Source organism: Flavobacterium sp. 22659 (genome assembly GCF_052044235.1).
In the GTDB taxonomy this organism is placed as follows: Bacteria; Bacteroidota; Bacteroidia; order Flavobacteriales; family Flavobacteriaceae; genus Flavobacterium; species Flavobacterium johnsoniae.
Window position 1 is genome coordinate 1 of the sequence record NZ_JBQEMU010000027.1, and the last position, 57,671, is coordinate 57,671.

At 33.8% G+C, this 57,671-nt stretch carries 53 protein-coding genes and 3 tRNA genes (1 of these 56 running past the window's edge); 27 read left to right on the forward strand and 29 right to left on the reverse strand.

The window, feature by feature from the left end; genetic code table 11:
- Positions 1 to 124 precede the first annotated feature (124 nt).
- Positions 125 to 502, reverse strand: a complete 378-nt coding sequence (nirD, locus tag ACTJIW_RS21140) for a nitrite reductase small subunit NirD (protein ID WP_440715857.1) — start codon at positions 500 to 502, stop codon at positions 125 to 127.
- A gap of 356 nt (positions 503 to 858) precedes the next feature.
- Complete coding sequence (nirB, locus tag ACTJIW_RS21145; protein ID WP_440715856.1) at positions 859 to 3,372, reverse strand: nitrite reductase large subunit NirB; 2,514 nt, start codon at positions 3,370 to 3,372, stop codon at positions 859 to 861.
- Between the two features lie 269 nt (positions 3,373 to 3,641).
- On the opposite strand from nirB, the gene ACTJIW_RS21150 reads away from it, so the two are divergent.
- Positions 3,642 to 4,415: an META domain-containing protein gene (locus ACTJIW_RS21150; RefSeq protein WP_012026588.1), complete on the forward strand. Its 774-nt coding sequence runs from the start codon at positions 3,642 to 3,644 to the stop codon at positions 4,413 to 4,415.
- A gap of 67 nt (positions 4,416 to 4,482) precedes the next feature.
- Here the strand turns inward: ACTJIW_RS21150 and ACTJIW_RS21155 are convergent, their stop codons facing one another.
- The gene (locus ACTJIW_RS21155; RefSeq protein ID WP_012026587.1) at positions 4,483 to 5,766 is read right to left on the reverse strand and encodes a DUF2130 domain-containing protein; all 1,284 of its coding nucleotides are present in this window, start codon (positions 5,764 to 5,766) and stop codon (positions 4,483 to 4,485) included.
- 178 nt (positions 5,767 to 5,944) lie between these two features.
- Here ACTJIW_RS21155 and ACTJIW_RS21160 point away from each other — a divergent pair, with 178 nt between their 5' ends.
- Positions 5,945 to 6,115 (forward strand): hypothetical protein, encoded by a 171-nt coding sequence (locus ACTJIW_RS21160; RefSeq protein WP_440715855.1) that lies wholly within the window; start codon positions 5,945 to 5,947, stop codon positions 6,113 to 6,115.
- Positions 6,116 to 6,162: 47 nt separating this feature from the next.
- On the opposite strand, the gene ACTJIW_RS21165 is transcribed toward ACTJIW_RS21160, so the two are convergent.
- Entirely contained in the window at positions 6,163 to 7,050 is an 888-nt protein-coding gene (locus ACTJIW_RS21165; protein ID WP_440715854.1) for a LysR family transcriptional regulator, read from the reverse strand.
- Positions 7,051 to 7,254: 204 nt separating this feature from the next.
- Here ACTJIW_RS21165 and ACTJIW_RS21170 point away from each other — a divergent pair, with 204 nt between their 5' ends.
- Positions 7,255 to 7,962 carry a class I SAM-dependent methyltransferase gene (locus ACTJIW_RS21170; RefSeq protein ID WP_149206654.1) on the forward strand — a complete coding sequence of 236 codons (708 nt, stop codon included), beginning with the start codon at positions 7,255 to 7,257 and terminating at the stop codon, positions 7,960 to 7,962.
- Positions 7,963 to 8,049: 87 nt separating this feature from the next.
- Here the strand turns inward: ACTJIW_RS21170 and ACTJIW_RS21175 are convergent, their stop codons facing one another.
- The 4 genes from ACTJIW_RS21175 to ACTJIW_RS21190 all read right to left on the reverse strand — a co-directional run bounded on the left by ACTJIW_RS21175 (position 8,050) and on the right by ACTJIW_RS21190 (position 10,819).
- Positions 8,050 to 8,514 (reverse strand): DUF3291 domain-containing protein, encoded by a 465-nt coding sequence (locus ACTJIW_RS21175; RefSeq protein ID WP_440715853.1) that lies wholly within the window; start codon positions 8,512 to 8,514, stop codon positions 8,050 to 8,052.
- 140 nt (positions 8,515 to 8,654) lie between these two features.
- On the reverse strand, positions 8,655 to 8,933 hold the full coding sequence (locus ACTJIW_RS21180; protein WP_012026583.1) for a putative quinol monooxygenase: 279 nt from the start codon (positions 8,931 to 8,933) through the stop codon (positions 8,655 to 8,657).
- Positions 8,934 to 8,935: 2 nt separating this feature from the next.
- A complete protein-coding gene (locus ACTJIW_RS21185; protein WP_149206656.1) occupies positions 8,936 to 9,541 on the reverse strand; it encodes an NAD(P)H-dependent oxidoreductase in 606 nt (201 codons plus the stop codon).
- Positions 9,542 to 9,832: 291 nt separating this feature from the next.
- Positions 9,833 to 10,819, reverse strand: a complete 987-nt coding sequence (locus ACTJIW_RS21190) for an aldo/keto reductase (RefSeq protein ID WP_149206657.1) — start codon at positions 10,817 to 10,819, stop codon at positions 9,833 to 9,835.
- 117 nt (positions 10,820 to 10,936) lie between these two features.
- Here ACTJIW_RS21190 and ACTJIW_RS21195 point away from each other — a divergent pair, with 117 nt between their 5' ends.
- Positions 10,937 to 11,782, forward strand: a complete 846-nt coding sequence (locus ACTJIW_RS21195; RefSeq protein WP_149206658.1) for an AraC family transcriptional regulator — start codon at positions 10,937 to 10,939, stop codon at positions 11,780 to 11,782.
- Positions 11,783 to 11,999: 217 nt separating this feature from the next.
- Here ACTJIW_RS21195 and ACTJIW_RS21200 read toward each other — a convergent pair whose 3' ends face one another.
- The 3 genes from ACTJIW_RS21200 to ACTJIW_RS21210 all read right to left on the reverse strand — a co-directional run bounded on the left by ACTJIW_RS21200 (position 12,000) and on the right by ACTJIW_RS21210 (position 15,090).
- A complete protein-coding gene (locus tag ACTJIW_RS21200) occupies positions 12,000 to 13,052 on the reverse strand; it encodes an SMI1/KNR4 family protein (protein WP_149206659.1) in 1,053 nt (350 codons plus the stop codon).
- Between the two features lie 30 nt (positions 13,053 to 13,082).
- Positions 13,083 to 13,844, reverse strand: coding sequence for a C40 family peptidase (locus tag ACTJIW_RS21205; protein WP_012026578.1), 762 nt, complete (start codon positions 13,842 to 13,844; stop codon positions 13,083 to 13,085).
- A gap of 67 nt (positions 13,845 to 13,911) precedes the next feature.
- Positions 13,912 to 15,090: an acetyl-CoA C-acyltransferase gene (locus ACTJIW_RS21210; protein ID WP_073408441.1), complete on the reverse strand. Its 1,179-nt coding sequence runs from the start codon at positions 15,088 to 15,090 to the stop codon at positions 13,912 to 13,914.
- A 238-nt stretch (positions 15,091 to 15,328) separates the two neighbouring features.
- Between ACTJIW_RS21210 and ACTJIW_RS21215 the strand changes: the two genes are divergently transcribed.
- The 5 genes from ACTJIW_RS21215 to ACTJIW_RS21235 all read left to right on the forward strand — a co-directional run bounded on the left by ACTJIW_RS21215 (position 15,329) and on the right by ACTJIW_RS21235 (position 18,056).
- Positions 15,329 to 15,412, forward strand: a tRNA-Ser gene (locus tag ACTJIW_RS21215).
- Between the two features lie 14 nt (positions 15,413 to 15,426).
- Positions 15,427 to 15,501: transfer RNA gene (locus tag ACTJIW_RS21220), tRNA-Pro, on the forward strand.
- A gap of 32 nt (positions 15,502 to 15,533) precedes the next feature.
- Positions 15,534 to 15,607: transfer RNA gene (locus ACTJIW_RS21225), tRNA-Arg, on the forward strand.
- 117 nt (positions 15,608 to 15,724) lie between these two features.
- On the forward strand, positions 15,725 to 16,708 hold the full coding sequence (locus tag ACTJIW_RS21230; protein ID WP_121360598.1) for a YheT family hydrolase: 984 nt from the start codon (positions 15,725 to 15,727) through the stop codon (positions 16,706 to 16,708).
- 160 nt (positions 16,709 to 16,868) lie between these two features.
- Positions 16,869 to 18,056 (forward strand): MFS transporter, encoded by a 1,188-nt coding sequence (locus tag ACTJIW_RS21235; RefSeq protein ID WP_073408390.1) that lies wholly within the window; start codon positions 16,869 to 16,871, stop codon positions 18,054 to 18,056.
- Positions 18,057 to 18,072: 16 nt separating this feature from the next.
- Here the strand turns inward: ACTJIW_RS21235 and ACTJIW_RS21240 are convergent, their stop codons facing one another.
- A complete protein-coding gene (locus ACTJIW_RS21240) occupies positions 18,073 to 18,504 on the reverse strand; it encodes a GNAT family N-acetyltransferase (protein WP_440715852.1) in 432 nt (143 codons plus the stop codon).
- A gap of 85 nt (positions 18,505 to 18,589) precedes the next feature.
- Positions 18,590 to 19,378, reverse strand: a complete 789-nt coding sequence (locus tag ACTJIW_RS21245) for a ThuA domain-containing protein (RefSeq protein ID WP_440715851.1) — start codon at positions 19,376 to 19,378, stop codon at positions 18,590 to 18,592.
- Between the two features lie 198 nt (positions 19,379 to 19,576).
- Here ACTJIW_RS21245 and ACTJIW_RS21250 point away from each other — a divergent pair, with 198 nt between their 5' ends.
- A complete protein-coding gene (locus ACTJIW_RS21250) occupies positions 19,577 to 20,398 on the forward strand; it encodes a phospholipase A (RefSeq protein ID WP_012026572.1) in 822 nt (273 codons plus the stop codon).
- An 8-nt stretch (positions 20,399 to 20,406) separates the two neighbouring features.
- Here the strand turns inward: ACTJIW_RS21250 and ACTJIW_RS21255 are convergent, their stop codons facing one another.
- Entirely contained in the window at positions 20,407 to 21,357 is a 951-nt protein-coding gene (locus ACTJIW_RS21255) for an alpha/beta fold hydrolase (protein ID WP_440715850.1), read from the reverse strand.
- 109 nt (positions 21,358 to 21,466) lie between these two features.
- Positions 21,467 to 22,210 (reverse strand): hypothetical protein, encoded by a 744-nt coding sequence (locus tag ACTJIW_RS21260; RefSeq protein WP_440715849.1) that lies wholly within the window; start codon positions 22,208 to 22,210, stop codon positions 21,467 to 21,469.
- A gap of 233 nt (positions 22,211 to 22,443) precedes the next feature.
- Here ACTJIW_RS21260 and ACTJIW_RS21265 point away from each other — a divergent pair, with 233 nt between their 5' ends.
- Positions 22,444 to 23,547: a fatty acid desaturase family protein gene (locus ACTJIW_RS21265; protein ID WP_440715848.1), complete on the forward strand. Its 1,104-nt coding sequence runs from the start codon at positions 22,444 to 22,446 to the stop codon at positions 23,545 to 23,547.
- 82 nt (positions 23,548 to 23,629) lie between these two features.
- Here ACTJIW_RS21265 and ACTJIW_RS21270 read toward each other — a convergent pair whose 3' ends face one another.
- Complete coding sequence (locus ACTJIW_RS21270) at positions 23,630 to 24,913, reverse strand: M20 metallopeptidase family protein (RefSeq protein ID WP_440715847.1); 1,284 nt, start codon at positions 24,911 to 24,913, stop codon at positions 23,630 to 23,632.
- A 63-nt stretch (positions 24,914 to 24,976) separates the two neighbouring features.
- Complete coding sequence (locus ACTJIW_RS21275) at positions 24,977 to 26,725, reverse strand: CocE/NonD family hydrolase (protein WP_012026567.1); 1,749 nt, start codon at positions 26,723 to 26,725, stop codon at positions 24,977 to 24,979.
- Positions 26,726 to 26,805: 80 nt separating this feature from the next.
- Between ACTJIW_RS21275 and ACTJIW_RS21280 the strand changes: the two genes are divergently transcribed.
- Positions 26,806 to 27,459: a M15 family metallopeptidase gene (locus ACTJIW_RS21280; RefSeq protein WP_044048069.1), complete on the forward strand. Its 654-nt coding sequence runs from the start codon at positions 26,806 to 26,808 to the stop codon at positions 27,457 to 27,459.
- 1 nt (position 27,460) lies between these two features.
- On the opposite strand, the gene ACTJIW_RS21285 is transcribed toward ACTJIW_RS21280, so the two are convergent.
- The 8 genes from ACTJIW_RS21285 to tsaD all read right to left on the reverse strand — a co-directional run bounded on the left by ACTJIW_RS21285 (position 27,461) and on the right by tsaD (position 34,751).
- The gene (locus tag ACTJIW_RS21285) at positions 27,461 to 28,027 is read right to left on the reverse strand and encodes a hypothetical protein (RefSeq protein ID WP_012026565.1); all 567 of its coding nucleotides are present in this window, start codon (positions 28,025 to 28,027) and stop codon (positions 27,461 to 27,463) included.
- Positions 28,028 to 28,029: 2 nt separating this feature from the next.
- Positions 28,030 to 29,211 carry a THUMP-like domain-containing protein gene (locus tag ACTJIW_RS21290; protein WP_440715846.1) on the reverse strand — a complete coding sequence of 394 codons (1,182 nt, stop codon included), beginning with the start codon at positions 29,209 to 29,211 and terminating at the stop codon, positions 28,030 to 28,032.
- Between the two features lie 2 nt (positions 29,212 to 29,213).
- Positions 29,214 to 30,305: an AI-2E family transporter gene (locus tag ACTJIW_RS21295; protein ID WP_440715845.1), complete on the reverse strand. Its 1,092-nt coding sequence runs from the start codon at positions 30,303 to 30,305 to the stop codon at positions 29,214 to 29,216.
- Positions 30,306 to 30,430: 125 nt separating this feature from the next.
- On the reverse strand, positions 30,431 to 31,387 hold the full coding sequence (locus ACTJIW_RS21300; RefSeq protein WP_274250829.1) for a zinc metalloprotease: 957 nt from the start codon (positions 31,385 to 31,387) through the stop codon (positions 30,431 to 30,433).
- A gap of 296 nt (positions 31,388 to 31,683) precedes the next feature.
- A complete protein-coding gene (locus ACTJIW_RS21305; RefSeq protein WP_440715844.1) occupies positions 31,684 to 32,181 on the reverse strand; it encodes a TrmH family RNA methyltransferase in 498 nt (165 codons plus the stop codon).
- A 145-nt stretch (positions 32,182 to 32,326) separates the two neighbouring features.
- Positions 32,327 to 32,965 (reverse strand): DUF4159 domain-containing protein, encoded by a 639-nt coding sequence (locus ACTJIW_RS21310; RefSeq protein WP_073408377.1) that lies wholly within the window; start codon positions 32,963 to 32,965, stop codon positions 32,327 to 32,329.
- Positions 32,966 to 33,018: 53 nt separating this feature from the next.
- Positions 33,019 to 33,726 (reverse strand): 16S rRNA (uracil(1498)-N(3))-methyltransferase, encoded by a 708-nt coding sequence (locus ACTJIW_RS21315; RefSeq protein WP_012026559.1) that lies wholly within the window; start codon positions 33,724 to 33,726, stop codon positions 33,019 to 33,021.
- A gap of 2 nt (positions 33,727 to 33,728) precedes the next feature.
- Positions 33,729 to 34,751, reverse strand: a complete 1,023-nt coding sequence (gene tsaD / locus ACTJIW_RS21320) for a tRNA (adenosine(37)-N6)-threonylcarbamoyltransferase complex transferase subunit TsaD (RefSeq protein ID WP_012026558.1) — start codon at positions 34,749 to 34,751, stop codon at positions 33,729 to 33,731.
- A gap of 204 nt (positions 34,752 to 34,955) precedes the next feature.
- Here tsaD and ACTJIW_RS21325 point away from each other — a divergent pair, with 204 nt between their 5' ends.
- The 5 genes from ACTJIW_RS21325 to ACTJIW_RS21345 all read left to right on the forward strand — a co-directional run bounded on the left by ACTJIW_RS21325 (position 34,956) and on the right by ACTJIW_RS21345 (position 43,198).
- Positions 34,956 to 39,440: a translocation/assembly module TamB domain-containing protein gene (locus tag ACTJIW_RS21325; RefSeq protein ID WP_440715843.1), complete on the forward strand. Its 4,485-nt coding sequence runs from the start codon at positions 34,956 to 34,958 to the stop codon at positions 39,438 to 39,440.
- 309 nt (positions 39,441 to 39,749) lie between these two features.
- The gene (pfkA, locus tag ACTJIW_RS21330; protein ID WP_012026556.1) at positions 39,750 to 40,736 is read left to right on the forward strand and encodes a 6-phosphofructokinase; all 987 of its coding nucleotides are present in this window, start codon (positions 39,750 to 39,752) and stop codon (positions 40,734 to 40,736) included.
- A 95-nt stretch (positions 40,737 to 40,831) separates the two neighbouring features.
- The gene (gap, locus tag ACTJIW_RS21335; RefSeq protein ID WP_012026555.1) at positions 40,832 to 41,836 is read left to right on the forward strand and encodes a type I glyceraldehyde-3-phosphate dehydrogenase; all 1,005 of its coding nucleotides are present in this window, start codon (positions 40,832 to 40,834) and stop codon (positions 41,834 to 41,836) included.
- 125 nt (positions 41,837 to 41,961) lie between these two features.
- The gene (locus ACTJIW_RS21340; RefSeq protein ID WP_012026554.1) at positions 41,962 to 42,813 is read left to right on the forward strand and encodes an N-acetylglucosamine kinase-like protein; all 852 of its coding nucleotides are present in this window, start codon (positions 41,962 to 41,964) and stop codon (positions 42,811 to 42,813) included.
- Between the two features lie 10 nt (positions 42,814 to 42,823).
- Positions 42,824 to 43,198: a methylglyoxal synthase gene (locus ACTJIW_RS21345; protein WP_044048067.1), complete on the forward strand. Its 375-nt coding sequence runs from the start codon at positions 42,824 to 42,826 to the stop codon at positions 43,196 to 43,198.
- Here the strand turns inward: ACTJIW_RS21345 and ACTJIW_RS21350 are convergent.
- Entirely contained in the window at positions 43,179 to 43,559 is a 381-nt protein-coding gene (locus tag ACTJIW_RS21350) for a RidA family protein (protein WP_433812709.1), read from the reverse strand. The two genes, ACTJIW_RS21345 and ACTJIW_RS21350, sit on opposite strands and share 20 nt — an antisense overlap.
- Before the next feature lie 25 nt (positions 43,560 to 43,584).
- A complete protein-coding gene (locus ACTJIW_RS21355; protein ID WP_440715842.1) occupies positions 43,585 to 46,320 on the reverse strand; it encodes a putative LPS assembly protein LptD in 2,736 nt (911 codons plus the stop codon).
- Between the two features lie 82 nt (positions 46,321 to 46,402).
- Here ACTJIW_RS21355 and ACTJIW_RS21360 point away from each other — a divergent pair, with 82 nt between their 5' ends.
- From ACTJIW_RS21360 to ACTJIW_RS21390, 7 genes are all read left to right on the forward strand, one after another.
- Positions 46,403 to 47,524, forward strand: a complete 1,122-nt coding sequence (locus ACTJIW_RS21360) for an N-acetylmuramoyl-L-alanine amidase family protein (RefSeq protein WP_012026550.1) — start codon at positions 46,403 to 46,405, stop codon at positions 47,522 to 47,524.
- A 51-nt stretch (positions 47,525 to 47,575) separates the two neighbouring features.
- On the forward strand, positions 47,576 to 48,541 hold the full coding sequence (locus tag ACTJIW_RS21365) for an MlaD family protein (protein ID WP_012026549.1): 966 nt from the start codon (positions 47,576 to 47,578) through the stop codon (positions 48,539 to 48,541).
- A gap of 6 nt (positions 48,542 to 48,547) precedes the next feature.
- On the forward strand, positions 48,548 to 49,879 hold the full coding sequence (locus ACTJIW_RS21370; protein ID WP_012026548.1) for a (Fe-S)-binding protein: 1,332 nt from the start codon (positions 48,548 to 48,550) through the stop codon (positions 49,877 to 49,879).
- A gap of 106 nt (positions 49,880 to 49,985) precedes the next feature.
- A complete protein-coding gene (locus ACTJIW_RS21375; protein ID WP_012026547.1) occupies positions 49,986 to 50,777 on the forward strand; it encodes a (Fe-S)-binding protein in 792 nt (263 codons plus the stop codon).
- A gap of 104 nt (positions 50,778 to 50,881) precedes the next feature.
- Entirely contained in the window at positions 50,882 to 51,364 is a 483-nt protein-coding gene (locus tag ACTJIW_RS21380) for an ABC transporter ATPase (RefSeq protein ID WP_440715841.1), read from the forward strand.
- A 191-nt stretch (positions 51,365 to 51,555) separates the two neighbouring features.
- Positions 51,556 to 52,692 (forward strand): N-acetyl-alpha-D-glucosaminyl L-malate synthase BshA, encoded by a 1,137-nt coding sequence (bshA, locus tag ACTJIW_RS21385; RefSeq protein ID WP_073408372.1) that lies wholly within the window; start codon positions 51,556 to 51,558, stop codon positions 52,690 to 52,692.
- A 27-nt stretch (positions 52,693 to 52,719) separates the two neighbouring features.
- A complete protein-coding gene (locus ACTJIW_RS21390) occupies positions 52,720 to 53,145 on the forward strand; it encodes a protease complex subunit PrcB family protein (protein WP_012026544.1) in 426 nt (141 codons plus the stop codon).
- A gap of 216 nt (positions 53,146 to 53,361) precedes the next feature.
- Here the strand turns inward: ACTJIW_RS21390 and ACTJIW_RS21395 are convergent, their stop codons facing one another.
- Together ACTJIW_RS21395 and ACTJIW_RS21400 are read right to left on the reverse strand one after the other, a co-directional pair.
- Positions 53,362 to 53,859 (reverse strand): hypothetical protein, encoded by a 498-nt coding sequence (locus ACTJIW_RS21395; RefSeq protein WP_073408371.1) that lies wholly within the window; start codon positions 53,857 to 53,859, stop codon positions 53,362 to 53,364.
- 157 nt (positions 53,860 to 54,016) lie between these two features.
- Positions 54,017 to 54,841 carry a UDP-2,3-diacylglucosamine diphosphatase gene (locus tag ACTJIW_RS21400; protein ID WP_073408370.1) on the reverse strand — a complete coding sequence of 275 codons (825 nt, stop codon included), beginning with the start codon at positions 54,839 to 54,841 and terminating at the stop codon, positions 54,017 to 54,019.
- A 188-nt stretch (positions 54,842 to 55,029) separates the two neighbouring features.
- Here ACTJIW_RS21400 and aroC point away from each other — a divergent pair, with 188 nt between their 5' ends.
- The 3 genes from aroC to ACTJIW_RS21415 form a co-directional block, all read left to right on the forward strand.
- Positions 55,030 to 56,088: a chorismate synthase gene (gene aroC / locus ACTJIW_RS21405; protein WP_440715840.1), complete on the forward strand. Its 1,059-nt coding sequence runs from the start codon at positions 55,030 to 55,032 to the stop codon at positions 56,086 to 56,088.
- Between the two features lie 51 nt (positions 56,089 to 56,139).
- Positions 56,140 to 57,420 carry a dicarboxylate/amino acid:cation symporter gene (locus tag ACTJIW_RS21410; RefSeq protein WP_149206674.1) on the forward strand — a complete coding sequence of 427 codons (1,281 nt, stop codon included), beginning with the start codon at positions 56,140 to 56,142 and terminating at the stop codon, positions 57,418 to 57,420.
- A gap of 113 nt (positions 57,421 to 57,533) precedes the next feature.
- Positions 57,534 to 57,671, forward strand: partial view of a response regulator gene (locus tag ACTJIW_RS21415; protein ID WP_012026539.1) — the 5' portion only. Its footprint extends 2,052 nt past the window's final position; the window shows 138 of its 2,190 coding nt (coding positions 1-138); its start codon is at positions 57,534 to 57,536; the stop codon falls past the right edge of the window.

The window sequence follows — 57,671 nt, forward strand, 5'->3', positions numbered from 1 at the left end:
ATCTTGTGTGAATTTTTTTTCGTCACAAATTTCACGAATTCCACTAATTTAATTCGTGCTAATTAGTGAAATTCGTGGCTAACAATTTTAATCCTTTTAATCTGTGTAATCTGTGGCCTATAAATTAGTCTGCAAATCCAACAAAAACTTCATTTTCAACTACTTTAATTGGATAGGTGGCAATTTTAAAATCGTCTCCGTTTAGATTTGAACCGTCAAGAAGTGAAAAAGTCTTTTTATGCATCGGGCAGGCGATTTTCGGAATATCCTCTGCAGAACCTGTCATTCCTCTTGAAAGCACCATTTCCATTTTGTGTGGGCAAGCATTTTGGCAAGCGTACCATTCGTTACGGCGAGTGAAATTGAAAATGGCGATTTGTTTGTTTTTGTATTTGATGCATCCGCCTCGATTGGTTGGAAAATCTTCTACTTTACCTGCTTTGAACCAAATTGTAGCATCGCTCGCATGAACTGTTTCGTATTGATTTAAGATTTCTTCCATTTTGATTGAATTTTGATTTCCTGTTTCTTAGCCCTCTTTTTACAATCATGAGAGTTATGATGGCGCAATAAAAAAGAGGGTAAGAAGGACAGCAAACGTTTAATGATTTTTTTTCTTTTTTTAGAGCTTATTTTTTTTACACAGATTTAGCCGATTTTTTTAATTTTTTTAATCCTTTAATCTGTGGCTTTATTTTAAACACATAGAAACATAGATTTTTTGTTTTTTGTTTGAGAAATAGAAAGTTAAAAGAAACTAGCTTCTAACACATAGCTATATGTATTTATGCAAGTGAAACGCCTTTATTCAGTTTTTAAAATCTATGTCTCTATGTGTTTAAAAATTTATGTTTTAAGTTACGACCAGGCTTTAGGCATTTTTTGATCTCTTAGCGGAACAAAAACGGCATTATCGTCTTTTTCGTCTGAGTTTATAAAGTGATTGAAACGTTTCAATAATCTTGGTTTTTCCAGCACTTGTTTCCATTCGCATTCGAAAGTGTTAACTAAAGTCTGCATTTCAGCTTCAAGTGTTTCGCAGATTCCTAGACTGTCTTCAATAATTACTTCTTTTAAATATTCTAAACCTCCATCTAATTTTTCTAACCAAGTTGAAGTTCGGATTAGCGGGCCAGCAGTTCGGATGTAATACATTAAAAATCTGTCCATATATTTAATTACGGTTTCTTTGTCTATTTTCTCCGCTAATAAAACCGCGTGTTTTGGATTTGCTCCACCATTTCCAGCGATGTATAAATTCCATCCGCCTTCAACGGCAATTAATCCGAAATCTTTTCCGCGTGCTTCAGCGCATTCGCGAATGCAGGCCGAAACACCGCCTTTTAATTTATGCGGAGAACGAATTCCTTTATATCTGTTTTCAAGTTCAATGGCAAATCCGGCGCTGTCGTCCATTCCGTAACGACACCAAGCGTTTCCGACACAGCTTTTTACGGCACGAAGTGATTTTCCGTAAGCGTGACCGCTTTCAAAACCATTGTCTATTAAGATTTTCCAGATTTTTGGCAAGTCACTTAAATGCGCTCCGAATAAATCAACTCTTTGTGCTCCCGTAATTTTGGTATACAAATCGAATTGTTTTGCTACTTCACCAATCACGATTAGTTTTTCGGCTGTAATTTCACCTCCTGCCACTCTAGGAACAACAGAATACGTTCCGTTTCGTTGAATGTTTGCTAAAAATCTGTCGTTTGTATCTTGAGTCGTTACATGTTTGTTGGCTGTATCATTATAAATACTAGAGAAAATTGAAGCGACAACGGGTTTGCAGATTTCGCATCCGTCGCCTTTTCCGTGATGATCCAGAACATCATAGAAATTCTCGTATTTATTGATTTTTACCAAATCAAATAGTTCCTGACGGTTGTAGTTGAAATGCTCACAGATCACTTCTTTTACTTCTTTTCCTAAAGATTTTTGAGTCGCTTTTACTAAATCAGAAACCATTGGTTTACAGCCGCCGCATCCTGAAGTTGCTTTGGTTGCTTTTACAACATCTGAAAGAGAAGAACAGCTTTCGTCTAAAATTTTACAGCAGATCGCACCTTTGGTAACATTCTCGCAAGAACAGATTACGGCTGTATCCGGCAAATCCATCACGCTTCCTAAAGGAGAACCTTCTGAACCGTCTCTTGAACCCAGAATCAAATCTTCAGGATTTTTAGGCAATGCCATTTCATTGATATAAATCTGGAAAAGGGAATTGTAATCGCTGGAATCTCCAACTAAAATTCCGCCTAAAAGTTTTTTAGAATCTTTTGTAACGTTGATTCTTTTGTAAACGCTGCTTAATTTATTTTCATAAATAATAGCGGTAACGTCATTGTTTTCAATAAAAGGATCACCAAAACTCGCTACTTCAACACCAATTAATTTCAATTGAGTCGACATATCGATGGTTTCTCTCATGGTTTTGTCGCCATTTAAGATCTGCTCAGCAGCGACATCAGCCATTTCGTAACCAGGAGCAACAAGTCCGTAAATGTTTTGGTTGTAAAGAGCTGCTTCGCCAATCGCAAAAATAAAAGGATCTGATGTTCGCATTTGATTGTTTACCACAATTCCGCCTCGTACGCCAACTTCAAGCCCTGAAACTCTTGCCAGTTCGTCGCGAGGTTTGATTCCGGCAGAAATAACCAACATGTCTACTTTTAACAATTCGTCGTTTGCAAACATCATTCCCGTTATACTTTCTTTTCCGTCGATATATTGGGTTGCTTTGTTAAGATGAATTCCGATGTTTAATTCTTCAATTTTTGATTGAAGCATATCACTTGCGCCCTGATCTAGTTGTCTCGGCATTAAACGCGGCGCAAATTCCACCACATGCGGATTTAAGCCTAAATCACGAACTGCTTTTGCTGCTTCTAATCCTAATAAACCGCCACCTAAAACTGCAGCTTCGGTTGCGCCTTTTATTTTTATTTTTTTTGCATAGGACATGATAGCATCCAGATCTTCGATGGTTCTATAGACAAAAACACCTTCTTTTTCTACACCTTCAATTGGAGGTACAAAAGCGGAAGAACCTGTTGCTAAAACTAAGTAGTCGTACGTATGTGTTTTGCCTAAGTGTGTATGTATTGTTTTTGCATCACGATTTATATCTGTAATTAGTTCAGATGTATTTAGAATAATATTGTTTTCTGCGTACCATTGGCTTGTTGATAATGATAAGTCATCAGCTGTTTTTCCTCCAAAGTACTCGCTTAAGTGAACGCGATCGTAAGCGCGTCTTGGTTCTTCTCCAAATACTGTGATTTGATACTTTTCTTGTCCTGATTTTGCAACGAATTTTTCGCAAAATTTATAACCAACCATGCCGTTTCCAACTACTATTACTTTAATCATTATTTCTTTAATTAAGTATTACTACGCAAATATAAGTATTTATACTTATTAAAATACGTAATAATTTTATTTTTTTAAGTAGATGGAGGTTTTTATTACTACGTATTTTATCAGAATCTTTTACGTAGTGCGGGATTTAAGTAATTTTTGAGTGATTTGGTTTTTTTAAATTTGAAAGGATTCTAAATAGGCGTTTCAAAAAAATGTCGTAAATTCATAAGAATTTTATAGGTGTTTTACTAAAAAGAACATTTTTAATCTAAGATCTCATGAAAAAAGTACTCTCAATATTGTTGTTATCATTTTTAATGATAGGCTGTAAAACGACAGCAAATAAAGAAACTGCAGGAACAGATTCAACAAGTTCGACAGAAGAAGATTTAAAATATTATTTTAAAGGAACAGGAAACGAACCGTTTTGGGGAATCAAAATGGGGAATGACGAAATTGTCTTTACATCATTAATACCAGGAAAAGAAAAAATAACTTTTCCTGCCGTTGATGCGATTAAAGCTATGGATGCCAATGTGAAAATGTATAAAGTAAGTAATGAAACGACTTCGGCAACAATTACAATCCAACAGCTGGATTGTCAGGATTCAATGTCTGGTGCAATTTCACCTTACAGCGTAAAAGTTGAAATTAAAAACAATTCTGAATTAGAAGCAAAAAAACTAAGCGGATGCGGAAAATATCTTACTGATTACCGACTTCATGATATTTGGGTTTTGGAAGAATTGAATGGATATAAAGTCTTTGCCACTGATTTTCAAAAGGAAATGCCTCGAATTGAAATTAATTCAACTGAAAATAGATTTTCTGGCTATGGCGGCTGTAATGCCATTAGTGGTTCTATTTTTTATGAAAAGGATTTGCTGAGATTTACCAAAGTAATATCGACTCTAATGGCTTGCCCACAAGGAAATAAAGAAGGTGAATTTACAAAAGCATTGCAAAGCACAACAACTTATTCTATTGGAAATAATCAATTGACTTTGTCTAATCCTTCTGGGAAACTTTTGGTTTTTAAGAAGGTGGATTAGTTTTATAAGGGCTTCGACTTCGCTCAGCCTGACATTTCGTTTGTCTTCCTGAGCGAAGTCGAAGGATTTATTCTAGTTCCTTAGTTTCTTCCTCTTCGTCATTACCTTCAATAAAATCCAATTCTAAGGCTCTTACACTCTGAACTGCATTTCCGGCAATACCGCGAATCGAACCGTACATTCCTAAAGTATTGTGAACTACTTTTTCGATTTGTTTTTCTCGCTGTTTCCAGATTCTCTGCATGGCTCTTTTTTCAGAATCGAGATCACTTTGCATTTGCGTAAAACCTTCTACAATTCCTTCAATCTGTAAACGGAATTCGTTGCTGGTCAGGAAATCATACAACATTGACATTTTATCGCCTTTGTTTTCCTGAGCCTGAACAGCTTGATTTATTTGAATCAAGGACTGACGTAAAACAGCACTTAAACCTTTAAATTCTTCGTAGGTACAAATCCAGATACCGTCGCGCATGCCCATTCGTTCCATTCCGTTTGGCATTACTTCGGTAACCAGAACTCCAATGTTGGCTCGTTTGGTTCTGATATCGTTTTTGAATTTCTCAATCCAAGAAGGCTGAAAAGCTTTTGTTCTTTTACTTTCGTAATAAATAGAACCGCAATTTTGGTGTTCGCGAGTGTTGACAATTTGAAGACAGTCGGCACCGTTTGCACCTTTTTTAACTTCGTCAATACTGTCAAGAGGGAAGTTGTTTGCCAGCCATTCTTCGATAGCTAATTCCATTACTTCGCCTTGTAATTGCATAGAACCTTGTTCCTGCTTGCGTTTCATTTCTTCGGTTAATTTTTTCTGCTCTTCTAATTGCTTTTGAAGTTCTTTAAATTTTAACTCGTTTTTATCGTCTTCTTGTTTTCTGATTTTTTCGCGTTCCAAAGCCAGTTGAGTGTTCAGTTGCTTTTCGGCTTCGGCTTGAATAGCATCTTTCATTTCCAGTTTTTCGCGTTGTAATTTGGCGATTTCACCTTCCATTTTATTTAATTCCCTGATTTTTTCCGATTTTTCAGAGAGTTCTTTTTCCATCAATAACAAACGATCTTTGTTTTCTTCTTCGAGCTTGGCTTTTAGTTTTTCAGAGATTTCTTTTTCAGCCGTTTTTTTCTCGCGCTCTAAGCGTTCTGCAAAAAGTTCATTTTCCTGTTTTTTCTTCGCTTCAAATTCGGCTTTGGCTTTGTCCAATTGTTCGTTTTTAAGCTCTAATTCACGATTTTGAATAGTCGCTTTTTGCTGGAATTCTTTACGGATACTGTCTTCCAACTGATGTTTTAATACATCATTGACATCGATAGGAGTTCCGCAGTTTGGACACTGAATTGAAGATTGCTCAGCCATTTTTATTGAAATTTTTATTGTAGAATTATAATTTGCTAAGGTATTTAAAAGTTCTCTTTTTATAATGTGGATTACTGTACTAAATTGTAACGAATTTTTGTTATAGCCACGAATTACTCGAATTTTCACAAATTGTTTTTGGATTTAATCTCGCAAAGCCGCGAAGTCGCAAAGTTTTTTGCCACAGATTAAAGGATTAAAAGGATTTATTGAATTGCCTCCAGCTTTAGCTGGAGGTATAAAAATTGAATTAGAAAAGGCTTTAGCCAAATCAGTAGTTGTTTGGCTAAAGCCTTTTAAACTTAATTATTTTTCCATCCAGCTAAAGCTGGAGGCAACTTATAAATAAAAACTTTGTGCCTCTGTGTCTTTGCGAGATTAATTTCACAACGAAACTTAGCGAGAACCGTTTTTCTCCAACAAAAAATCAACAGCAGATTTCGTGATTTCAGATTCATCTTCTTTGGATGTGATAATCGAAACATCTGTTTTTAAATTAACCTTTTTCAGTTCAATAAAACCAATTTCTGGATCCTGATTATTTTTGGAAACGTTTGAAGGAACAATCGAAATTCCTAATCCGTTTTTGACTAATTGTACGATAGAATTGATGTTATTCGCTTCGTGAATAATCTGCGGTGTAAAGCCATAAAAAGCACAAAGTTCTAATAAAACTTCGTGATAATGCGGTGCATAATCTTTGTTAAAGAAAACGAATGTTTCGTCTTTTAGGTTTGCAATTTCATTTTCTGATTTTATCTGAACGGATTTTTTGTTGTAAACCAATGAAAAACCATCTTTAAACCACAGATGTGATTTTATTTTTGGTGACTGAATTGGTGATCGAATAATTCCCATTTCGATTTTTCCTTGTTCTAAAGCATCGATTTGTTTGGTGGTTGAAATTTCAAAAAGTTTAAAATTTACGTACGGAAACTGTGCTTTGAGGTGTTTGATTAAATCTGAAATAATAAAAGAATATATAGAGCTTATATAAGCGATTCTAAATTCACCCGAAACGTTTTCTGCAATCTTTTTTGTTTTAATAGAAATACGTTCCAGATTCTGAAAAAGTTCTTTTACTTCTTTTTCGAAATATTTCCCGGCTTCGGTCAATTCTACCTTTTTATTGTTTCTGATGAAAAGTTTTGCCTGAAGTTCGTCTTCCAATTCAGCAATCTGCCGACTCAACGGAGGCTGTGAGATGAACAGTTTTTCTGATGCTTTGGTAAAGTTCAGTTCTTCGGCTACGGCCAAAAAATATTTTAAGTGACGTAATTCCATGATACTTTTAAAGTATTATTAATTGATAAAAATAGTATTTTTAAAGTATTTATGAAAAGAATAGTTTTGAAAAATCAAAAAATAAGTCTCTCGCAGATATAGCAGATTATTAATTTAGATAAAATCGTCTAAACCATAATATTTCCAATCAATAATAGCAAAAAGATTCGCGAAATCTGCGAGAGATTAAAAAAACAAAAGACCATGAAAAAATCAACTATTGAAGAAATCAAGGAAAGATTTGACAATGATGTCGAACGATTTTCAAATTTAGAAACAGGACAAGTGGCCACAATTGATGCTGTTATTTCTTTAGAATTAATAACAGAAGCTTCAAAACGCATTGTTCCGAATGCTGTAACTGTGCTGGATGTAGGCTGTGGTGCTGGAAATTATACTTTAAAAATGTTATCTAAAGTGCCAGATTTAAACTGCACTTTGGTCGATTTGAGCTTGCCAATGTTAGATCGCGCTTTTCAAAGGGTTTCAGCTGAAACCAACGGAAAAGTAGTAATAAAACAAGGTGATATTCGCGAAATAGATTTAGAGGAAAATAGTTTTGATATTATTTTGGCTGGTGCAGTTTTGCATCATTTGCGTGATGATAGCGATTGGGAAACGACTTTTACTAAATTGTTTACATTATTAAAACCAGGAGGTTGTTTTATGATTTCTGATTTAATCACTCAAGACACAGAATTATTGAATGACTATACCTGGCAGCGTTATGGTGAATATTTGGAAGAAATAGGAGGAGCAGAGTATCGCCAGAAAGTTTTGGATTATATCGAAAAAGAGGATTCTCCAAGATCGATGAATTACCAATTGGATTTGATGAAAAAAGTTGGTTTTTCAAAAGTCGAAATATTGCATAAAAATATGTGTTTCGGAGCTTTTGGAGGAATAAAGTAGTTTTTTGTTAGCCATGATTCACGAATTAATTTAAAAATGTCTGCGTATAGATTTTAAAAAATAAATTCGTGATTCGTGGCTATACAACTATGCATTAACCGGCATTGGATATTTGTTTCGAAGATCGAAAACTAATTCTGACGGACCGTTTTTTTGGAGGTAATCTAATTTTTCTACAGCTTCTTCCATGGTTGGAATATGTCCTTTAGGAATCCACCACATAGCCGTATGCGCTTTACCGAATTTTTGGAACCATTCTTTTCGGCGTCTTAAAAAGTCACTGTGAAAAGTTTTGTACATATAATGTTCTAAAGTTTCGATACTTTCCCAAACCGATACATTAATAATAATTTGTTCGTCATTGTATGGATTCAGGCTTGTAGCGTTGTAACTATCAGTGTCATCTTTTAGTCTCCAGACAAAACCTTCGCTTTCTTCGGCTAAAGTATTTACGGTGTCTAAATTGTCTACGAATTCTTTCATTATGGGGTCGCTGATGTTTACCCCTTTCATTTTTGCAATATTAATTTCGGCAAGATGATAATGACTCATATTTTTTATGTTTCTGAATGCGAGGCAATTTAGCTTTTTTCTGAATAATTATTTTGTATAATTAAGTTATATCTGTAACATTTTTTAGTTACAAATTCTCGAATTACCAATGCAGAAAAGAATTCAGAACTCTGAAAAAATTATAGAATTTGTGCCGTTTTATAAACCTGAACGGGAGCTGATAGTAAAGCTTCGCTTTTTGTAATGAAATCGACTAAATACGACTGATTGTTGTGTAAATCAAGTCCAATTTGATCTTTCCACTCTTCCCAAATAATGAATACATTCTCTGTAGTGTGAAGATCGTAGCGAATGCATGCTTCTTCTTTTCTGGTTTCTGTAACCAGATGTGTAATCATATTTTGAACTTCTATAAGATTTTCTTTTTTACTTTTAATGATTGCGGTGATTGAGATCATAATTATAAAGTTTTAAAGGTTTCTTCTAAATGTTTGGTGTACTGTTCTTTAAAGATAACAATATTTTCTGGTGTTGCACCTTTTTCAACATCATGAAAATGAAATCCGTTTATGCGTTCCATTCCGGTAAATTTGTTCATTTTGTGGAAACCAAACATTACGCCGTCATCAACAGAAGTTTCTTCAAAGAATTCTCCCGGAAGTGTAAATGCTGTTGCAGGAGCGTTCCAGCTTGTAGTAAGCATGTATTTGCGTCCATGTAAAAGTCCGCCGGTTCCGTAATTGATGTCTGGGTTTACACGGCTTCTTCCGTCGCTTTTGTAAATTCCGTTATTGTGTCCTTGCGTGAAAACATCATCGATATATTTTTTAAAAAGGTTTGGAATTTGAAACCACCAAACAGGTGTATGGTAGATAATTAAATCTGCCCAAACAAATTTTTCTACTTCTTTTTGAAGATTTATTTCGTCTTCAATGTGAGTTGTTTTTATTTCGTAATCGTTGTTTTTAGAAAGAAATTCAACTGTCCAATCCTGAACGGTTTTATTGAATTGTCCTCCTGAATGAGCAAATTTTTGCCCGCCGTTAATTATAAATATCTTTTTCATTTTTACTGTTGTTTCTTTTGAAAATGGATGCGTGAGGGATAAAGGCGGTATCTTTTTGCGTAATGAAATGGAGCAAAAAATATAGTCGAAAGCCCGACCCGGAGGGGCACGCCCAAATTCTAATTATTTAATTTTGAGATTTTTTTAAACACATAGAAACATAGGTTTTTGTTTCTTGGAAAAGGGAATGGAAAGAAACTAGTTTCTAACACATAGGTATGTGTGTTTATTTAAGTGAAACATCTTTGACGATTACTAAGAACTATGTTTCTATGTGTTTAGAAAAGAGAATTATTTTATTTTAGCAATTGCCTGATTGATAAATTCCAATTCTGAGGCTGATAAATCGAAATCCATTGTTTTGGCGTTTGAAATAGCTTGTTCTGCGCTTCTGGCTCCTGCTAGAACAATTGAAATTCCCTTTTGTAAAGTTGTCCAGCGTAAAACCAATTGTGAAATTGAAATGTGTTTTGAATGCGCTAAAGAGCTTAATTCTTCGATTAAGGTTTTTACCTGCTGCAAATCGAATTTTCCGAAATAACCGTTTCTATGGTCGTTTTCTTTTAATTTGCTGTCTGTGAAATATTTTCCAGTCAATAAACCTCTTTCCATTGGGCTGTAAGCAATGATTCCGATGTTTTCTGCAACTGTAAACGGAATTAAATCTGCTTCGATTCCGCGGTTCAGCATACTGTAAGCTACTTGGTTTGAAGCTATTTGAACTGTTTTTTGTGCTTCCTGAATTTGCGCAATATTATAATTACTTACTCCGAATGCTCTAATTTTTCCTTGCTGAATTAAAGTTTCAACAGCTTCCATTGTTTCAGAAATTGGAGTTGTTGAATCTGGCCAGTGAATTTGCAGTAAATCTATATAATCGGTTTGAAGGCGTTTTAAACTTTCTTCGATTTCTTTAATTACGTTTGCTTTTGATGAGTATTTGTAAATTGGAACTTTTTTACCGTTATCGTCTGCGTCGAAAAAGAAATCGCCTTTTCCGTTGTTGCTGCCGTCCCAAACCAAACCAAATTTGGTAAGTAATTGAATTTTAGAACGATCATAAGATTTAATAGCTTCACCGATCATTTCTTCGCTTAAACCAAATCCATAAAAAGGAGCAGTGTCGATTGTAGTAACGCCGTGGTCAATTGAAGCCTGAACAGATTCTATTGAATCTTTCTTTTCTGTTCCGCCCCACATGGTTCCGCCAATAGCAAATGCACCATAAGTAATAGCTGATAATTCAAGTTCTGAGCTGCCTAGTTTTCTATATTCCATGATTGTGATTTTTTGTATTTAAAATTGATGAGGCAAAATTATACTGTTTTTGTGATTCTTATTTGGTATATATTTGTCTTTTTTAGGTATATTTGCATCTTAAAATAAAATGGAATTATGAAAAAAGAAAACTTATATGAACCTTTTACGGTTTCTTTTGAAACGCTGGACGAATATCCGGATGTTGGAGATCGTCATAATTTTTTCGAACTGGTTTATATTTTAGAAGGCACAGGAAGGCAGTGTATTAATAAGAATATTTTTGAATACGATCCAGGGCATTTGTTCTTATTAACTCCGGAGGATTGTCATAATTTTACAATTGAAACTGAAACGAAGTTTTTCTTTTTGAGGTTTAATGATATTTATTTGAAAAATTCGAGTCTGCAGAATGAAAATATTCAGCGATTAGAATATATACTTCAAAATGCCAATCATCAGCCGGGCTGTATTCTTAAAAATGATCCTGATAAATGTCTAGTGAAAGTGATGATTGAAGCAATCTGCCGAGAACATCAGGATAAAGATGTTTACAATCAGGAATTGATTCAGCAGTTGGTAAATACGCTGATTATTATTGTGGCGAGAAATATCGCGAAATACTTGCCTGAACAAGTGACCATAAATACGGAGGCTAAAGCAATGGATATTCTGCAATATATTCAGAATAATATTTACTATCCAGAAAAAATTAAAGCAGAATCAATCAGTGATTATTTTGGAATTTCGAATACGTATTTAGGACGTTATTTTAAGAAACACGCCAGCGAAACGATGCAGCAGTATATCAGTAATTATAAAACGAAACTGATTGAACATCGTTTGCAATTCAGCGAAAAGCGTATTAACGAAATTGCTTATGAATTTGGTTTTACGGATGAAAGCCATTTCAATAAGTTTTTTAGAAAGCAAAAAGGCTATAGTCCGTCTGAGTTTAGAAAGACAATTCGATTGAGTGCTTAGTTTTTTTAGCCACGAATTTCCCAAATTTGCACTAATTTTATTTTTGCCACAGATTAATTGGATTAAAAATGATTTTATTGCTTATTAATTTTTCTCTCGCAGATTATGCGGATTTATTTTTTTAATCTGTTTAAATCTGCAAAATCTGCGAGAGAAAAAGAAAAAAATCCGTGTAAATCCGAGTTTTCACAAAGCGAATCTGTTTTATCTGTGTGCTTTAATTTTCTTTTCCGACAATAAAATCAAAATGCTCGGTTTTGCCGGCTTTTAAATTGTTGATTTCATTCTGGATTAATTCTTCTAATGAATCTGCCACAATGATGCGCGACCAGGATTCGTTTTGAAGTTCGATGATTTGGCCGAATTTTCCTTTTGAAGCTGGATCTGTATCGTACAATAAGTAATCACCATTTCTTCCTGTAGCAAACGGAATCCATTTTGGGTTGGCGTAATTGTTTGTGTTGATTTTTTCGAAATCTAGTTCCTGTTCTGGTAAATCGTCTTCCTCAAATTGTAAATCTTGTATCGAATTCCATTCTTCTGCAATGTCCTGAAACGGAATTAAGTCATAACTCCAGTTGTTTACTCCAAACTGAAAAGCAGCAGTTACAGGATCGTAATCTACATTTTGAACTTTGTAAAAATTAATTAAGGCCGGCGGTATTTTAATATCATCTTCAAGTTCGATATGTTCCTGAATATCTTCTGTAGAAATGCCTTCTGTTAAATTGTAATAGGCATTGCTGCTTGAAATAATTTTATTTATTTCTGAAATCCATTCCTGCCATAAAGGTTTGAATGCTTTGAATTCAGGGTCAAGAGGCGCTGAGATTTTCTTTTCTTTTTCTTCGTAAGGAGAAATGCTGAGACTTGTAATTTTGCCATCTTCTTTATCGAACCAAATACTGATTCCGTTAAGGATAAAAGCGCCGCTTCTGTCTCCTTTAAAGAGTTTTACAAGCTGATTTTTGTTGTTTTCGTAGTATTGAAATAATTCTTGACCATCAAATATAAATTCGCCGGTAAAGATGCTTTTTGCGCAATAATCATATTTTTTAACCTCAAATTCAATTGCTAGACTTTCTACTTGTTTACCTTCTTTAGAAAAAGCCATAATGCCTAGATCATCCCAGGTATAAATATGATTGTATTGTTTTTTGATATAACGGCAGTCACCCAAAGCTTTTTTTAAAACATCTATAGCAGCTGGAAGTTGAACAATTGTATCGTTTATTCTGAAATCTGTTTTAGATAATGAAAACTTTGCCAAGGGATATTGCTTTAGAGTTAATGAAAAGGCTTATATGATTTTTTTGATAACACGCAGTTTGTGAGTGTGTTTTTTTAGTTCAGGATTGTAAATTCCTAAATGATCCAAGCGGTCAATGCGGACTTTTCCACTTGCGTGAATGATGTAATTGTTTTCCATAATGATGCCGACATGAATGATATTGCCTTCGTCGTTATCAAAAAAGGCTAAATCGCCAACTTCACTTTCTTCGATAAAACTTAAAGCTTCGCCTTCAAGTGCCTGCTGAGAAGCATCACGATGAATTTTATAACCGTTCAATTTGTAAACCATTTGGGTAAAGCCTGAACAATCAATGCCAAAAGGAGTTTTTCCGCCCCATAAATAGGGAGCATTCAAATACATAAAAGCAGTTTTGATTAATGCACTTTTAGGTTTTACGCCGCTGGTTTTGGTTCCTTCAAAATCAAAATTTGAAGTATTGATTTCGTTATTGTTTAAAAAAGATAAAGAAGCTCCAAGCGGAATTGGAAGCAATAGATTGTTTGGTGCAGTGATGTAGTCAATTAAATCAGCATTTAGAATAATGGCTTCTTTGCTCAACAAATCGAACTGCTCTTTTGAAATTACCTGATATTGCTTAGAATCTACCCACCCTTCGTAATCATCATATTGAATTCTGATTCGCGCCCATTGATTATGACGTTCTAAAATTTCGATATGCTCGCCAAACAAGAGCTGTGTAACAATTTCACTTCTATCGCTGGCTTCAGCTCGAACGGGTACTATGGCTAGATTGCAAATTCCAAACATTTAAGGGAAAGTATTAGTTGAAAATCAGGAGTTATACATATAACTCCTGATTTTTTATGATATTGTTTTAAGCTCTTTCGATAACAATTGCCGATGCGCCGCCGCCGCCGTTGCAAATTGCAGCAGCTCCGGTTTTTGCATTGTTTTGTTCTAAAACATTTAGTAAAGTTACAATAATACGTGCTCCGGATGCTCCAAGCGGATGTCCTAATGAAACAGCACCACCGTTTACGTTTACTTTATCGTTATCAAGGTTTAATATTTTTGCATTGGCTAATCCAACTACAGAGAAAGCTTCGTTGAATTCGAAATAATCAACATCTGAGATTGAAATTCCTGCTTTGTCTAAAGCTTTTGGTAATGCTTTTGCCGGACTTGTTGTAAACCATTTTGGTTCTTGTGCAGCATCTGCGTAGCCTTTTATGTAAGCTAAAGGTTTTAAGCCTAATGCATTTGCTTTTTCTTCAGACATTAAAACTAAAGCAGCTGCTCCGTCGTTGATTGTTGAAGCATTTGCAGCAGTTACAGTTCCGTCTTTTGTGAAAACTGGGGCTAAAGATGGAATTTTATCTAATTTTACATTAGTATATTCTTCATCTTTTGAAAATATAATGGGTTCACCGCGTCTCTGAGGTACTTCAACTGGCACAACTTCATTGTCGAATTTTCCGGCATCCCAGGCTTTTGCACTTCTTTCATACGATTGAATTGCGAATGCATCTTGCTCTTCACGGCTGATTTTGTATTCAGATGCACATAAATCAGCGCAAACTCCCATTGCGTTGTTGTCGTAAGCATCTGTTAAACCGTCTTTCTGCATTCCGTCAAGCATAGTTGCAGGACCAAATTTGTTTCCGGCACGCATTTGTACGTAATGAGGAATCAAGCTCATGCTTTCCATTCCGCCCGCAACTACAATTTCAGCGTCACCGCATGCGATTGCCTGAGCAGCAAACATTACAGCTTTCATTCCGGATGCACATACTTTGTTTACTGTTGTGGCAGCAACTTCTTCAGATAATCCGGCAAATAATGCAGCCTGACGCGCTGGCGCTTGTCCAACTCCGGCCTGAATTACATTCCCCATGAAAACTTCATCGACTAATTTTGGGTCAAGATTAATTTTTGAAAGCGCTCCTTTTATGGCAGCAGCTCCTAATTTTGGTGCAGGTACACTAGATAACCCGCCCATGAAACTTCCGATAGGTGTTCTAACGGCAGAAACGATAACAACTCTTTTGTTCATTTTCTGTTTAATAATAGTTAGTAAGCAAATTTACTGTTTATTTGAATAAATTCAAATTTTGTATTGAATAGGTGAATTTTAAATTTAAGGTGAAATTTTTGTTAATTCTATTCGTTTGATTGTGAAGAGGTTTTGAAAAAAGATGAAAAAAAACTAAAAAAACTCAAAAAAAAGCTTGTGAGAAAAGGAATGTTGTTATACATTTGCACTCGCAAAACGGAAGCAATTCCACTAGCAAGGAGAGGTGCCAGAGCGGTAATGGAGCAGATTGCTAATCTGTCGACGGGTAACCGTCGCCAGGGTTCGAGTCCCTGTCTCTCCGCTTAAATTTTGCCTCGGGGTGTAGCGTAGCCCGGTTATCGCGCCTGCTTTGGGAGCAGGAGGCCGCAGGTTCGAATCCTGCCACCCCGACAGAAACTTTGCCATAAAGTTTTAAAATAAATGGTCGCATAGCTCAGCTGGATAGAGCACCTGCCTTCTAAGCAGGCGGTCGAAGGTTCGAATCCTTCTGCGATCACAAGAAGCCACTCAATCGAGTGGCTTTTTTGTTTTTCAAAAGAAATAAAAAGACAGTTTTAAATTACATATTGATTGATTTCTTAGATTTGTAGTGCGCACCGTAAAACTTTTTGTTATGCCGCTAATCGAACAGTCAGAATATAATTTCCCTTCTATTATTCATCGCAACAGGCATGTCTCAACTATTTATGCCGCTTTGTTTAAAAAATTTGAAGTTCCGGAATATACAAGAGAAAAACATGAGCTCAATGATGGAGATTTTATCAACATTGATTTTGTTTTAAATGATTCGAAAAAAGCAGTTATTTTATGTCATGGTTTAGAAGGAGATTCCCGTAGAACTTATAATAACAGCTGTGCGGCTTATTTTCTACAGAAAGACTTTTCTGTTTTTGCCTGGAACAACCGCACTTGTGGAGGAGAAATGAACCGCCTGCCAAGACTTTATCATCACGGTGCAGTTGATGATTTAGACGAAGTGGTTCAGTTTGTTTTGCGAAAAGGTTTTGAAGATGTTTATTTAATTGGTTATTCAATGGGAGGTGTTCAGCTTTTGAATTATTTTGGTTGGACTAAAATTGATAAGCGTATAAAAGCGGGAGTTTCTATTTCTGTGCCCACACATATTGCAACAAGTGCCGCAGTGCTCAAACAAGGCTTTAACAGGGTATATTTAAAGAATTTTACAATTGATATAAAAAGAAAACTAAAATATAAAGCAGCTCAGTTTCCGGATTTTATAAATCGAGATCAAATTGACAAAATTTCATCTTTTGACGAAGTTGATCATTACTTTACAGCACCTCTGCATGGTTTTGCAAGTCGTGAGGATTACTACCAGCGTGTTTCTCCCGAATTTTCTCTTAAAAATATTACCACTCCGGTTTTAATTATTAATTCTCTTGATGATCCTTTTTTAGGCGAAAGATGTTATCCAAGGGCTATTGCACAAGACAGTGAATATGTTTATCTGGAAACTCCAAAATATGGCGGACATTGTGCTTTTCCGCTTCGTGATTCCATGTATTCTTATGCAGAGAAAAGAGCGTATGACTTTTTTGAATCTCGTGAAAAAAATGCTCAGATTATCAAAGCTTAACAATAATTATTTCAACTGTTTTTTAAACAGCAGTTTTTAATATATAATTATTAAAGTATAGTAGTAATAGATAAAATTTGCGGAAGTTTTATCTAAATAGAAGACTATATTTGCAGACTTAAATTTTTCTCTTTGTAGATACTACTTTAATAATTTGATAATGCATCCTAAAAATAAATCAATTTATACTCTTCAATTCATTTTGCTTTGCATGAGTTCTCTTTTGTTTTCGTCGAGTTTTAATATGATTATTCCGGAGCTTCCGAGTTATTTAAGCAGTTTGGGCGGAGCAGAATACAAAGGATTTATTATTTCGCTTTTTACACTCACAGCTGCTATATCAAGACCTTTTAGCGGTAAACTTACAGATAAATGGGGGCGTGTTCCTGTAATGGCTGTTGGGTCTGTTGTATGTTTGATTTGCGGTTTCTTGTATCCAATATTGAGTTCAGTTTCGGGATTTTTGTTTTTGCGTTTGGTTCATGGTTTTTCAACTGGATTTAAGCCGACAGCAACTTCTGCTTATGTTGCAGATATTATTCCGCAGGAACGCTGGGGCGAAGCTTTAGGAATGCATGGTTTGTGTTTTAGTATTGGCGGAGCTTTAGGGCCTGCGCTGGGCGGAATGGTTGTAAATGCGTATGGAATTGATGTTATGTTTTACAGTTCTTCGTTTCTTGCTTTTTTGTCTATCGTTATTGTAATGAATATGAAAGAAACTTTGGCCGCAAAAGAAAAACTTCATAAATCGATGTTTTATATTGGAAGAAAAGATATTATTGATATTGGAGCGCTTCCTGCCGGAGTTATTACTTTTTTTTCTTATACGGCTTATGGTTTAATACTTACTTTAATTCCGGATTGGAGCGAACATCTGGGGGCAGAAAATAAAGGAGTGTTTTTTACTGCGTTTACGATTGCTTCTGTTTTAGTACGATTTGGTGCTGGAAAAGTTTCTGACAGACACGGACGTACAAATGTTATACTCGCAGGATTAATTGTTACTTCTATTGCATTATTTGTAATTAGTACCGGAAATAGTATTACAGTACTTTTAACAGGAGCCGCTATTTACGGAATGGGTACAGGTATATTATCACCGGCAATTAATGCATGGACTATCGATTTGAGTAATCCGCAGCACCGTGGAAAAGCCATAGCCACAATGTATATTTCTATGGAGTTAGGAATTGGTTTAGGTGCGTTACTTGGAGGAAGTTACTACAGCGATCAAATATCTCGTATCCCTCAAATAATGAAAATTGATATTCTGGTCTTGTTTATGGGAGTTCTGTATCTTTTATACTGGAAAAGGAAATCTGCCAATAAAAAGATACAGAACAATTAAAAAACAGGATTTTCTGTTATTTTGCTAATTCTAAATGCAGAATAGGGTAAGGTTTTCCGCAGCCGTCAACATCAGAAGTAGATTTTAATTCGAAACCGAAATGGTTATAAAATGCCGCAGCGTGCGTATTGTCTTTGTTTACATCGACTTTTGTAACGCCTAAATTTTCGATTGCATACAGCAGAAGTTTTTTTCCAATACCATTACCAATTTCATCTGCTGTTACAAAAAGCATTTCTAAACTTTCTTCGTGAGTGCCAATAAAACCAATAATTGTATGATTTTCGTTTTTTATGCAATGCAATGAAACACTTTTAAAAAAAGTTGGAATAAGTTCTTTGTAAAAATTGAAATCTTCGAGTGTCAAAAAGTGGTGTGTTGCTTTAACCGAAGATTCCCAAACCGAAATCAGATCATTGTATTCTTTTTCGTTAACCTTTTGGATCATTTTTCTTTTTTGTTTGTTTAAATTCTCTGCGAATATAAGGTTTCATGAATAAATAGATATTCTGAAAATAGATAAAACGACGAACTTATTTTTTATTTGATGCCCATAGAATTGCATTTTTAAAAAGAGCAGTGTAGGCTTTATTATCAAACAAATCAGGAGAATGTCCCATAAAAATATAAACATTTCGGGATGCAAAATGCTCATTTGTCCAAACAACAGGATGATCTCCCATTTTTATTTTTGAATCCGGCTGATAAGTCGACTCATCTACAGAAGCTAAAACATGAACATTTTTGCGCGGACTTTTGTCATAAGTGTACCATTCTTCTTTTTGTACCAGAAAATCAACGGGAACCCCTTTCATTAAAGGATGTACTTTATCTTCAACAATAACTTTTGCACTGGCAAAATCAGGAATATAGTTAACAAATCGAATACCGCCCATAAAATCAGAGAACCAATTCCAGATAGGATAGCCATCAAATTCTCCTAATAAAGTTGCATGATGCAGACCTATCCAGCCTCCTTTGCCATCATTCATATATTTTTGAAAAGCTTTCATAGATTCTTTACTCCATGTGTAAGGCGGATAATCGAGTTGTATAAAAAGACGGTATTGGTTTAAAAGAGATTCATTAATTGTCTTTGTATTTTCAATATAATCTATTGTAAAATTGTTTTCGGCCGCCAGTTTGTTCAACCAGGGTTTTGCTGCTTTAGAAAAAGCCAGATGATGTCCGCCGTTTTCATATAAAACTAAAACTTTAAATTTTGTTTTTTTCGATGCCTGACTGAAACAATTTTCGTGAAGAAAAAAACTTATGATAAATAATGCAATTGCCGTAATTGATTTTTTTATTTCGCTGCCCAAAAGATGAATGTTTAATTTCAAATTTACAATATGCTTTTCACTTTTCAATCATTAATATAGTGTCTTAATAAAGTAGTATTAAGTACAGAGTTTAAAATTTTCTTTGCAAAAATGAAATAAGCAGAAGTTTTTAAATTCATAAAAATACCGTATATTAGTATAAAAGCTTAAGAAAAGCCCTGAATTTAAATTATAAAAATGTACTTAAAATATATACTAGCATGCGTTGTTTTATTAACAATTAAAGCAAATTCACAAATTGTAGAAGATAAAAAAAATTTCCGTGCAGCAGATTCGCTGCTCAAAGAACATAGTTTTTCTGTCCATAAGGATAATTATTTTTTAACCGGAATTCCTCTCGATGAAGATATTACGCGTAATACAGCCGATGTCAAATATCAGGTTAGTTTTAAACTCCGATTAAACTCAAAACCTTTGTGGGGCGGTTTTTTCCCTTATTTAATGTATACTCAAAAGGCATTTTGGGATATTTATGCAAATTCAAAACCCTTTTCAGAAATTAACTTTAATCCCGGAGTAGCAATTGTTCGTCCGTTTTATTTAAAAGGAGGAAGGCTGACGTATGGAACCATTTCCTTAGAACACGAATCAAACGGAAGAGATTCTATTTACTCCAGAACCTGGAATATGCTTGCTTTTTCGTTAAAATCGCAGGTTTCGCCGCGATGGACTGTTGGACTTAGAGGATGGATTCCGCTTGTTGACAAAGAAGACAATCCTGGACTTACAAAATATGTAGGCTACGGCGAAGCAAGCGCAACTTACCAGATACAACCCGGAAGATGGAGCGCAGATGTTCTTTTTAGAAAAGGAAGCGGTCTTATCAATTACGGTTCTTTACAAACACAATTAAACTGGAGACCTTATAAAGATGAAAATTATTATCTCACTTTGCAATGGTTTGTAGGATATACCGAAAGTTTAATTGACTATCAGGAACACAAAAGCATGATACGTCTTGGGTTTACTATAAAACCAGAAAATATGGGAATTTTTTAAATGGGTTATCAGCCAGCATTTAAAATTTGTTCAATAATTATTTTTTGAACTTCTTCTGGTTTTTCAGTTAAAACAGAATGTCCGGCATCTTCAAACAAAAATATTTTTTTCTTAGGTGCTTTCAGGCTTTCAAAATATTTCTCGGCAATAGTAAAATTGGTCTGAAGATCTTTTTTTCCAATAAAGAAATACACAGGACATTTAACAGAAGGCAGTTCTTTAAAGAGATTCTGCTTTATGGCTTTATTCCATGTTGGCATCCATGTATCAGACCAGGCTTTAAGATATTGTTTTACTGCTGTTGTATCTTTATCAGGAAAAGGCTGTCCGTCATAATTAAACATCCACTTTCGTGAATAATAGATTTGATCGGAGTTTTCAAAAGGAATTTTAACTGTATTTAATTCTTTTTGTGCGGTTGTATTTCCTTTTTCTTTTGCATCGGCCTTGAGTTTGTCCAGCAGTATCATTTCGCTTTTTGACTGATCGATTACGGGGCTGAATGCGATATATGCATTTAGTAATTCAGGATGTTTTTCGGCCATATAAAATCCTAAAACAGTTCCCCAGGATTCGCCCACAAGATAGATTTTCTTTTTATTGAATTTTTTTAAAAGAAGTTTTACTAATTCATAAGTATCATTTTCCATCAATTCGAGAGTGATTGGAACCGACGATTTGTTTAAAGCCAGAGTTTTTCCGGCATCTCTTTGATCCCATTGCACAACTAAAAAATGGTCTTGAAGTTTATTGCTGAATTTTTCTGCCTGATTCATTCTGGAACTGCCCGGACCTCCATGTAAAAAAAGAATAAGAGGGGCGTTTTGGTTTCCTTTATAAGAAATAATCTGTTTTATTTTACCAACAAATAAAGTGTCGTAATTAGTTTGGATTTGTGCAGATAGACTGCTAAGGAATACTACAATAAGAATCAGAGTAAAATGTATTTTATTTTTCATCTTTTATGCAATTAATTATGAGATCAGATTAGATTTTTAAATATTTATTTATAAAATTAACTTGATGATTATAAGTGCTTAAAGATAAAATAAAATGTTTATTATAAGATTAATTTAATGTAGATAATAAATCTTGTCTGGTTCCTTTTTTCAAATCGATAACATCAAATCTTTTGGTTGATGAAAATGAACCAATATCACTGTCGCTGTTAATTAAAACAGCTCCAACCAGAACAATATATTTACAATTGTATTTTGTAGCCTCAATAAGCTGCTGAATTCTGCTGTCAATAGATTCGTAGATTATTTCTGTTGCTTCATAAAGCGGAATATCGGCTTTTACTATTCTATCTTTTTGATTGTAAAGTATTTGTTCAATCGTATTCATTTGATAATCTATTTCGGTAATGTGTCCCGGCTTAATGGCATTATCTAATAATTTATGCAAAGCTCCATGTGCGGCTCCGCAGCAGCTTGACGGTTTATGCTGTCCAAAACGATTAATTTCGCCAATAGTTCCTTCTTTAGAAATTCCAATGTGCGGTCCATAATAAATAAAAACGGCTCCGTCATCTGGAACGTGGCTGGCAAAAGCCTGCATGCCTGTTAGTCCTGTAAAAGGAAAACCGTCTAAACCTCCCATTTTAAAAGGACCCAGAAATTCATTTGCTCTTACGGGATATTGAATACTGTTTACATCATCACTGCAAATACTGTCTGCAAACATAATTTCGGCTGGTTCCAGATCGAGTTTTTCTTCTATAAAATCGATAATTTTATTTATAAAATCAATCGTTGTGAGTGCATTAGGATAGTGTTTTCTAATGATTTCTAATTTCTCTCTTTTTTTCATTTTTAGAAATTTTGAAGTTTCTGAGATCGCAGATTAAGTATTTTTCAAGAGTTTTAGGCTAAGTAAAGTTATGAAATTTAGATTGCTTACTACAGGTTTTTTGTTTTTAGTAAATCCTTTGTGCCATTCTTAAAAATGTTTTCTTGAAAATGGTTTTTATGTAATGATTTGAAATCATGTGTTTTAACTTTTTTTTATTAAATTTGATAGTACAATTTCTAGCAATACCAATTATGGAAAAATTAAAACGCCCGGTTTATCTTAAAGCTGGTTCTGATGATTTTTTTAAAAAGATGCGCACAGAAGTGAACGAAACTGTTTTACAAAACTCATCATTATACCATTTTAACGTAATAAAGTCTTTAGGTCTTTTGGTTCTGTTTTTTTTATTTTATAGCTGTATTTTATTTTTTGGCAGCAATACATCCTTACTTTTTCTCTTTTATATTTTGTGTGGTTTTACCATGATTGTTCTTTTTATAAATGCCTTTCATGATGCTGCTCACGGAGCTTTGTTTAAAAAAGCAAAACACAATGAATGGTTCTTGTATGTTTTGGAACTTTTTGGCAGTAATCACTGGCTTTGGATGCGCCGGCATATCAATCTCCACCATGCTTATCCCAATGTGCCAGATTGGGATATCGACATTAAACAAAGTGACATTATCAGGATTTTTCCAAACAGTCCGCTATTCGAATACCATAAATATCAGCATATTTATATGTGGTTTATTTATCCGCTTTACAGCTTAAACTGGATTTATATACGTGATTTTAAAGATTTTTTCGGCACTAAAAATAACTATGTAAAAAAAGTCGTTGAAGTAATTCCGAGAAAGCAGATTTTTATACTCTTTGCGGCAAAAATCATCAATCTGTTTTATATACTTTTTATTCCAATGATGGTTCTAAATCAGCCTTGGTATTTGGTTTTGGCAGGATGGTTTGCCATGCACTTATTTGGAAGTGTTTTAGGAGTTGTTGCTCTTGTTTCTACTCATGTTGATGAAGATGCACATTTCCCTGTAACTGACGAAGACGGAAATCTTTCGGCTACCTGGGCAGTTCACCAAATGATTGTTACCAAAGATTTTAGCACCAACAGTAAACTGGCGAACTTTTTATACGGCGGTTTTACACATCATGTCGCACACCACCTTTTTCCGGGAGTCGGTCATACTTATTATCCTTATATAACACCTATTATAATGCGTTATGCAAAAGAATACGGTCTTCCGTACACTTCATATCCTTTTTACCATGCAGTGCGTTCGCATTTTAGAATGCTGAAAAGTAAGGGCGTAAAAGAAAATATTTTAATGACGGGTGAGATTTAAGATTCGAACCCCTCCGGGGTCACAACATAAAAAAAGCGATTTCATTTGAAACCGCTTTTTTTATATTTTAATATTCTAAGTTCTATTTACATCTTTGAAACAGTAACGAAGAAAATGTTCTTACTCCAGCTCTAATGCATTCTTCATCGACTTCAAAATTGGGAGTGTGATTCATGGCTATGATTCCTTTTTCGAAATTAGAACCTCCAAGAAGGAAATACACTCCTGGGACTTTTTGCTGAAAATAAGCGAAATCATCATTGAAATAAGGAATTTGCCCGTAGTCGGCAGTAACAAATCCTTTTCCGTAAATATTTTCAAGTGTATTTACAGAATTGTGTGTTAAATCTGGATGGTTTAAAACGGTTGGGTTTTCTTTTATAAACGAAACAGAAAGGAGCTGCGAACCGAGATTATTGTCTTTAATTACCTGTTCAACAGCAGGAATAATATTTTTTACTCTTGAAGCATCAGTTTCATAGATTTCTGCATTTAGACGGAATGTGTCGTTTTTAGAATAACTTCTAAAATTTTCATCGGCAATTAAGTAATCTTTGAATATGGTGTTTGGATTTGTTAATCCAATTTTAGGATCTAAAATAGATTGAATTTCCCACGGTTTACTGCCATTAATAGTTCTGACTAATGATTTACGGATTTTGGCAGACAGATCTTTTACTTCCTCCTTTGATAATACATTTTTAAACTGTATTCCTATTTCTTTTTGGTAGGCATACATTTCATTTGGTTTTACCATTATCTGTCCGGCAGGCAAAGCTGTTACATGAAGGGCATAAATTTCATCGAGTTTAAATTGTGCGAATTTTTTATTTTCAACAATCGCTTTTGCTCCTTTAAAGGTTTCTTCTTCGGGCTGAAAAATAAAATAAACCGTGCCTTGAAGTGATTTTTTGTGTTTTGCTAAAACTTCTGCAATCCCTAATGCAACTGCCAAGTGTACGTCATGTCCACAGCCATGCTGAACACCTTTTACTTTAGATTTAAAATCAGATTTATCAGGAAAATCGTTTGGCAGAGCATCCATATCAGTTCTCCATGCTATATTTTTTCCCTTTTTATCACCTTTTAAAATACCTAAAAGTCCGTAGCCGTAAATATCAGTTTCGACTTGAAGACCTAAATCCAGTAAATGTTGTTTGACAACTTCCTGAGTTCTTTTTTCTTTGCCGGCCAGTTCAGGGTTTTCATGAAAATCTCTTCTAATCTGAACAAGTTTGTCAAAGATTTTATCAGTTTCAAGCTTAATCGATTCCTGAATATTAATGTTGCTTTTTGCTTTTTGCCCGTAAAGAATTTGCTGTGTAGAAAATATCAGAATAAGTAATGCCAATAGGATTTGTTTCATTTTATGGTTTGTTAAAATGGGAGTTAATTTATTTAGAGAATATGTTTTTAGCTGAAAAGAGAACTATTTCAAAACTGGAATTTTTACAAAGCTGTCATTGTACCATTTAATTTTTAAAGGCTCTTTGGCATCGAGAATTGTTTCATCGCTGACCTCTTTTCCTGTTCCGTAATTCAATTGCGAAAAAGGATTTTTATTAACATTTAATGCAATCAATAATCGGCTTCCTTTGCTCAGCTGCCGGCTTACAAAATGCGTATTAGAAAAAGCAATTGTTTCTATTTTATTAGGTTCTAAAAGCTGTCTTTTTTCAATATCTTTTGCATAACTGACGCGTCCAATGTAGTAGGAGAGATGAAAATATTCTCCGTTTGGAGTTACTTCATACAGGGTTACGCCCAAATCCAAATCTTTTTTATTGATGCTCAGTTTAATTTCTCCCAAAAAAGAACCGTTTACAATTAAAGGTTCAGTTAGAGGCTCACTTATAAAAAAATAACCGTCATTTTTGTTGACTTCTTTTTGAATAATCGGACTAGGATAATAATTGTTATTGCTGATTTCTCTGTTAGCAAAATCAACTTCTTGTGTTAAGAATTCTTTCTTTTTGGGCTTCTTAGTATCTGCGAGACGAAAATCTTGTGAAACGGCAGAAGTCAAATAAAAGGTTAGATAGTTGTTATGCATTTTTTCAAATGAAGGAGCGCTTTTCCATTCATTTGCTCCCATGACTTCATAATTAATTTTATCTTTTAAAATTTCTGGTTTAGCGCCGTTTTTCAAAATATAATCAAACCATTCGTAAGTGATTTTTTTGATATCAAACAAAGAAACAGGATCGACTTTGTAATCGTTTAAAACAGCTTCACCGCCAATTTGAGTTCCAAAATGTCCGTAAGGTCCAATTACCAGATAAAAAGGGGTTTTCGGGCTGTATTTTTGAAGTTCTTTTAAATAATACAAACTTGAATTTTGAGAATCGTTATAATAACCGTCAAATGCTAAAACAGGAATATTAATCTGTGAAAAATCAGTTTTATAAGGCGCCATTTTCTGCCAGTAAGAGTCAAATGAAGGATGGCTTATCCATTTTTGAAACCATCTGTTTGGTTCGCCGTCTATACTGTCTAGTTTTTTGTACGCTGTTCCAGATTCCCACCATCTAAATTTTAAAGCTCTAAAACGAGGTCTGTTATTATTCGTTACTGTATCCAGATATTTATTGTTTCCTACATAAAACGCCCATTCGTAATTTGGATTTATAAAAACATTGTTTTCCATTGGCAGTCCCATTCCGGGTCTGTTTGCAACAGAAGGAACAATTGTTTTAAGTGCCGGATGCATTTTTTTGCAGGCAGCCCATTGCGTAAATCCGTTATAACTGCCGCCATACATAGCCGTTTTTCCATTGCACCATTTTTGTTTGCTGATCCAGTCTATGGCGTCGTAAACATCATTAGCTTCATCTTCATACGGATTAATCTCGTCTGGGCTGAAACGTTTTCCTCTCGAATAAACTATAATCCCGATATAGCCTTTATCTACAGATTCTTTGATCGATTTTAGGTCTCTGCCTTTATCTCTAACATAAATTGTATATTGGAGAATTACAGGCTGCGGTTCATTATCGTTCTTTTTGCGGGCAATCATGGCAGATAATATTGCTCCGTCACGCGTTTTGATAGATATGCTGTCCTGAATATCATAAGCGTTTTCCTGATCTGCCAGTTTTGCTGCTTTAGTCTGCTGTGCAGATACAGAAATTACCATGAAAAATAAACTCAGAAATAATAATGTTACTTTATGAATCATAATTACTAAGTTTTTGGGTTAAACGAATTTAATTATTATTTCTATATTTACTTTTTATGATAGACGTAAATTATAACTATATGTTACATTTTTTTAGAATATTATCTTTTTCTTTTTTGATTTTTGGGGCAGTGTCTGCCCATGCACAGCATGAAGCTTATACAGAACCTGTACAACAACAGATTGCCGATACCACTTTTGTAAATCTAAAAGATTATAGCAAAGATTTTGTGTATGATATGAAATATGCAACAGAAGATAATTTCTTAAAAGCCAAAGTATATGACTGTGCTGAATGTTTACTGCGTTTAAAAACAGTAAAAGCATTGGTTGCCGCGAACAAAGATTTTATTAAAAAAGGCTATAAAATAAAGCTTTACGATTGTTATCGTCCTTTGTCGATTCAGAAAAAAATGTGGGAAATTGTATCAAATCCAAAATATGTGGCCGATCCAAAAAAAGGCTCCATCCACAATAGAGGAGGAGCCGTTGATATTTCGCTGGTTGATATGAACGGGAAAGAATTGGATATGGGAACTGCTTTTGATTTTTTTGGACCAGAAGCCGCTCATAATTATACCAATTTTTCTAAAAAAGTTTTATCAAACCGAAAATTCTTAAAAAAGATAATGATAGAAAATGGTTTCAATTCATTTGATTCAGAATGGTGGCATTATAATTTAAAAGCAGGTTTAAAAGATAATGTTTCGAATCAAAAATGGAATTGCAATTAAATTATTCTACGCATCTAATATTTTCTATAAAGTAAGTATTGGGGTGCGTTACTTTACCGGTTAATTCAGATGTAAGATCGGCTTTTACGATATAATCTTCTATGTTCGTTAGATATTTAATTCGCATGATCGATATAGGAGATTTTTTCAGCTCTTCATAATTTTCTTTCACAAACATAAAAATACCGGTGTTAACTCTGTTATCAAAGCCTTTATCATCACGTACAAGTGTACCGCAGTTTTCCTGGTTGATATGCATTAAAGTAACAATTTTTCCATTCTCTAATTGTAAAAAGATTTTAGAGTTTTTATCGAAACAATTTGCCTTTATGAAATCTTTGCTTTTTTGAATGTTTTGTAAATTTAAAGTTGGCAGACCATCAGTTTGTGCCAGAGAAAAGAAAATATAATTGAAGCTTCCTCCAAAATACTTTTCACTCATTAAGTATTCGTTTGTTACTTTATAAGATCCAATAGAGTCATTTACGTTTACACTGTATTCACATGGTTTTTGAGCAAATGCGGCGAAGGTTAATAAAAAAAGTGTTAGTGTAATTAGTTGTTTCATTTCTAGTTTATTTTTCTGCAAATTAAAACTATTTTGTTATCATTTTTATCAGTTGTAAAAAAACAATAAAAATTTCCACCATTTTTTATTTTCCACTTCTTTCTGATGTTCTCTACTGTTTCTGGAAAATTACGTGTTGTAACATTTGCCTGCTTATTTAAAAGCTCATTTTTCATATCATTTTTATTGTACAAAATGACTTTTTCGATCTCAAAACTTCTTCCGGGAAAATCAATTAAATCGTCTGAAGTATATAAATGTGAATGTTTATGAAGTTTGTTTATTTTGAAAGATGTACTGACTTCATCAAAACCGCCCGATTTCATAATAGCCGAATTAGGTTCGTAAAGGTATTTTTGAGGAAGATTATACGATGGAAATTGACCTTCGGCACCTAAAACAAATTCAAAAGTTTCTATTTTGTCCTTTAAAATATTGGCAGTTTTTAATGTAATTTCTCCTGAATAATTTTTGTGAATTTCAAAAAGCAGTTCCTTTACTTCATTTTCAAGCGCTATAATATGAATGTTTTTCACTGATTTTAATTCAGATAAACCTGCAGAAATATCGAGTAAAGGAGCAGTTTTAATTAAAATAGAATCGCTTTTTTCAAAATAAAAATCTAAAGATTCCGGTACATTTGGCAGACAGTCTTTGAGCATAAAAACCTTGCCTTTTGCATCATTTCTTCGCGATGGATCAATATAAATCCAGTCCCATTTTTGGTTGAGGTTATTTAAAACATTTGCCGAATCATCTGCATAAAAATGGGAGTTCTTAACGTGTAACTGCTCAAAATTATGACTGACAATAGCTGATAAATCTTCGTTTATTTCGCAATGCGCAATAGATTTAAATCGTTGAGAAAAATAATAGTCATCAACTCCAAAACCACCGGTTAGGTCAATTAAAGTTTCACCTTCGATTAAAGAAGCTTTGTAAGCAGCTGTTTTTTCTGATGAGGTTTGTTCAACAGAAATTTTGCTGGGATAGATAATATCTTTGGCAGAAAACCAGGTTGGTAACTTGTCCTTTGCTTTAGTTCTTGCTTCAATCTGGTTTAAAATCGAAATCCATTCCACATCTGGAAACGGTTTTTTCTGCAGCGCCAATTTTGTTAAATCTGCACCAGTATTCTGAATTATAAATTCCTGAATCTCTGGATGCAAAATAGGATTATTCAAAGCTAAATTCTTTCGGTTAATACAGATACAATCTTGTTGTTAGGAAAAAATTCTTTTAAAATTACCTTAATCATTGTAAAAGCCGGAACTGCAATGATCATCCCGACAATTCCAAATGTAATACCGCTGATTAAGATGATTAGGAATATTTCTAACGGGTGCGAATTTACGCTTTTTGACGAAATTATCGGCTGGCTTATATTATTGTCAATTGCCTGAACGACTAAAAAGCCTATAACAACGTAAATGGTCTTAGGCAGAATTTCTGATTGAAAATCCTGTCCAATCATACTAATCATGGTTAAAATCGCAGCCAAAGTAGTTCCAATAATAGGACCTAAATAAGGTATAATATTTAGTATGGCACATAAAAAAGCAATTACAAATGCGTTTTTGTTTCCAAAGATTAATAACACAATCAGATACAGAATAAACACGACGATTAACTGCAATAATAAACCAATAAAATATCGGGTTAGTAAGTGGTTGATTTTTGTTATAGAATTTAAAATTTTATCTTCATTAGAATCTGGAAGTATTCTTCTGGCCTGATCTTTAAAAATAGTCTGGTCTTTTATAAAGAAGAAAGTAATAAAAAACACCGATACCAATCCCATTCCCATATCGGCCATAAAATTGATAATTGAATTGATAAATCCGGTGAAATAACTAAAATCTAATACCGAAGTTAGTTTAGAGTCTTTTATAACTTTATTTAAATCAATATGCTGAATATTAAAATATTCTTCAAGATGTTTTTCTGTCTCCATAAATTTAGCCTGAAGATGTGCCGTATCTAATAAAGCCAGATTATTTGCCTGAGAAATAATTAAAGGCACAAACAGCAGAATAAAGCCTACAATAAGAAAAATAAAAAAGATAATTGTAGTTGCAGCGGCCATTGAATTGCTGAATTTTAGTTTATTTTTTAAAAATAAAACCAGCGGATTTGCAATTAAACACAATATCAGGGAAACGCATAAATAAACAATTACGGTTTGTATTTCATATAAGAAGTATAAAACGATACCTATTACTAAGATTGTTGCCAATGCTCGTAAGATTCCGTTAGAAATAGTTTTTGACGTTATCATATTTAAAATTTAGAATATAAATATAGGAAAAAGCTTTTATAATTCTAGTGTTTCGGGCGTTCTAAAAATAATTAGTAAAAAAAAAGCGGGATGAAATCATCCCGCTTTTAATTAGATTTTTTTTATTAAGGTTGTGCAAAAGAATTTCTTGCACCTCCACTTGTAAAAATAGCCGCAATTCTATTTTTTTGTCCGTTAGAGAACATGTACATTCCAGCATCATCCGTATAATCCATGTAGTTCATTGTCATTTCTACAGGAGTTCCAGAACATGTACTGTAGTGTGGATATGCAGGTACACCATAATTTGCTGCATTATGAGTTGGAGTATCAGCAACTAAATCGCTTCCGCAAGTTGCATCTCCCCAAATGTGACGTAAATTCAGCCAGTGTCCCACTTCGTGAGTACCAGTTCTTCCTAAGTTATATGGAGCATTTGCAGCACCTGATAATCCGAAATATTTTGGATCAATTACAACTCCATCTGTAGAAGAAGCTCCACCAGGGAATTGTGCATAACCTAAAATTCCGCCTCCAATTGTGCAAGACCATAAGTTAAGTTTTGTTGTTGGAGAAGTTGGAGCTAAACCGCCCTGAGCCGTTTTTTTCATGGCATCATTTGTTCCCCAAGAGGTTTTTGTTGTTGATTTTCTGATAATTTGATCTAATACAAATGTAATTCCAACGTTTGCTTTTACACCAGCAAATAATGCAGGAACACTATTGTAGTCTGAGTTTAATGCATTAAAATCTTTGTTTAACACGTCAATTTGAGATTGAATCTGTGCAGCTGAAATATTTTCTGCTGTTGTTCTGTATAGAACATTTACTACAACAGGAATTTCAATTTTTCCATTTACAAGTTTACCTGTAAGTAAAGCTTTGTTTGTGTAAGCTTCAATTTCGTTCATTCTGATTGCTAATGTTGGATCAGCTTTTAATTGAGCTTCTAAAACATCCTGACTTGCGCAAGTACGAAGAGTTGGCTGTGCTGCTGCTTCAGAATTTGTTCCTTCAGCCTGATCATTTTGACATGAAAACAGCACTAATGCTGTAATTGCGGTAATAATAACTTTTTTCATAAATTCTAGGGGTTTTTGTTATAAAATAATAGTTTTAGTTAATCAGATCGCAATTTTATAACAAATACTATTTGTAGCCAAATTTTTATACAGATTTATTTGTGAGAATTTTACAATCCCTTGTATAATCTAGTTCTTACAAAAAAGTTAAAAATATTTTTAAGATGTTTTTTCTTACTTATTAATTTTTTTATTGCATTTTAACGTTGTTATTTGCTTTTTGTCGAGGTTTTGAAAGTTTGTTTATATAATTATTCGAAAATCGAACCCATTATTCTATAAAATTTAACAAAAAATTACAAAGAAGTAATCTCATACAAAGCAATGCTGGCAGCTTGTACTACATTCATGCTTGAGTTTTTTCCAAACATATTAATGTGAACAATTTGATGTGAAATTTTTAATAGTTCTTCTGAAATTCCGGCAATTTCACTTCCTATCAAAAGTGCCGTTTTTTTATCCTTTGGAATTAGAACTTCTTTCAGGGGTTTACTGTTGCTTGTAATTTCTAAAGCAATAATTTCGAAGTTGTTTTCTTGAAGATAAGCGGTTAATTCTGCCATTTCTTCAATAATTTGATGCGGTACATGAAGATGCGTACTGCGTGAAGTCTTGTTGATTTTTCTTGGCGTAAGCGGAATGTCTTTTCCTAAAAATATAATATTTTCTACACCAAAAGCTTCTGAAATTCTAAAAAGCGAACCAATATTCTGCTGAAAATAAATATGATCGCAAACCAAAGTTATTGGAAATGTTTTTCTCTCAAATTGATTTTCTTCGTGAGTCAGCTGCATTTTTTTAGTGAAAAGTAATTAATGAAAAGTAATTAGTAAATAGTAAATAGTAAATAGTAAATAGTAAATAGTGGTGACTCAGAATCTAAATAATTTTTCTTTTTAATTTGATGAATTACTAGTTACTAATCACTTTAACTAGTCACTAATTAGTGAAAATATAGTTAATAATATTAGCGCCCATTTTTAAGGCTTTATCGCGAACATTTGCTGGATCGTTGTGTACTTCGGCATCTTCCCAGCCATCGCCTAAGTCACATTCATACGTGTATAGCAAAACCAGTTTGTTTTCTACAAAAATCCCAAAAGCCTGCGGACGGGTTCCGTCGTGCTCATGAATTTTAGGCAATCCGTTAGGAAAAGGAAAAGGTTTTTGAAAAATAGGATGACTGGCAGGAATTTCGACCAGATTATTATTTGGGAATATCTTTTTTATTTCTTTTCGAATGTATTGATCCATTCCGTAATTATCATCAATATGAAGAAAACCGCCTCCGTTTAGATAATTTCTCAAATTCGAAACATCAGAATCACTGAAAACTACATTTCCGTGTCCCGTCATGTGTACAAACGGATACGAAAGCAAATCAGGATTGCTTGGCTCAACTGTAGAAGGTTTTGCTTTTATTCTGGTATTGATAGTCGAATTGCAAAAACGAATTAAGTTTGGCAGTGAAGTTGGATTTGCATACCAATCGCCTCCGCCGCTGTATTTTAATAATGCAATTTCTTGTGAAAAAGAAGTGATTGAAAAAAGTAAAAGCAAATAAAATATTTTTTTCATAGAATTGTAATTTGTCTACTCGTTTTGTTTTTCACAAAACCCTAGGAATTTATTTAAACTTCATTAAAAAATACAACACTATGGCAGGCCACAACTGCGGCAGTTTCTGTACGCAGACGAGTATTTCCTAATGTTACCGGTTTATAGTTGTTTTCAAGAGCCAATGCAATTTCTTTTTCAGAAAAATCACCTTCGGGACCAATTAATAAGGTTACGTTTTCGTTTGATTTTAAAGATTCTTTCAAAGATTTTTTATCGGTTTCTTCGCAGTGCGCAATAAACTGCAAGCCTTGATTTTTTTGCTTGATAAATTCTTTAAACGAAACAGCATCGTTTAATTTTGGAAGAAACATTTCATTAGATTGTTTCATTGCCGATAAAACTATTTTTTCAAAACGCTCTAAATTAATCACTTTTCTTTCAGAACGATCGCAGATAATTGGCGTAATTTCCTGAATGCCTATTTCTGTAGCTTTTTCTAAAAACCACTCAAAACGGTCATTCATTTTAGTTGGTGCAACAGCCAGGTGCAGACGAAATTTTGGTTCTGGAGATTTTTTTATTGAAAGAACGCTCACGATACATTTGTTATCAGATGCAAGAGTAATTTCGGTTTCAAACAATAATCCCTGACCATTTGTAACGTGAAGAATATCTGAATCTTTCTTGCGTAAAACTTTTATAATGTGTTTGCTTTCTTCTTTATCAAAAGAAAAACTCTCGGTTGTTTCGTCTATATCCGGATTGTAAAATAACTGCATAATTAAAACTGAATTCGCGCTTTAGAAACTACTGAAGAATCTTCAAAACGTTTTGATAAATATTTTTGGTAGCCTACAATTCCTATCATTGCGGCATTATCTGTAGTATATTCAAATTTTGGAATAAAAGTTTTCCAGCCGTATTTGGCTTCACTTTCTTTTAAAGTAGTCCTGATTCCTGAATTTGCAGAAACCCCGCCGCCAATAGCGATTTGTTTAATTCCGGTTTCTTTTACAGCCAGTTTTAATTTATCCATCAAAATTTCGATAATCGTATGCTGAATTGAAGCGCAGATATCGTTTAGGTTCTCTTCGATGAAATTTGGATTTTCCTGTTTGTTTTTTTGAATGAAATATAAAATAGCCGTTTTTAGTCCGGAAAAACTAAAATCTAATCCCGGAACTTTTGGTTTTGTAAAAGTAAAAGCTTTTGGGTTTCCTTCTTTGGCATATTTATCAATTAAAGGCCCGCCCGGATAAGGAAGTCCTAATATTTTTGCACTTTTATCAAAAGCTTCTCCAACCGCGTCATCTGTAGTTTCTCCAATAATTTCCATATCAAAAAAACTATTCACTTTTACAATCTGCGTATGTCCGCCGCTAATAGTTAAAGCCAAAAAAGGAAATTCGGGTTTGTCGTATCCTTCTTCGTCAATAAAATGCGCTAAAATATGGGCATGCATATGATTTACAGCAATTAACGGAATATTTAATGCTAATGATAATGATTTACCAAAAGAACTTCCTACCAAAAGTGATCCCATTAAGCCAGGACCTTGTGTAAAGGCAATGGCAGATAGCTGTTCTTTTTGTACATTTGCTTTGCGAAGTGCAGCATCGATTACAGGAACTATGTTTTGCTGGTGTGCTCTCGAAGCTAATTCAGGAACTACACCGCCGTATTGATTGTGAATTAACTGATTGGCTACAACATTTGAGAGTACTTTGTCGTTATGTAAAACCGCGGCAGCAGTATCGTCGCATGAACTTTCGATGGCAAGAATAAAAACCTCTGAATTTTGCATATAAAGGCACGAATTTTGGATTATATTTGACAAATCAAATTTTGAAATTTCTTTGATTGAAGCAGATGCCAAAATTAAAGAATTTTTATCAAAACAGCCGTCCTTTGTCTGTTCAAATTAAATTAATACAAAAACAATAATAATAGCGTTATCAAAAGAGTAAAGAAAATAGTATCCAGAACCCTGATTGGCTTAATTTTACTTTTGCTGATACTTGCTATCACTCTGTCTCTGCCTGTCGTACAGACAAAAATTGCTAAATATATTACCGAAACTCTTAATAAAGATTTTAAAACCAACATTAGTATTGATAAAGCGGCAATAAATATTTTTGGCGGCGTAAAACTAAAGAAAGTACTTATTTTAGATCATCATAAAAAAACTTTAATCTATTCAGACCTCATAAATACTGATATTTTAAGTATTAAAAGAGCAATCGATGGAGACTTAATTTTTGGAGATATTCGTTTAACAGGTTTGATTTTTAATCTTAAAACCTATAAAGGCGAAGACGAAAACAATATCAATAAGTTTATAAAACTGTTTGAAACTGAAAAACAGGTAAAAACAAAATCGACTAAACATTTCCTTTTAACAGCAAGAAACGCATACATTACCAACGGAAATTTCTCTGTTGTTGATGAAAATAAGCACACACCAAAATTCCTGGATTTTACAAAGCTAAATGCCTATATCAGCGATTTTAAATTGTATGGTTCAGATGTAAATACTAACATTCACAGATTTTCATTTTTAGATCACAGAGGTTTGTATGTTTCTAATTTTGCCGGAAAATTCAGTTATACCAAAAAACAGATTAAAGTCGAAAACCTTGCCATAAAAACCAAGAGATCATGGATTTATGGAAAAGCAATTTTAAACTATAAGGTTAAAGATTTTCTTGATTTTACAGATAAAGTTCGTTTTGATGTAGCATTAGATTCGTCTTCTATAGCTTCAAACGATATTCGTTATTTTTATGACGGACTGGGTAAAAACCAGCATTTTAAAGTTAAAACCAAGATTAAAGGACCTTTAAATGATTTGAACCTTAATCATTTAAGGCTGAGCGATGCAAATGGTTCCAAAATCTTTGGAAATATCAACTTTAAAAATCTTTTGGGTACAAAAGAACAAAAGTTCTCGATGGACGGAAAGTTTGATAAATTAATTGCCAGCTATGATAATCTGGTTTTTATACTTCCGGGTATTTTAGGCAAAAGCCTTCCAAAAGAGCTGAAAAGAATTGGTAAATTTAATATCACCGGGAAAGCAAAAGTTTCAACAACAGCTTTAGAAACCGATTTTAAAATGGCAACTGATTTAGGAAACGGTAAAGTCAATCTTCATATGAATAATATGGATTTTATCGATAAAGCTTCTTATTCAGGTAATATTGTTTTGGATAATTTTAATATCGGCGCTTTATTAGGCCGAAAAGACGTTGGCCGAACGACCTTAAATTTAGATGTTGACGGTGTTGGTTTTACCGAAAAATATTTGAATACAATTGTTAAAGGTGATATTAATAAATTAGACTACAATAAATACAGATACAGTAATATTGTTGTAAACGGAAACTTCAAGCTTCCTTATTATAAAGGCCAGCTTTCGATTAATGACCCAAATTTGAATTTGACTTTTGACGGATTAGTAGATTTAAGTAAACGTGAAAGCCGTTATGATTTTCATATAAATGTAGAAAATTCAGATTTACAAAAATTGAGGTTCGTAAACGATTCGATTTCTCATTTTAAAGGTGATGCAGTAGTTCAGGTAAGCGGAAATTCTATCGAGAATCTTCAGGGAAATATTATTATTAAAGATGCAGAATATCAAAATCCACAGGCAACTTACGTTTTTGATGACGTAACAATAAGTTCCAATTTTGATGATGACAGACTTAGAACTATAACCATTAATTCAGCAGATATTGTTGAAGGAAGAATTGTGGGTAAATTTCAATTTGCACAGCTGGATAAACTGGTTATGAATTCTGTGGGAAGTTTGTATACCAACTACAAACCTTATAAAGTTAAAAAAGGGCAGTTCCTGCGTTTTAATTTCCATGTATATAATAAGGTAGTAGAAATGCTGTATCCGGAATTAAAAATTGATTCCAGTACAGTCGTTCGTGGTAAAATTGATGCAGACCTGCAGGAATTTAAATTTGGTTTCAGATCCAAACAAATTACTGCTGCCAAAAATACTTTTGATAATATCAGAATCAGTATTGATAATAAAAACCCGCTTTATAATGCATTCGTTGAGCTCGATAGTATTAAAACACCTTATTATAAAATCCGCGATTTCAATTTAATTAACGTAACATCAAAAGATACTTTATTTGTTCGTTCTGAGTTTAAAGGTGGAGATAAAGGACAGGATTATTTTAATCTCGATTTATATCACACTATCGACAAAAAGAAAAATAATATTGTCGGAATCAAGAAATCTGAAATGAAGTTTAAAGACTATTTATGGTATTTAAATGAAGACGCCGCAAAGGATAATCAGATCGTTTTTGATCAGTATTTTAAAAACTTTACCATTGACAATATAGTTTTGTCTCACGAAAACCAGAAAATTGATTTAAACGGGATAATTAAAGGAAAAGATTATAAGGATATTGTCCTCAATTTTGAAGATGTAGACATAAATAAAATTACGCCTTCAAATTCGAAGTTTGTTTTTAACGGAAATCTAAACGGAAACATAAATTATAAGCAGAATAAAGATGTTTATCAGCCGACAGCCAGTATTGTCGTCGATCATCTTAATATGAATAAAGTTGATTTAGGCACTCTGAATTTTGATATTTCGGGAGATCAGACTTTTAGAAAATTTACCGTAAATTCTTCTATCGTAAATGGTTTTGCAGAATCGTTTAGGGCAAATGGTACTTTTAATATTGAGAATAAGGAAACTTTTATGGACTTGAATCTTAAACTCGAAGGATTTAATCTTGCGACTTTAGGAACTATAGGAGGAGATGTTTTATCGAATATTAGAGGTTCTGTTTCAGGAAATGCAGCAGTTGTGGGTAATTTGAAAAAACCTGAAATCAACGGACGTTTATATGTAGAAAAAGCCGGAATGACAATTCCGTACCTAAATACGGATTACGAATTGAGCGACAGAACGGTCATCGATTTAACAGATGAGAAGTTTTTGTTTAGAAATAATCAGTTAACAGATACTAAGTATAAAACAAAAGGACTGCTGAACGGAACAATCGAGCATCATAACTTTGGCGACTGGAAATTAGATTTAACCATAACTTCTAAACGTTTATTAGCACTTGATACAAAAGATAGTGAAGATGCTGCTTATTTTGGTACAGCCTTCATAAACGGAACTGCGAGTATAAAAGGACCAACAGAAAGTTTATTTATTAAGGTTGATGCAAAATCTGAAAAAGGGACCGAAGTCAAGATTCCTATAAATAATGTACAAAGTGTGGGAGAAAGCAGCTGGATACATTTTGTAACACCAAAAGAAAAATACAACCTGCAAAAAGGAATTGTTGAAAGAACCAGAAACTACAATGGTCTGGAGCTGGAATTTGATTTTGACATTACGCCGGATGCCGAAGTAGAAGTTATCCTTGACAGAAATTCCGGTCACGGTATGAAAGGAAAAGGATACGGATCGCTGTTATTTAAGATTAATACACTGGGTAAATTTAATATGTGGGGGGATTTCCAGGCATACGAAGGAACTTATAACTTTAAATACGGAGGTTTAATCGATAAAAAATTCGCAGTTAAAAAAGGTGGTTCTATTATTTGGGAAGGAAACCCGATGAAAGCACAGCTGAATTTAGAAGCCGTTTACAAAACATCGGCAAATCCTGCCGTATTGCTGGATAATTCTTCTTTCAATAAAAAAGTACCTGTAGAAGTTGTAATTGGTTTAAGAGGAGATTTAACGAGTCCTGAACCTAATTTCGATATTCAGTTTCCATCGGTAAGTAATGTATTGAAATCTGAAATACAATATAAGTTAGATGATAAAGACGTTCGTCAAACGCAGGCTTTGTATTTATTATCTACAGGTTCATTTATGAGTCAGGACGGATTTAACCAAAGCGATTTGTCAGGAACATTTGCAGAAACTGCTGCAAGTTTATTAGGAGGAATTATCAAATCAGATAACGACCTTATTAATATTGACCTGAATTTTATTTCTGCCGACAGAAGATTAGGTCAGGAAGCCGACGGGCAGTTTGTAGCCAATATTTCATCGCAGATTAACGAAAGGATTTCGATTAATGGTAAAGTAGGGGTTCCGGTAGGAGGAGTAAACGAATCTGCTATTGTAGGCGATATTGAAATCTTATACCGTGTAAACGAAGACGGATCAATGAACCTTCGATTATTCAATAAAGAAAATGATATTAATTATATAGGACAAGGAATTGGTTATACGCAGGGAGTTGGTATTTCTTATGAAGTAGATTTTGATACTTTCAGCGAATTGGTGAATAAATTATTTAAAAGCCATAAACTCGAGAAAGCGATTAAAAAATCAGATGACTTTCAGGATTCAAATCTAAATCCGGATTATCTGAATTTTAAAAGCGCTAACGAGGCAGAAAAAGACAAAAAGAAGCCTGAAAAAGAAGAAGAGAAAAAGCCAAAACCGCAAAACAATAATGAAGGCTTAATTCCGGACAATGATTTCTAGATAATTTGTTAAAAAGTGTATAAAAAAACCATTCGAAACAACGAATGGTTTTTTTATGCTTAAATTTATAGTTTTTGTAAGTTTTTTCTAAAAAGCTCTAAGTGAGATTTTTATAACACTTCTTTTGGGTATTGTTAATTTTAAAGAATTAATTAAAAAATGCCCTATTTATTATTTTAAATGAAATTTTTGGTATCAAAAAACTTATTAACGAAAACGTTTGAATTTAACAGATTTTATTAAATTATAATAAATATAACCGCAGAAGTGCTGAATGTTTGCTAAATTTACAACTTTAATACTTAAATAATGTCAAAAACAATAAAAAAAGTAGGTGTTCTTACCTCAGGAGGAGACTCACCGGGAATGAATGCTGCAATACGATCAGTTGTTCGAACATGTGCTTATCATAATATAGAATGCATAGGAATTTATAGAGGGTATCAAGGAATGATCGAAGGTGATTTTAAAGAAATGGGCCCTCGAAGCGTTAATAATATTGTAAATAAAGGAGGAACGATCCTGAAATCGGCTCGCTCTGTAGACTTTAGAACGCCGGAAGGCCGTAAAAAAGCTCACGAAAATCTTCTTAAAGCCGGAATCGATGCTTTAGTTGTTATTGGCGGAGACGGAAGTTTTACCGGAGGTTTAATTTTTAACTCAGAATACGATTTTCCTGTAATGGGAATTCCAGGTACAATTGATAATGATATTTATGGTACAAGCTTTACTTTAGGTTATGACACTGCTTTAAATACTGTTGTTGACTGTATAGATAAAATTAGAGATACTGCAAGTTCACATAACCGTTTATTCTTTGTAGAGGTTATGGGTAGAGATGCAGGTCACATCGCACTTAATGCCGGAATTGGAGCCGGTGCAGAAGAAATCCTTATTCCTGAAGAAGATTTAGGTCTTGACAGATTGTTAGACTCTCTTCAAAAAAGTAAAGCTTCAGGAAAATCATCAAGTATAGTAGTTATTGCCGAAGGTGATAAAATTGGTAAAAATGTATTCGAATTAAAAGATTACGTTGAGGCTAATTTACCTGAATACGACGTAAGAGTATCTGTTTTAGGACACATGCAGCGTGGTGGTTCACCATCTTGTTTTGACCGTGTTCTGGCAAGCCGTCTTGGTGTAAAAGCAGTTGAGTCTTTAATTGAAGGAAAATCAAACTACATGGTTGGTCTTAAGGAAGATAAAGTTGTTTTAACTCCGCTGGAGCAGGCAATTAAAGGTAAATCTGAAATTGATAGAGAATTATTGAGAGTGTCAGACATTATGTCTACATAATTATATAAGATAAAAGTTTAAAAGAGAAGAAGTTTATTGTGAGGAAATTAGACTTTGAATTAATATAATAAAAACAAAAGCAAAAATTTAGTAAAATGTCAAAAGTAAAATTAGGAATAAACGGATTTGGACGTATCGGAAGAATCGTTTTTAGAGAGTCTTTCAATAGAGATAATGTAGAAGTTGTAGCGATCAACGATTTATTAGACGTAGATCACTTAGCTTACTTATTAAAATATGATTCAGTTCACGGTCGTTTCAACGGAACTGTTGAAGTTAAAGAAGGAAAATTGTATGTAAACGGAAGAAACATCCGTATCACTGCAGAAAGAAATCCTGCTGACTTAAAATGGAACGAAGTTGATGTTGATGTAGTAGCAGAATGTACTGGTATCTTCACAACTATCGAAACTGCAAGCGAGCACTTAAAAGGAGGAGCTAAAAAAGTTATCATTTCTGCTCCATCTGCTGATGCTCCAATGTTTGTAATGGGAGTGAACCACGAAACTGCAAAAGCTTCTGATTTAGTTGTTTCTAACGCTTCTTGTACTACAAACTGTTTAGCTCCTTTAGCTAAAGTTATCCACGATAATTTCGAAATCGTTGAAGGTTTAATGACAACTGTTCACGCAACTACTTCAACTCAAATGACTGCTGACGGACCTTCTAGAAAAGACTGGAGAGGTGGACGTGCAGCTGCAATCAACATCATTCCTTCTTCAACAGGTGCTGCTAAAGCGGTTGGAAAAGTTATTCCATCTTTAAATGGAAAATTAACAGGAATGTCTTTCCGTGTACCTACTGCTGACGTTTCTGTTGTAGATTTAACTGTAAAAGTTGCTAAAGAAACTACATACGAAGAAATCTTAGCTGTATTGAAAAAAGCTTCAGAAAACGAAATGAAAGGTATCTTAGGATATACAGAAGATGCAGTTGTTTCTCAAGACTTTATCTCTGATAAAAGAACTTCAATCGTTGATGCTGGTGCAGGAATTGGATTAAATTCTACTTTCTTCAAATTAGTATCTTGGTATGACAATGAGTACGGATACTCAAGCAAATTAATCGATTTGTCTGTGCATATCGCAGGTTTAAAATAATATTATATATTTTTGCAAAATCCCGTTATCATCAAAGTAACGGGATTTTCTTATTTTGTTACGTCTTTAATTAATGTAAAAACTACACTTATTGAGGAAAAACTAAACCAAAAACAAAAAATAAAATGAAATTAATAGTTGATAGTGGGTCTACTAAAGCAGATTGGATTGCAATTGATGATAACGGAAAAGTATTGTTCACCACACAAACATTAGGATTAAATCCTGAAATTCTGGACGGACCGGAAATTATCTCAAGATTAAACGACCGTTTCGATATTTTACAAAACAAAAAAAATGCAACACATTTGTTCTTTTATGGAGCAGGTTGTGGAACAGACAGAATGAAAGAAGCTTTAAAACAAATCTTTCAGGAGTATTTTACTAACGCTATTGTTGATGTTCAGGAAGATACTTATGCTGCTGTTTATGCTACAACTCCAAAAGGAGAAGAAGCAATCGTATCTATCTTAGGAACTGGGTCTAACTGCAGTTATTTTGATGGAAAAGTATTGCACCAAAAAGTTCAGTCATTAGGTTATATCGTAATGGATGACTGCAGCGGAAACGTTTTTGGAAAAGAACTAATTAGAAAATACTATTTTAATAAAATGCCAAAAGAATTAGCGGTTGAACTTGAAAAAGAGTACGATGTTGATCCGGATTTTATTAAAAACAAATTATATAAAGAGCCAAACCCAAATGCTTATTTGGCAACTTTTGCTAAGTTTTTAATCAAACATAAAGACACTGAATTCTGCAGAAAAATTATTTTCAAAGGAATGAAATCTTTCGTTAAAAATTATATCAAACAGTTTGACAACTGTAAAGAAGTTCCAGTACATTTTGTTGGTTCTATTGCTTTTTATTTAAAAGATGAATTGCAGGAAACTTTCGATAAGTACGAGCTTAAATTAGGAAATGTATTAAGAAGACCTATTGACGGTTTAATTGCTTACCATGTCGCTAATCAATAGTTCTGGGTTTATGGAAATTGCAATTATCGCACACGACGGTAAAAAAGCTGATTTGATTGATTTTTTGATTAAAAATGAAGCTGTGCTTCATAATGAAAAAATCAGACTTATTGGTACCGGAACAACTGGAGGAAAAGCCGAAGCAGCGGGATTTAAAACCCAGAGAATGCTTTCAGGGCCTTTAGGAGGTGATGCGCAGATTGCTGGAAGAGTTGCAGAAGGAATTACACAAATGGTTTTCTTTTTTAAAGATCCATTATCCAGTCATCCTCATGAAGCAGATATTAATATGCTGATTCGTGTTTGTGATGTACATAATGTGCCGCTGGCAACAAATGAAGCAACGGCACAATTATTATTAGATGCTATTGCACAGCAATTATAGAAATCTCAACATTTACATTTTTTGGCAGACATGCCACTTGAACCGTTTCACGTGCTGGAGCGGTTTTTTCGTTAAAATACGAACCGTAAATAGTGTTTATAGCACCAAAATTGTTCATATCCATAATAAAGATAGTAGTTTTAACTACGTTCTCAAAAGTCATATTCGCAGCTTCAAGAATAGCTGCAATATTTTCCATTACCTGAGTCGTTTCGTTGTTGATAGTATCAGTAACTAATTCTCCTGTAGCCGGATTAATTGCAATCTGGCCAGAAGCATACAATGTGTTTCCTGATAAAACGGCTTGATTATAAGGACCGATAGGAGCCGGAGCCTTTTCTGTAAAGATTATTTTTTTCATGATAAAATTATTTTAAGTCGATGAATTATCGATTTATAGTGCTTCGTTTGTTCCATTTAATGTCACTAAGCATACCAGATTTAATTCCTATGAAGAAGTTCCAGTTTGAACTTGTTCCCATAGGCTGCCAGTTAAATGCCATTCTCCAGCTTAATAAGTCTCTTTCAAAACGGAACTGAGTAAAAGTAACACCCTTTTGAACAAAGTCAAAACCAGTAGAAACCCCGCCTTTCCATTTAGGAGTAATATCCATATTGGCAGAAATCATAATTGAGTTTCCGGTTATTTTATTCTCGCGGTTTGCATTAGAGTAGGTAAGAGAATATGCCATTGTCATATCCCACGGCAGTTTTGAACTGAAAAATTCAGTTATAACATCTTCTTCACGATCCGGATCGTTTGCAAACTGGCTGTTTCGGCTGTCATTTAAATCAGTATTGGTCCCGAATAAGTCGTCATTACGACCACCATTTCGCTGACTCTGGGTGTTTTTTTCCTTTCCGGTTCCTTTGTTCGAAAACGAGTAATTCATTGTAATGTTGGCACTCGTCATTCTAAATAAACTTCCGCCATTTTCAATGTTGTACATGTTTATCACATTTCCGGCATTGTCAATAGCATAAGGATTTAAAACAGCTCCAAAATTGACATTCATTTTATTTTCAAAAAACTGAGTTCCACCGCTTACGATAATTGGCTGCCAGGCTAAAGTTTCTTTTCCGTTGGCATTAAAATTATAGCTCGTGCTGAAGTTTAAATTGTTCAGCAGCATAATTTTTTTAGGTTCAGTTTTTGTACTGTCGCTGTCTCTTACTTTAGCTTCAAAAGTGTTACTTAATGAGAAACCTACAATGTTAGAGTTTTCTTTACCAGGAGCGCCATAAATACCGTTTTCGAACCTCGTATATTCATCTGTTGAAATTCTTCCCGCAGCATCTACAGTATAATGATCGTAATACCTTTCAAAACTTGGAGTATAAGAGTATGTAATACTCGGTCTCATGACGTGGCGGATAGATTGTATTTTTTTGTCAGTTCCAAAATTAAAAGTACCATAAATGGTAGTTCCTAAATTGGTGCTGAAATTATAAGTTCTAAATGCATCAAAACCATTTACGGTTGTATTGGCTACTTCACCTTTGCTGGCATCATAATTTTTATCAATCGTTTTGGTAACCCATGTTTCCTGATAATTTGTAGATGCTCCGGCACTAAAATATTTGAAAATTTTAAAGTTGGTGCTGATAGGAATACTGTGCTGCATACCAATTTGAGCATCTCTAAACATCTGCGGTTTGAAAAATAATGAATCGGTTGTTTTAAAGTTATTCTTACCCGTTACATTATACTGCAGGTTGATGTTTTTAAAGAAACCTTTTTTAACGCCGTTTTCGCCCACAAAAGGATAAATACGGTCAATGCTACCCTGGAAGTTAGGAAGTGTCATTAAAATCTCTTCTGTCTGCGTATTTTGCTGGTGTGTGGCAGAAAGGGAGATTCGCGATCCCGGAATAGTATTAAAGGTTTTATTGTATGAAATAGACGAACTCAAAGTGTTATTTAAGTTCGATCCAATATTAGCCTGATTTATAGATCGCTTAAAATACTTACTACTACCCATATTCACAGAAGCTGAAAAAGTCGAATTAGGGTTTGATTTCGTATCTTTAGAGTGCGACCACTGAATATTGTAAATGTTTTGCTTTGAATAATCTGGATAACCTCTCTCGCTGTTAATCAGGTTTTCAAAACGAACGTTAATATTTCCTCGATATTTGTACCTCTTTGCATAAGCAGACTCAAACCTCATGGCGTAACTACCATTGGTATAATAATCTCCTAAAACAGTTAAATCATAATTATCGCTCAATGCAAAGTAATATCCTCCATTTTGAAGAGAAAATCCTCTTGTATTTGAATCGTTATAACTTGGAATAATAATACCTGAAACACTTTTTTCTTTACTTAAAGGGAAAAAACCGTAAGGTAAAGCAAGTGGAGTAGGAACATCAGCAATTACCATTTGTGTCAAACCGGCAACGATTTTTTTACCGGGTACAAATTTAATTCTGCTGGTTTGAAAATAGTATTCTGGATTATCAATATCCTGAGCAGTTGTAATACGTGCTCCTTTTAAGAAATATACAGAATCATTTTCTTTTTTAGTAACAGAAGCCTTGATGTTTAATTCACCTTGTTTTGTTCTGGAATTATAAATTAAAGCTTTTTTAGTTTTAAAATTAAAGCGGATAGAATCCGGCTGTACTTCATTTGTGCCCTGCTTAAAGTTTGGATACTGCACCAAAACTCCTGCAGAATCTTTTATTCTTCCGGCATACACTTCATCTTTTTCAAGATTTAAGATAATGATACCAGATTTTAACTCTAGATCTTTATAGTAAAGTTCAGCTTCATTATATAAAGTAAGCAGTTTGTTTTTCTTGTCGTACTTTGCATAATCTTTTGCTTTATATTTAGTAGGAGCGTCAAGAAACTGTTTTTTAGGCTTAATACTATCTATCTTTATAGTATCAACAGTTGCTGTAGAAACTGCGGGCGTCGTTGCTGCAGGAGCAGCAGCTGGCTTATTTGTTTGTTTTACAGCAGGTAAAGATTTTTTTTTAGGTTTTATCTCTTGCGAATATGATTTACCACATCCTATTGTTAGGAAAAATGATATTAAAACGATATTAAATAAGTTTGTATGCAAAGGTTTAAATACTATTTTTGTAAAATTATGGCTTGTTTTTTGACATGTCAAACTTACATATAATTTTTTGGCAAAAATAATCAATTGTAAAAATTATAACAGCTGCATTTTATTAAAATTAACTTTTAGATTTATGAATGGTTTAAACAAAATTAAGGTAATCTTTACTTTTTTTCTAACGATATTGTCATTTTGCTCATATAGTCAATCAAATGTTTTTAAAGTAACACTTGATGCCGGACACGGAGATCATGACTTTGGCGCTGTTTACAGCGGCCGGATTGAAAAAAATATTGCCTTAGCAATTGTTTTAAAAGTGGGGAAAATTTTAGAGCTTAATCCAAATGTTAATGTAATTTATACTCGTAAAACAGATGTTTTCGTGGATTTGGTCGAAAGAGCTAATATTGCCAACAGAGCAAATTCAAATATTTTTGTTTCTATTCACTGTAACGCTAACAAAAATACAGCTGCAGACGGAACCGAAACTTATGTAATGGGTTTGAGTAAAGTTGCCTCGAATCTTGAAGCAGCGAAAAAAGAGAACTCTGTTATTACTTTAGAGAAAGATTATAAACGAAAATACGAAGGTTTCGACCCAAATTCGCCAGAATCTATGATTGGAATGACGTTGATGCAGGAAGAATATTTGGATAATAGTATTTCCCTGGCAACTAAAATCGAAGATAATTTTGAAAAATTAGGTAAAAAACTTCGTCAGGGAGGTGTAAAACAAGCACCTTTCATGGTACTTCACAAAGCATACATGCCAAGAGTTTTAGTAGAAACGGGATTTGTCTCTAACCCAACGGAAGGTAATATTCTAAATTCTGAAGAAGGTCAGGATGATATAGCAAAAGCTATTGCAGAAGCAATTCTGAGTTATAAAAGAGAGTATTTTGGTTCAGGAGGTGAGTCAGACGATAGTCGGCCCATAAGAGATACTACTCCCGCAAAACCAAAAACAACTGCTCCGGCTGCAGTAACTAAAAATGCACCAAAAGGAACTTTTTTTAAAGTACAGCTAATTGCAAGTATTAAAAAAACACCATTGGAGCCAAAAAACTTTAAAGGACTAAAAAATGTAACTATGTTATTTGAAAACAATATATATAAGTACTTCTATCAGGAAACTTCAGATTATGAAACTGCAAAGAAATATCTGGAAGAGGCTAAAAGTAAAGGGTATGGCGCTTCCTTTTTAGTTGCAACCAAAGACGGAGAAAAGATTAGTATTCAGGACGCGATCAAATAATCGTCACAAGTTCGAATATTTATATTAATTTTGTAACAAACACTAAGAATTTTGAAAGTAACAAGAGAAATTAAAACGGCTATTTTAGTCATCGCATCAATACTATTATTTATTTGGGGATACAGCTTTTTAAAGGGCAAAGATCTTTTTACTAATTATACAATCTTATATGCTGAATATGATAATGTTGAAGATTTATCTCTTTCAGCACCAGTAACACTTAACGGACTTGCTATTGGTAAAGTGAATAAAATCACAATCGATGAAGTAACAGGAAAATTATTAGTAGAACTTCAATTAAAAACAGATTTTCCAATTTCAAAAACAAGTACAGCAGTAATTTATTCTCCAAGTTTAATCGCCGGAAAACAAATTAAAATTGTTCCAAATTTTACTGATAAAAATTTAGCAGAAGATGGGGAGAAATTAGCCTCTACTGTTGAACTTGGATTAACAGAATCTTTAGGAGGAAAAATTGAGCCAATTCAGCAAAAACTGGATAAAATGCTTGTAAATATTGATGTTCTGGTTACAGGATTGAATAATACTTTGGATAAAAATACACAAGAAAATCTAAAGAAAACAATTGCTGAATTAAGTCAGACTATGGCGCAGTTCCATAAAGCTTCAGGCAGTTTAAACAATATTCTTGATACAAACAAAGGACAGATTAACGGAATGGTTTCTAACTTTAATAAAGTATCAAACAACTTTAATAAAATTTCTGACTCGTTAAACAAAGCTGATTTAGGAAAAACGGTTCGTAATTTAAACCAGACATTAGCGAAAGTTGACGGTTTAATGGCTAACTTGAATTCTGGAAAAGGTACAGCTGGAAAATTATTAAACGATGATGCCTTGTACAATAATTTAGCAAAAACTTCAAAAGAACTTGAATTGCTGCTGCAAGATGTGAGACTTTATCCAACTCGTTACGTAAACGTTTCTCTTTTCGGAAAGAAAAATAAACCTTACGTAGCACCAACAGAAAATACAAACTCAACTGATAAAAAATAATTGTAAATGAGTTATTTAGATAATATTTTATTTGCCATACTTCTTATAGTAGGTTTCGGCTTTTTTGCAGCGAGCGTGAAAAAGATCATCCGAAACATTAATCTGGGAGTTGATGTAGATCGAAAAGATAATCCTAAAGCTCGTTGGAAAAACATGGCATTGATTGCTCTTGGGCAGTCAAGAATGGTGAGACGCCCTGTTGCCGGAATACTGCATATTTTTGTATATGTAGGTTTCATAATTATTAATATCGAATTACTCGAAATTATAATCGATGGGTTATTTGGAACTCATAGAATTTTTGCACCTTATTTAGGCGTAGTCTATGATGTTTTAATTGCTTCATTTGAAATATTGGCAATACTTGTAATTTTTGCCGTTACGGTTTTTTGGCTTAGAAGAAACTTCATCAGGTTAAAACGTTTTATACATTCTGATTTAACAGGATTTCCAAAAAGCGATGCAAATTATATTTTGTATTTTGAAACCGTTTTAATGATTTTGTTTTTGTTAATGAACGCTTCAGATCTTCATTTGCAAAACGTTCCGGGAGGAGTTTTTCATAAAGCAGGAAGTTTCCCGATAAGCCAGTTTATTGCTCCAATTTTTAACGGAATGTCAAACGAATTGGTTGTAATATTATTTGAAACATTTTGGTGGCTTCATATAATTGGTATTTTGATTTTTATGAACTATTTATACTTCTCAAAACACCTTCATATCCTGTTAGCGTTCCCAAACACTTATTTTGCGAATTTAAAACCAGAAGGACAGTTTGATAATTTAGCTTCAGTTACAAAAGAAGTTAAATTAATGATGGACCCAAATGCTGATCCGTTTGCTGCAGCTCCTGTTGACGAAAATGCAGCGCCGAGTAAATTTGGAGCAAGCGATGTCCAGGATTTAAACTGGGTACAGCTTTTAAATGCATATACTTGTACAGAATGCGGACGTTGTACGTCATCTTGTCCGGCAAACCAAACAGGTAAAAAATTGTCTCCGCGTAAAATTATGATGGATACAAGAGACCGTCTTCAGGAAGTTGGAAAAAATATTGATGCCAATAAAGGTGTTTTTGTTCCAGATAATAAAACATTATTAAACGATTACATTACTCCGGAAGAACTATGGGCTTGTACTTCATGCAATGCCTGTGTAGAAGAATGTCCTGTAAATATTAGTCCATTGTCTATTATTATGGATATGCGTCGTTATTTAGTGATGGAGCAGAGCGCTGCGCCAATGTCATTAAATGCTATGATGACTAATATTGAAAATAACGGAGCGCCTTGGCAGTACAGCCAGCAGGACCGATTAAATTGGAAAAACGAGAACTAGAAAAGATATAGTTTAATCGGTTAATCGTTAATTCGTTTAATCGTACTTAGGATTCGAGGAACTGCCGATTAAACAATTGAACAAATCAACGATTAAACAAAAAGAAATGTCAGAAAGTTTAGTAGTACCAACAATGGCAGAAATGCTGGCCGAAGGAAAACAACCAGAAGTGTTGTTTTGGGTAGGCTGTGCAGGAAGTTTTGATGATAGAGCAAAAAAAATTACGAAAGCATTTGTGCGTATTTTAAACCGTACCAATGTTTCTTTTGCGGTTTTGGGTACAGAAGAAAGCTGTACTGGAGATCCTGCAAAAAGAGCCGGAAATGAATTTTTGTTTCAAATGCAGGCCATGATGAATATTGAGGTTTTAAATGCTTATGAAGCAAAAAAAATCGTTACCGCTTGTCCGCATTGTTTTAATACCTTAAAAAATGAATATCCTGAATTAGGAGGAAACTATGAAGTTATTCATCATACAGAATTCCTGAAATCATTAATAAATGACGGAAGACTTACAGTTGAAGGCGGACAGTTTAAAGGAAAGAAAATTACTTTTCACGATCCTTGTTATTTAGGAAGAGCTAATAAAGTTTACGAAGCACCTAGAGATTTAATTGAGAAACTAGACGTTGAATTAGTTGAAATGAAACGTTCTAAAGCAAACGGATTATGCTGTGGTGCAGGCGGTGCGCAGATGTTTAAAGATGCCGAACCTGGAAACAAAGAAGTAAATGTTCTGCGTACAGAAGATGCTTTAGAAGTAAAACCGGATATTATTGCTGCCGGCTGTCCATTTTGCAACACCATGTTAACAGATGGTATTAAACATGCGCATAAAGAAGGCGAGATAAAAGTAATGGACGTTGCCGAATTAATTGCAAATGCACAGGATTTATAAAAGATTTTGAGTTGCTAAGGTTCTAAGATGCTAAGTTTTTAAACTTGAAACGTGAAATCTAAAACAATTCAAAAAAATCAACAATCTAAAATCTAAAATTAAAAATGTATATACCTTTTGAAAATTTACCTGGTGAATCAAGAGTCTGGATTTACCAATCGAACAGAAAATTTTCTGAGGAAGAGTTTTCTGAAATCGAAACCGATTTAAAAGCTTTTGTAGAAGAATGGGCCGCACACGGAACCAGTCTTGAAGCTTCTTTTTTGCTTAAATACAATCGTTTTATAATATTAGCTGTTAATCAGGAAGTGCAGGCTGCGACAGGTTGTTCTATTGATAGTTCAGTAGAATTTATTCAGGGATTAGAGAAAAAGTACAACGTTGATCTGCTTGATAAAATGAATGTAACTTTTAAACTGGGAGAACATATCGCACACAAACCATTAATTGATTTCAAGAAAATGGTAAAAGATAAATCAGTTTCTGAGAATACTATTGTTTTCAATAATCTGGTTAACAATATCGAAGAATTCAACGACTCTTGGGAAGTTCCTGCTGCTGACAGCTGGCACAGCAGATTTTTCTAAGAGAAATTTATACTATTTTTAAAAGGCACAAAACTTAGGTTCTGTGCCTTTTTTGTTTTGAATACGTGTTGTTTAAACCCGTTGCTTAAAATTTATTAACTGGAATTAATCTAATTTTGTCGAAAATCTAACAATTTAAACAACCCATTCAACGCTATTTTTGAGTATTTTCGTAGAATTAAATTTAATACATGAAAATAGCAATAGTTTGTTATCCAACATTTGGTGGTAGTGGTGTAGTAGCCACTGAGTTAGGTCTCGAATTAGCCAGACGCGGACACGAAATACACTTTATAACTTACAGCCAGCCGGTAAGATTGGCACTTTTAAATCCTAATGTTCATTATCACGAAGTAAACGTTCCAGAATATCCTTTATTTCATTATCAGCCGTATGAATTAGCTTTGTCAAGCAAATTGGTCGACATGGTGAAATTATATAAAATAGAAGTTCTTCATGTGCATTATGCAATTCCTCATGCTTATGCAGGATATATGGCAAAACAAATGCTGAAGAATGAGGGAATTAATCTTCCAATGATTACAACACTTCACGGAACTGATATTACGCTTGTAGGAAATCATCCGTTTTACAAACCTGCGGTAACTTTTAGTATCAATAAATCAGATTATGTGACTTCGGTTTCGCAGAGTTTGAAAGATGATACTTTGAAATTATTCAAAATCAAGAATAAAATTAAGGTAATCCCGAATTTTATTGAATTGGATAAAGTTAGAAAAGACCCAACTGAGCCTTGCCACAGATATGTAATGGCAAAGGAAAATGAAAGAATCGTAACACATATCAGTAACTTTAGAAAAGTAAAACGTATTCCGGATATTATTAAGATTTTCTATAATATCCAGAAAGAAATGCCGGCTAAATTAATGATGGTAGGCGATGGTCCTGAAAAGGAAAAAGCAGAGGTTTTGTGCATGGAACTAGGGATTTACGATAAAGTGATTTTCTTTGGTAACAGTAATGAAATCGACAAGATTTTATGCATGACCGATTTGTTTTTACTTCCATCAGAAACAGAAAGTTTTGGATTAGCGGCTTTAGAAGCTATGGCTTGCGGTGTTCCGGTTATTTCGAGTAATTCAGGAGGATTGCCTGAGGTTAATTTTGATGGTGTTTCCGGATATTTGAGTGATGTTGGAAATGTTGACGAAATGGCAGCCAATGCTATTAAGATATTAAAAGATGACAAAACACTGAATGAGTTTAAAGCAAATGCTTTAGAAGTTGCGAAGAATTTTGATATTAAAAACATTCTTCCAAAATATGAAGCTTTGTATCAAAGAGCAATTGACGATTATAAAGAATAAAAACAATAATTTAAAAATTTGAACGTAATGAAAAAAGTAATTTCGGTTTTAGTAATTTTTGTTTTGGTTTCCTGCGGTGCATCAAAAACAGCAGCTTCATCAACGGCACTTTATGAAGTTTTAACAGAACAGTCAAGCGGCGGCGGAAATATCAGATTTTTTGAAATCCTGACAGAACCTAATGAAATTAAAATGCTTCAAAACGATCCGCTTTTGGCTCATAAAATGAAAGATGCTGATATTAATAATTCCAACTATGTTATTTTGAACATGGGAGAAAAAAATACCAGCGGTTATTCTATTGGCGTTGAAAAAGTTGAAGAAACAGATAAAAATATTATCATTACAGTTAAAGAAAATGCGCCGTCTCCGGATGCAATGGTAATGCAGATGATCTCTTATCCTTATACGGTAGTAAAAGTGCATTCTAAAAAAGAAATTATTATTAAGTAAGTTATTAGTAAAGAGTGACTAGTAACTAGTTATTAGTAAAGAGTTATTAGTTAGATATTAAGTGTCAGGCTGAGCGAAGTCGAAGCCATCGTTACGTAATCTTTGCATAATTGGGTTTTGAATTTGCTCAGCCTGATACATTTTATTTTAAAACATAAAAAAAACCTGTCGTTTAAAAGCGACAGGTTTCTTCTTACAATTATTTTTTATTTTTAATTAAAATCTGAATTTAACTCCTAATCCAACGTCAAATCCAAAATTGTCATCGTCATAGTATCCAGAACCAATTTCAGGTCTCGCATCTAATGACAGTGTAATAGGCACTTCCTTAAATCTATATTCTATACCAATATCTCCAGCTGCAAAAACATATGTTCCGCTGTCGTTATATCTGTAATTGTTGTTGTAATAATCGTGGTCCCAGGCAGCTAATCCACCTCCAACACCAGCGTACCAGTTAAATCCGCCGTCGATGTTCCAAACCCATTGATAAAGAGCAACTCCTTTAATGGCGTCAACATCGCTGCTGTTTCTCCAGCCTAAATCAAATTCAAGTCTGTTTTTTTGGTTTAATCCTAATTGGTATGATACTTCACCTCCAAATCCGTTGTTGTCTCCTAAACGTATTCCTAGAGCGTGTTTTGAAATTTCTTGTGATTGTGCCGTAAATGCAAATCCAAAAAGCATAATGGCAGATACTATTATCTTCTTCATAAAATGGTTAATTAATTTTTTTCAAATTTAGATTTCCTTGTATATGAAGAACGTATAATATTTTTAGAAATTGTTATATAATTCACATTTTTTAGAATTTTCGATAGGCCGAAAAGTTAAAAACAACGTCTACAGTGCTTTATAATGCAGGTTAGTGTTATTTTTTAAGAATAATATTTGAAATTAACTGCGATGTTAAAATATCTTCCATTTCAAAAAGATTTTCTTCTTCAGTAAAATTACTGTGTGTGTACGAATATAATTTCCAGCGCTTTTTATGGTATTCGAGAGCTGTTAAATTTTCGACCCAGTCACCAGAATTCAAATATAAAGTAGAACCGTGTTTGTTTTCTTTGGTAAGTATTTTTGGTTCGTGTATATGACCACAGATAACATAATCGTAATTTTTTTCGATAGCCAAATCAGTTGCAGTAGTTTCAAAATCTGAGATAAATTTAACTGCTTTTTTTACACTGGCTTTTATTTTTTTAGAAAATGAATAAGGCTCGCGTCCTAATTTTGCAAGACACCAGTTTGCAAATCGGTTCATAAGGATTAAGTAGTCATAACCTAAACCTCCCAGTTTTGCGATCCATTTAGAATGTTGTACAGAAGCATCAAAAACATCTCCATGAAAAATCCACGCCTTTTTGTCGTCTAATTCTAAAACTAATTTATCGACCAAAGAAAAATTACCCATGTTCATATCACTGAATTTACGAAGAATCTCATCGTGATTTCCGGTAATATAATACACTTTTGTACCTTTTGAAGCCATTCCTATAATGCGTTGGATAACTCTTAAATGGGCTTTTGGAAAATAAGATTTTCTAAACTGCCAGGCATCAATAATATCTCCGTTTAGGACTAAGGTTTTTGGTTTAATGGTTGATAAGTAATTGTTTAGCTCTTTGGCGTGACTTCCGTAAGTTCCCAAATGGACATCAGAAATAATGACCAATTCGACATTTCGTTTTTTCAATTTTTCTTAATTTGAAGTTCCACAAATGAAAGAAAATCTTGCTGGATTTATTTTATGAAAAGGTTACTAATTTGAGGTCAATTTTAATAAATTGTGATTTTTAAACTGTTTAATCTTTAATTAATATTACCAATTTTTAATTTTTTAATTTAATTCATAAAACTTACATTTGCTCAAAACAATTTACAATGGCAGGAAACAGCTACGGCACCCTATATAAAGTTACTACATTTGGAGAATCTCATGGTGAAGCTCTAGGCGGTATTATAGACGGATGTCCATCAGGAATAGAACTTGATTTCGAAGCGATTGAAGTTGAAATGTCCCGTAGAAAACCAGGACAATCGGCTATCGTAACACAAAGAAAAGAACCAGACGCGGTTCAGTTTCTATCAGGAATATTTGAAGGTAAAACTACAGGAACTCCAATTGGTTTTATTATTCCTAATACCAATCAAAAATCAGATGATTACTCTCATATAAAAGATAATTACAGACCAAGTCATGCTGATTATGTATATGACCAAAAATACGGTTTTCGTGATTATCGCGGAGGCGGAAGAAGTTCTGCACGTGAAACAGCCAGCAGAGTAGTAGCAGGAGCAATTGCAAAACAAATGCTTCCTGAAATTAAAATTAATGCTTATGTTTCTTCTGTAGGTCCTATTCATTTAGAAACACCTTATCAGGATTTAGATTTTTCTAAAATCGAAAGCAATCCGGTTCGCTGCCCTGATGAAAAATCAGCAGCTATTATGGAAGAATATATTCGTGATATCCGCAAACAAGGAGATACTGTAGGAGGAGTTGTTTCGTGTGTAATTCAAAATGTTCCTGTTGGTTTAGGCGAGCCTGTTTTTGATAAATTACATGCTGAATTAGGAAAAGCAATGCTTTCTATCAATGCCGTGAAAGGTTTTGAATATGGAAGCGGTTTCTCTGGTTCTGAAATGAAAGGAAGCGAACACAACGATTTATACAATCCAGACGGAACGACAAAAACAAATCTTTCAGGAGGAATCCAGGGCGGAATAAGCAACGGAATGGATATTTATTTCAGAGTTGCTTTTAAACCTGTTGCGACTATTATGCAGACTCAGGATTCTTTAGATAATAAAGGTAATATTACACCAATGACCGGAAAAGGACGTCATGATCCGTGCGTGGTGCCTCGTGCAGTACCCATCGTTGAGGCGATGGCTGCGATTGTTTTGGCAGATTTTTATTTAATCAACAAAACATATTAATAAAAGTAAGGCAGTGAGGGTCTTATATTTTAATAATTAAAAAACAAATTAATGCAAGTAACAGAAACTAAGAAAAAATCATTTTTAACAGGACTTACAGGGCAGATTTTAATTGCAATGGTTCTTGGCGCAACGCTGGGAATTATTCTGCATAACTCAATTTCACCTGAAGCAGCGCAGTCATTCAGCACAAAAATTAAAATGCTTGCGACTATTTTTATCCGTTTGGTGCAAATGATTATTTCTCCTTTGGTTTTTACCACTTTAATTGTGGGAATTGCAAAACTGGGAGATATAAAAACAGTAGGAAGAATTGGAGGAAAAGCGCTTGGATGGTTTTTTACAGCTTCTTTTATCTCATTGTTAATTGGGTTGTTTTATGTAAATATTTTAGAGCCTGGAGTAGGTTTAAAATTAAGCCATGTAGATATGGCTTCGGCATCTGAAGTAACCGCTAAAACTCAAAACTTATCATTTGAAAACTTCGTTGAGCATATTGTTCCAAAAAGTATTATTGAAGCAATGGCAACCAACGAGATTCTACAAATTGTAATATTTTCTATTTTCTTCGGATTAGCAGCTGCATCTTTAGGCAACACTGTTAAACCGGTAATTGGAGCTTTAGATAAAATTTCGCATATCGTTCTTAAAATGGTAAATTATGTAATGAACTTCGCTCCAATTGGAGTTTTTGGAGCCATTGCAGCGGTTTTTGCCATTCGTGATGCTGAAGAATTATTAATTACGTATTTCAAGTTTTTTGGATCATTTTTATTAGGAATTGGAACTTTATGGGTTGTGTTAATTGCAGTTGGTTTTATTTTCTTGGGAAAAAGAATGGTCGAGCTTTTAAGACGTATCATTGGGCCTTTGGCAATTGCTTTTGGTACAACAAGTTCAGAAGCTGTTTTTCCTAAATTAACAGAAGAATTAGAAAGTTTTGGTGTAAAAGACAGAATCGTTTCTTTTATGCTGCCGCTTGGCTATTCTTTCAATTTGGACGGCAGTATGATGTACATGACTTTTGCGAGTATTTTTATTGCACAGTTTTATAATGTACATTTAGATTTAGGAACTCAAATGGCAATGCTGTTGGTTTTAATGCTTACCAGTAAAGGAATTGCGGGAGTGCCAAGAGCAAGTTTAGTTGTTGTTGCAGCTACCTGCGGTATGTTTGATATTCCGGTTGAAGGTATTGCTTTAATTTTACCAATTGACCATTTCTGCGATATGTTTAGAAGTGCAACCAATGTTTTAGGAAATGCTTTGGCAACTTCGGTTGTAGGGCAGTGGGAAGGCAATGATACTGCCGAAAATGTAATAGAAAACTAATTGTTTTTTTTAGAGAAAACAATACAAGATAACCGAAAAGAAAAGCTGTATTTTTATAGGAAATACGGCTTTTTTTTATTTTTAAGTGTATATTTGATAAAATTAGCCGATTGATGCCCCACATACGGATTTTTTTATTTACACTGCTATTTCTGAATTGTTTCAGCAATTTTGCCGTAGCACAATCTGAACCGGTTTCAGAAGCCCGGATAAACAGATTAATTAAGGAGGCCTGGGATGATTTTAAAGAC

Bases quoted from the DNA above. Each gene is read 5' to 3' on its own strand.
- ACTJIW_RS21395 (WP_073408371.1), bottom strand. From the start codon at position 53,859: ATGAAGAAGATAATAGTATCTGCCATTATGCTTTTTGGATTTGCATTT.
- ACTJIW_RS21360 (WP_012026550.1), top strand. From the start codon at position 46,403: ATGAATGGTTTAAACAAAATTAAGGTAATCTTTACTTTTTTTCTAACG.
- ACTJIW_RS21165 (WP_440715854.1), bottom strand. From the start codon at position 7,050: ATGGAATTACGTCACTTAAAATATTTTTTGGCCGTAGCCGAAGAACTG.
- nirB (WP_440715856.1), bottom strand. From the start codon at position 3,372: ATGATTAAAGTAATAGTAGTTGGAAACGGCATGGTTGGTTATAAATTT.
- ACTJIW_RS21390 (WP_012026544.1), top strand. From the start codon at position 52,720: ATGAAAAAAGTAATTTCGGTTTTAGTAATTTTTGTTTTGGTTTCCTGC.
- pfkA (WP_012026556.1), top strand. From the start codon at position 39,750: ATGTCAAAAACAATAAAAAAAGTAGGTGTTCTTACCTCAGGAGGAGAC.
- ACTJIW_RS21210 (WP_073408441.1), bottom strand. From the start codon at position 15,090: ATGAACAAAAGAGTTGTTATCGTTTCTGCCGTTAGAACACCTATCGGA.
- ACTJIW_RS21195 (WP_149206658.1), top strand. From the start codon at position 10,937: ATGAAAAAAGAAAACTTATATGAACCTTTTACGGTTTCTTTTGAAACG.
- ACTJIW_RS21305 (WP_440715844.1), bottom strand. From the start codon at position 32,181: ATGCAGCTGACTCACGAAGAAAATCAATTTGAGAGAAAAACATTTCCA.
- ACTJIW_RS21275 (WP_012026567.1), bottom strand. From the start codon at position 26,725: ATGATTCATAAAGTAACATTATTATTTCTGAGTTTATTTTTCATGGTA.
- ACTJIW_RS21295 (WP_440715845.1), bottom strand. From the start codon at position 30,305: ATGATAACGTCAAAAACTATTTCTAACGGAATCTTACGAGCATTGGCA.
- ACTJIW_RS21240 (WP_440715852.1), bottom strand. From the start codon at position 18,504: ATGATCCAAAAGGTTAACGAAAAAGAATACAATGATCTGATTTCGGTT.
- ACTJIW_RS21340 (WP_012026554.1), top strand. From the start codon at position 41,962: ATGAAATTAATAGTTGATAGTGGGTCTACTAAAGCAGATTGGATTGCA.
- ACTJIW_RS21300 (WP_274250829.1), bottom strand. From the start codon at position 31,387: ATGAAAAAAGTTATTATTACCGCAATTACAGCATTAGTGCTGTTTTCA.
- ACTJIW_RS21345 (WP_044048067.1), top strand. From the start codon at position 42,824: ATGGAAATTGCAATTATCGCACACGACGGTAAAAAAGCTGATTTGATT.
- ACTJIW_RS21375 (WP_012026547.1), top strand. From the start codon at position 49,986: ATGTCAGAAAGTTTAGTAGTACCAACAATGGCAGAAATGCTGGCCGAA.
- ACTJIW_RS21155 (WP_012026587.1), bottom strand. From the start codon at position 5,766: ATGGCTGAGCAATCTTCAATTCAGTGTCCAAACTGCGGAACTCCTATC.
- ACTJIW_RS21265 (WP_440715848.1), top strand. From the start codon at position 22,444: ATGGAAAAATTAAAACGCCCGGTTTATCTTAAAGCTGGTTCTGATGAT.
- ACTJIW_RS21310 (WP_073408377.1), bottom strand. From the start codon at position 32,965: ATGAAAAAAATATTTTATTTGCTTTTACTTTTTTCAATCACTTCTTTT.
- aroC (WP_440715840.1), top strand. From the start codon at position 55,030: ATGGCAGGAAACAGCTACGGCACCCTATATAAAGTTACTACATTTGGA.
- ACTJIW_RS21280 (WP_044048069.1), top strand. From the start codon at position 26,806: ATGTTACATTTTTTTAGAATATTATCTTTTTCTTTTTTGATTTTTGGG.
- ACTJIW_RS21270 (WP_440715847.1), bottom strand. From the start codon at position 24,913: ATGAAACAAATCCTATTGGCATTACTTATTCTGATATTTTCTACACAG.
- nirD (WP_440715857.1), bottom strand. From the start codon at position 502: ATGGAAGAAATCTTAAATCAATACGAAACAGTTCATGCGAGCGATGCT.
- ACTJIW_RS21380 (WP_440715841.1), top strand. From the start codon at position 50,882: ATGTATATACCTTTTGAAAATTTACCTGGTGAATCAAGAGTCTGGATT.
- ACTJIW_RS21250 (WP_012026572.1), top strand. From the start codon at position 19,577: ATGTACTTAAAATATATACTAGCATGCGTTGTTTTATTAACAATTAAA.
- ACTJIW_RS21260 (WP_440715849.1), bottom strand. From the start codon at position 22,210: ATGAAAAAAAGAGAGAAATTAGAAATCATTAGAAAACACTATCCTAAT.
- ACTJIW_RS21185 (WP_149206656.1), bottom strand. From the start codon at position 9,541: ATGAAAAAGATATTTATAATTAACGGCGGGCAAAAATTTGCTCATTCA.
- ACTJIW_RS21180 (WP_012026583.1), bottom strand. From the start codon at position 8,933: ATGATCTCAATCACCGCAATCATTAAAAGTAAAAAAGAAAATCTTATA.
- ACTJIW_RS21370 (WP_012026548.1), top strand. From the start codon at position 48,548: ATGAGTTATTTAGATAATATTTTATTTGCCATACTTCTTATAGTAGGT.
- bshA (WP_073408372.1), top strand. From the start codon at position 51,556: ATGAAAATAGCAATAGTTTGTTATCCAACATTTGGTGGTAGTGGTGTA.
- ACTJIW_RS21285 (WP_012026565.1), bottom strand. From the start codon at position 28,027: ATGAAACAACTAATTACACTAACACTTTTTTTATTAACCTTCGCCGCA.
- ACTJIW_RS21230 (WP_121360598.1), top strand. From the start codon at position 15,725: ATGCCGCTAATCGAACAGTCAGAATATAATTTCCCTTCTATTATTCAT.
- ACTJIW_RS21235 (WP_073408390.1), top strand. From the start codon at position 16,869: ATGCATCCTAAAAATAAATCAATTTATACTCTTCAATTCATTTTGCTT.
- ACTJIW_RS21175 (WP_440715853.1), bottom strand. From the start codon at position 8,514: ATGAGTCATTATCATCTTGCCGAAATTAATATTGCAAAAATGAAAGGG.
- ACTJIW_RS21410 (WP_149206674.1), top strand. From the start codon at position 56,140: ATGCAAGTAACAGAAACTAAGAAAAAATCATTTTTAACAGGACTTACA.
- ACTJIW_RS21190 (WP_149206657.1), bottom strand. From the start codon at position 10,819: ATGGAATATAGAAAACTAGGCAGCTCAGAACTTGAATTATCAGCTATT.
- tsaD (WP_012026558.1), bottom strand. From the start codon at position 34,751: ATGCAAAATTCAGAGGTTTTTATTCTTGCCATCGAAAGTTCATGCGAC.
- ACTJIW_RS21170 (WP_149206654.1), top strand. From the start codon at position 7,255: ATGAAAAAATCAACTATTGAAGAAATCAAGGAAAGATTTGACAATGAT.
- ACTJIW_RS21205 (WP_012026578.1), bottom strand. From the start codon at position 13,844: ATGTTTGGAATTTGCAATCTAGCCATAGTACCCGTTCGAGCTGAAGCC.
- ACTJIW_RS21255 (WP_440715850.1), bottom strand. From the start codon at position 21,357: ATGAAAAATAAAATACATTTTACTCTGATTCTTATTGTAGTATTCCTT.
- ACTJIW_RS21150 (WP_012026588.1), top strand. From the start codon at position 3,642: ATGAAAAAAGTACTCTCAATATTGTTGTTATCATTTTTAATGATAGGC.
- ACTJIW_RS21350 (WP_433812709.1), bottom strand. From the start codon at position 43,559: ATGAAAAAAATAATCTTTACAGAAAAGGCTCCGGCTCCTATCGGTCCT.
- gap (WP_012026555.1), top strand. From the start codon at position 40,832: ATGTCAAAAGTAAAATTAGGAATAAACGGATTTGGACGTATCGGAAGA.
- ACTJIW_RS21315 (WP_012026559.1), bottom strand. From the start codon at position 33,726: ATGCAGTTATTTTACAATCCGGATATAGACGAAACAACCGAGAGTTTT.